General features: G+C 36.2%; 53 protein-coding genes and 1 tRNA gene (1 of these 54 running past the window's edge). 45 read left to right on the top strand and 9 right to left on the bottom strand.

Annotation, left to right across the window (positions count from 1 at the left end; all coding sequences use genetic code 11):
* From thrC to JZO76_RS05160, 4 genes are all read left to right on the top strand, one after another.
* Positions 1–489, top strand: partial view of a threonine synthase gene (gene thrC / locus JZO76_RS05175; RefSeq protein WP_206903119.1) — the final stretch only. 570 nt of this gene lie to the left of the window's left edge; the window shows 489 of its 1,059 coding nt (coding positions 571–1,059); its start codon lies off the left edge, out of view; its stop codon occupies positions 487–489.
* Entirely contained in the window at positions 486–1,349 is an 864-nt protein-coding gene (thrB, locus tag JZO76_RS05170; RefSeq protein WP_206903118.1) for a homoserine kinase, read from the top strand. The genes thrC and thrB overlap by 4 nt, the downstream gene beginning before the upstream one ends.
* A 124-nt stretch (positions 1,350–1,473) precedes the next feature.
* Positions 1,474–2,745: an O-acetylhomoserine aminocarboxypropyltransferase/cysteine synthase family protein gene (locus JZO76_RS05165; protein WP_206903117.1), complete on the top strand. Its 1,272-nt coding sequence runs from the start codon at positions 1,474–1,476 to the stop codon at positions 2,743–2,745.
* 2 nt (positions 2,746–2,747) lie between these two features.
* The gene (locus tag JZO76_RS05160; RefSeq protein ID WP_206903116.1) at positions 2,748–3,692 is read left to right on the top strand and encodes a homoserine O-succinyltransferase; all 945 of its coding nucleotides are present in this window, start codon (positions 2,748–2,750) and stop codon (positions 3,690–3,692) included.
* A 77-nt stretch (positions 3,693–3,769) separates the two neighbouring features.
* Here JZO76_RS05160 and JZO76_RS05155 read toward each other — a convergent pair whose 3' ends face one another.
* Entirely contained in the window at positions 3,770–4,618 is an 849-nt protein-coding gene (locus tag JZO76_RS05155) for a pyruvate, water dikinase regulatory protein (protein WP_206903115.1), read from the bottom strand.
* Positions 4,619–4,771: 153 nt separating this feature from the next.
* On the opposite strand from JZO76_RS05155, the gene JZO76_RS05150 reads away from it, so the two are divergent.
* The 13 genes from JZO76_RS05150 (at position 4,772) to glyS (ending at position 17,408) form a co-directional block, all read left to right on the top strand.
* A complete protein-coding gene (locus JZO76_RS05150) occupies positions 4,772–5,191 on the top strand; it encodes a Fur family transcriptional regulator (protein WP_206903166.1) in 420 nt (139 codons plus the stop codon).
* A gap of 174 nt (positions 5,192–5,365) precedes the next feature.
* Positions 5,366–5,542, top strand: coding sequence for a 30S ribosomal protein S21 (gene rpsU / locus JZO76_RS05145; RefSeq protein WP_002356740.1), 177 nt, complete (start codon positions 5,366–5,368; stop codon positions 5,540–5,542).
* A 26-nt stretch (positions 5,543–5,568) separates the two neighbouring features.
* On the top strand, positions 5,569–6,015 hold the full coding sequence (locus JZO76_RS05140) for a GatB/YqeY domain-containing protein (protein WP_206903114.1): 447 nt from the start codon (positions 5,569–5,571) through the stop codon (positions 6,013–6,015).
* 182 nt (positions 6,016–6,197) lie between these two features.
* Positions 6,198–7,112, top strand: a complete 915-nt coding sequence (locus JZO76_RS05135) for a PhoH family protein (RefSeq protein WP_407649843.1) — start codon at positions 6,198–6,200, stop codon at positions 7,110–7,112.
* Between the two features lie 29 nt (positions 7,113–7,141).
* On the top strand, positions 7,142–9,340 hold the full coding sequence (locus JZO76_RS05130) for an HD family phosphohydrolase (RefSeq protein ID WP_206903112.1): 2,199 nt from the start codon (positions 7,142–7,144) through the stop codon (positions 9,338–9,340).
* Entirely contained in the window at positions 9,340–9,816 is a 477-nt protein-coding gene (ybeY, locus tag JZO76_RS05125) for an rRNA maturation RNase YbeY (RefSeq protein WP_206903111.1), read from the top strand. The genes JZO76_RS05130 and ybeY overlap by 1 nt, the downstream gene beginning before the upstream one ends.
* The gene (locus JZO76_RS05120; RefSeq protein WP_206903110.1) at positions 9,800–10,192 is read left to right on the top strand and encodes a diacylglycerol kinase family protein; all 393 of its coding nucleotides are present in this window, start codon (positions 9,800–9,802) and stop codon (positions 10,190–10,192) included. The genes ybeY and JZO76_RS05120 overlap by 17 nt, the downstream gene beginning before the upstream one ends.
* A 17-nt stretch (positions 10,193–10,209) precedes the next feature.
* Positions 10,210–11,109 (top strand): GTPase Era, encoded by a 900-nt coding sequence (era, locus tag JZO76_RS05115; RefSeq protein WP_206903109.1) that lies wholly within the window; start codon positions 10,210–10,212, stop codon positions 11,107–11,109.
* Between the two features lie 11 nt (positions 11,110–11,120).
* Positions 11,121–11,891: a DNA repair protein RecO gene (gene recO, locus JZO76_RS05110; protein ID WP_206903108.1), complete on the top strand. Its 771-nt coding sequence runs from the start codon at positions 11,121–11,123 to the stop codon at positions 11,889–11,891.
* Positions 11,892–12,087: 196 nt separating this feature from the next.
* Complete coding sequence (locus tag JZO76_RS05105) at positions 12,088–13,803, top strand: formate--tetrahydrofolate ligase (protein WP_431520965.1); 1,716 nt, start codon at positions 12,088–12,090, stop codon at positions 13,801–13,803.
* 335 nt (positions 13,804–14,138) lie between these two features.
* Positions 14,139–14,378: a hypothetical protein gene (locus tag JZO76_RS05100; RefSeq protein WP_206903107.1), complete on the top strand. Its 240-nt coding sequence runs from the start codon at positions 14,139–14,141 to the stop codon at positions 14,376–14,378.
* A 38-nt stretch (positions 14,379–14,416) separates the two neighbouring features.
* Positions 14,417–15,331, top strand: a complete 915-nt coding sequence (glyQ, locus tag JZO76_RS05095; protein WP_206903106.1) for a glycine--tRNA ligase subunit alpha — start codon at positions 14,417–14,419, stop codon at positions 15,329–15,331.
* Between the two features lies 1 nt (position 15,332).
* Positions 15,333–17,408, top strand: coding sequence for a glycine--tRNA ligase subunit beta (gene glyS, locus JZO76_RS05090; protein WP_206903105.1), 2,076 nt, complete (start codon positions 15,333–15,335; stop codon positions 17,406–17,408).
* Positions 17,409–17,455: 47 nt separating this feature from the next.
* Here glyS and yidC read toward each other — a convergent pair whose 3' ends face one another.
* Entirely contained in the window at positions 17,456–18,400 is a 945-nt protein-coding gene (gene yidC, locus JZO76_RS05085; RefSeq protein ID WP_206903104.1) for a membrane protein insertase YidC, read from the bottom strand.
* 149 nt (positions 18,401–18,549) lie between these two features.
* The gene (locus JZO76_RS05080) at positions 18,550–18,831 is read right to left on the bottom strand and encodes an acylphosphatase (RefSeq protein ID WP_206903103.1); all 282 of its coding nucleotides are present in this window, start codon (positions 18,829–18,831) and stop codon (positions 18,550–18,552) included.
* Positions 18,832–18,929: 98 nt separating this feature from the next.
* Here JZO76_RS05080 and JZO76_RS05075 point away from each other — a divergent pair, with 98 nt between their 5' ends.
* The gene (locus JZO76_RS05075) at positions 18,930–19,688 is read left to right on the top strand and encodes a TrmH family RNA methyltransferase (protein ID WP_206903102.1); all 759 of its coding nucleotides are present in this window, start codon (positions 18,930–18,932) and stop codon (positions 19,686–19,688) included.
* A gap of 117 nt (positions 19,689–19,805) precedes the next feature.
* A complete protein-coding gene (locus tag JZO76_RS05070) occupies positions 19,806–20,309 on the top strand; it encodes an HD domain-containing protein (RefSeq protein ID WP_206903101.1) in 504 nt (167 codons plus the stop codon).
* Between the two features lie 86 nt (positions 20,310–20,395).
* Here the strand turns inward: JZO76_RS05070 and JZO76_RS05065 are convergent, their stop codons facing one another.
* Complete coding sequence (locus JZO76_RS05065; RefSeq protein WP_206903100.1) at positions 20,396–21,598, bottom strand: YdcF family protein; 1,203 nt, start codon at positions 21,596–21,598, stop codon at positions 20,396–20,398.
* A gap of 128 nt (positions 21,599–21,726) precedes the next feature.
* On the opposite strand from JZO76_RS05065, the gene JZO76_RS05060 reads away from it, so the two are divergent.
* Entirely contained in the window at positions 21,727–22,221 is a 495-nt protein-coding gene (locus JZO76_RS05060; RefSeq protein WP_206903099.1) for a GyrI-like domain-containing protein, read from the top strand.
* Between the two features lie 306 nt (positions 22,222–22,527).
* Here JZO76_RS05060 and JZO76_RS05055 read toward each other — a convergent pair whose 3' ends face one another.
* From JZO76_RS05055 to JZO76_RS05045, 3 genes are all read right to left on the bottom strand, one after another.
* Positions 22,528–23,832 (bottom strand): serine hydrolase, encoded by a 1,305-nt coding sequence (locus JZO76_RS05055; RefSeq protein WP_206903098.1) that lies wholly within the window; start codon positions 23,830–23,832, stop codon positions 22,528–22,530.
* 271 nt (positions 23,833–24,103) lie between these two features.
* On the bottom strand, positions 24,104–24,250 hold the full coding sequence (locus tag JZO76_RS05050; protein WP_206903097.1) for a hypothetical protein: 147 nt from the start codon (positions 24,248–24,250) through the stop codon (positions 24,104–24,106).
* Between the two features lie 82 nt (positions 24,251–24,332).
* On the bottom strand, positions 24,333–24,701 hold the full coding sequence (locus JZO76_RS05045; protein ID WP_206903096.1) for a DUF4828 domain-containing protein: 369 nt from the start codon (positions 24,699–24,701) through the stop codon (positions 24,333–24,335).
* A gap of 126 nt (positions 24,702–24,827) precedes the next feature.
* On the opposite strand from JZO76_RS05045, the gene sfsA reads away from it, so the two are divergent.
* The 11 genes from sfsA to JZO76_RS04990 all read left to right on the top strand — a co-directional run bounded on the left by sfsA (position 24,828) and on the right by JZO76_RS04990 (position 35,282).
* The gene (gene sfsA, locus JZO76_RS05040; RefSeq protein ID WP_206903095.1) at positions 24,828–25,571 is read left to right on the top strand and encodes a DNA/RNA nuclease SfsA; all 744 of its coding nucleotides are present in this window, start codon (positions 24,828–24,830) and stop codon (positions 25,569–25,571) included.
* Positions 25,572–25,601: 30 nt separating this feature from the next.
* Positions 25,602–26,624 carry a Gfo/Idh/MocA family protein gene (locus tag JZO76_RS05035; protein ID WP_206903094.1) on the top strand — a complete coding sequence of 341 codons (1,023 nt, stop codon included), beginning with the start codon at positions 25,602–25,604 and terminating at the stop codon, positions 26,622–26,624.
* Complete coding sequence (locus JZO76_RS05030) at positions 26,621–27,889, top strand: DEAD/DEAH box helicase (RefSeq protein WP_206903093.1); 1,269 nt, start codon at positions 26,621–26,623, stop codon at positions 27,887–27,889. Before JZO76_RS05035 ends, JZO76_RS05030 begins: the two co-directional genes overlap by 4 nt.
* Before the next feature lie 53 nt (positions 27,890–27,942).
* Entirely contained in the window at positions 27,943–30,648 is a 2,706-nt protein-coding gene (locus JZO76_RS05025; protein ID WP_206903092.1) for a sigma 54-interacting transcriptional regulator, read from the top strand.
* Positions 30,649–30,790: 142 nt separating this feature from the next.
* Entirely contained in the window at positions 30,791–31,114 is a 324-nt protein-coding gene (locus tag JZO76_RS05020; protein ID WP_016172413.1) for a PTS sugar transporter subunit IIB, read from the top strand.
* Between the two features lie 18 nt (positions 31,115–31,132).
* The gene (locus JZO76_RS05015; protein WP_206903091.1) at positions 31,133–31,465 is read left to right on the top strand and encodes a PTS lactose/cellobiose transporter subunit IIA; all 333 of its coding nucleotides are present in this window, start codon (positions 31,133–31,135) and stop codon (positions 31,463–31,465) included.
* A 125-nt stretch (positions 31,466–31,590) separates the two neighbouring features.
* Complete coding sequence (locus JZO76_RS05010) at positions 31,591–33,012, top strand: PTS sugar transporter subunit IIC (protein WP_206903090.1); 1,422 nt, start codon at positions 31,591–31,593, stop codon at positions 33,010–33,012.
* Positions 33,013–33,185: 173 nt separating this feature from the next.
* Positions 33,186–33,407: a hypothetical protein gene (locus JZO76_RS05005; RefSeq protein ID WP_206903089.1), complete on the top strand. Its 222-nt coding sequence runs from the start codon at positions 33,186–33,188 to the stop codon at positions 33,405–33,407.
* A 66-nt stretch (positions 33,408–33,473) separates the two neighbouring features.
* The gene (locus JZO76_RS05000) at positions 33,474–33,665 is read left to right on the top strand and encodes a hypothetical protein (protein WP_206903088.1); all 192 of its coding nucleotides are present in this window, start codon (positions 33,474–33,476) and stop codon (positions 33,663–33,665) included.
* Positions 33,662–34,075, top strand: coding sequence for a DUF3284 domain-containing protein (locus tag JZO76_RS04995; protein ID WP_206903087.1), 414 nt, complete (start codon positions 33,662–33,664; stop codon positions 34,073–34,075). Before JZO76_RS05000 ends, JZO76_RS04995 begins: the two co-directional genes overlap by 4 nt.
* A gap of 43 nt (positions 34,076–34,118) precedes the next feature.
* Positions 34,119–35,282: a GNAT family N-acetyltransferase gene (locus JZO76_RS04990; RefSeq protein ID WP_206903086.1), complete on the top strand. Its 1,164-nt coding sequence runs from the start codon at positions 34,119–34,121 to the stop codon at positions 35,280–35,282.
* 32 nt (positions 35,283–35,314) lie between these two features.
* Here the strand turns inward: JZO76_RS04990 and JZO76_RS04985 are convergent.
* A tRNA-Arg gene (locus JZO76_RS04985) sits at positions 35,315–35,388 on the bottom strand.
* A gap of 66 nt (positions 35,389–35,454) precedes the next feature.
* On the opposite strand from JZO76_RS04985, the gene JZO76_RS04980 reads away from it, so the two are divergent.
* Entirely contained in the window at positions 35,455–36,387 is a 933-nt protein-coding gene (locus JZO76_RS04980; RefSeq protein WP_206903085.1) for a haloacid dehalogenase-like hydrolase, read from the top strand.
* 61 nt (positions 36,388–36,448) lie between these two features.
* Here the strand turns inward: JZO76_RS04980 and JZO76_RS04975 are convergent, their stop codons facing one another.
* A complete protein-coding gene (locus JZO76_RS04975) occupies positions 36,449–37,783 on the bottom strand; it encodes a Y-family DNA polymerase (RefSeq protein WP_206903164.1) in 1,335 nt (444 codons plus the stop codon).
* Between the two features lie 177 nt (positions 37,784–37,960).
* Here JZO76_RS04975 and JZO76_RS04970 point away from each other — a divergent pair, with 177 nt between their 5' ends.
* From JZO76_RS04970 to JZO76_RS04910, 13 genes are all read left to right on the top strand, one after another.
* Complete coding sequence (locus JZO76_RS04970; RefSeq protein WP_206903084.1) at positions 37,961–39,082, top strand: hypothetical protein; 1,122 nt, start codon at positions 37,961–37,963, stop codon at positions 39,080–39,082.
* Between the two features lie 273 nt (positions 39,083–39,355).
* A complete protein-coding gene (locus JZO76_RS04965; RefSeq protein ID WP_206903083.1) occupies positions 39,356–39,556 on the top strand; it encodes a cold-shock protein in 201 nt (66 codons plus the stop codon).
* 216 nt (positions 39,557–39,772) lie between these two features.
* Positions 39,773–42,523 (top strand): helicase C-terminal domain-containing protein, encoded by a 2,751-nt coding sequence (locus JZO76_RS04960; RefSeq protein WP_206903082.1) that lies wholly within the window; start codon positions 39,773–39,775, stop codon positions 42,521–42,523.
* Positions 42,524–42,603: 80 nt separating this feature from the next.
* On the top strand, positions 42,604–43,107 hold the full coding sequence (locus JZO76_RS04955) for a DUF5590 domain-containing protein (protein WP_206903081.1): 504 nt from the start codon (positions 42,604–42,606) through the stop codon (positions 43,105–43,107).
* A gap of 88 nt (positions 43,108–43,195) precedes the next feature.
* A complete protein-coding gene (locus JZO76_RS04950; RefSeq protein ID WP_206903080.1) occupies positions 43,196–44,389 on the top strand; it encodes a pyridoxal phosphate-dependent aminotransferase in 1,194 nt (397 codons plus the stop codon).
* A gap of 59 nt (positions 44,390–44,448) precedes the next feature.
* Positions 44,449–45,747 carry an asparagine--tRNA ligase gene (gene asnS, locus JZO76_RS04945; RefSeq protein ID WP_206903079.1) on the top strand — a complete coding sequence of 433 codons (1,299 nt, stop codon included), beginning with the start codon at positions 44,449–44,451 and terminating at the stop codon, positions 45,745–45,747.
* Positions 45,748–45,875: 128 nt separating this feature from the next.
* Positions 45,876–46,223: a hypothetical protein gene (locus JZO76_RS14150; protein ID WP_242595794.1), complete on the top strand. Its 348-nt coding sequence runs from the start codon at positions 45,876–45,878 to the stop codon at positions 46,221–46,223.
* Between the two features lie 385 nt (positions 46,224–46,608).
* The gene (locus JZO76_RS04935; RefSeq protein ID WP_206903078.1) at positions 46,609–47,748 is read left to right on the top strand and encodes a CDP-glycerol glycerophosphotransferase family protein; all 1,140 of its coding nucleotides are present in this window, start codon (positions 46,609–46,611) and stop codon (positions 47,746–47,748) included.
* Complete coding sequence (locus JZO76_RS04930; RefSeq protein ID WP_206903077.1) at positions 47,745–48,476, top strand: WecB/TagA/CpsF family glycosyltransferase; 732 nt, start codon at positions 47,745–47,747, stop codon at positions 48,474–48,476. The genes JZO76_RS04935 and JZO76_RS04930 overlap by 4 nt, the downstream gene beginning before the upstream one ends.
* Complete coding sequence (locus JZO76_RS04925; protein ID WP_206903076.1) at positions 48,469–49,644, top strand: CDP-glycerol glycerophosphotransferase family protein; 1,176 nt, start codon at positions 48,469–48,471, stop codon at positions 49,642–49,644. The genes JZO76_RS04930 and JZO76_RS04925 overlap by 8 nt, the downstream gene beginning before the upstream one ends.
* 82 nt (positions 49,645–49,726) lie before the next feature.
* Entirely contained in the window at positions 49,727–53,014 is a 3,288-nt protein-coding gene (locus tag JZO76_RS04920) for a CDP-glycerol glycerophosphotransferase family protein (protein WP_206903075.1), read from the top strand.
* A 50-nt stretch (positions 53,015–53,064) separates the two neighbouring features.
* Positions 53,065–56,520, top strand: coding sequence for a CDP-glycerol glycerophosphotransferase family protein (locus JZO76_RS04915; RefSeq protein WP_206903074.1), 3,456 nt, complete (start codon positions 53,065–53,067; stop codon positions 56,518–56,520).
* A gap of 15 nt (positions 56,521–56,535) precedes the next feature.
* Positions 56,536–57,477 carry an NAD-dependent epimerase/dehydratase family protein gene (locus JZO76_RS04910; RefSeq protein WP_206903073.1) on the top strand — a complete coding sequence of 314 codons (942 nt, stop codon included), beginning with the start codon at positions 56,536–56,538 and terminating at the stop codon, positions 57,475–57,477.
* The last annotated feature ends 194 nt before the right edge of the window (positions 57,478–57,671 follow it).

The raw sequence follows: 57,671 nt of genomic DNA, 5'->3' as shown, positions 1-57,671 counted from the left end.
TCAGCTTACTGGAAAGGTTTTAAAGAATGGCATGACGTAAAAGGAACAACTTTGCCACGTATGCACGGTTTTGAAGCAGAAGGTGCAGCAGCGATTGTAAAAGGGGCAGTGATTGCGCAACCTGAAACAATTGCAACGGCAATTCGGATTGGTAATCCTGCAAGCTGGAAGTTAGCTGAAGCAGCCAGAGACGAGTCAAAAGGCTATATTGATTCTGTAACAGATGCAGAAATTTTGAATGCATATAAAAAAGTTGCAGCCCAAGATGGTGTTTTTGTGGAACCTGGTTCAGCAGCGTCTTTAGCCGGGGTAATTCAACATGTTAAAGCAGGCAAAATTAAAGCAGGCGAAACAGTCGTTTGCGTCTTTACCGGCAACGGATTAAAAGATCCTGATACGGCAATTAATGAAACTACAGTGGACATTCATAAAATGAGTGATTTAGAAGAGATGCGTAATCACTTACGTCAAGGAGTGGCAAAACTATGAGAATCCGCGTACCGGCCACTAGTGCCAACTTAGGTCCCGGTTTTGATTCTTGTGGAGTAGCGGTGAGCTGTTATTTGTTTGTGGAAGTTGTAAAGCCAGCTATAACGTGGCAAGTAGAGCATAGCTATGGCGATTTCATTTCATCTGATGCGAGCAATTTAATTGTTCAAACAGCTTTAAAGACAGCGCCAAATCTTTTACCCCATCATATTAAAGTGACGTCTGATATTCCGTTGACACGAGGATTGGGAAGTAGTTCTTCTGCAATTGTAGCCGGAATTGAATTGGCCAATCGTTTAGGAAATTTGGAATTAAGTGAAAGTGATAAAATCAAATTAGCTACTGAGATGGAAGGGCATCCAGATAATGTTGCGCCAGCAATTTGTGGTGATTTAGTTGTTGCAAGTTATCATAATGACAAAACGTACTATCTGAAACATTATTTTCCTGACTGTGATTTAATTGCTTTTATACCTAACACGGAACTGGCAACTAGTGAAAGTCGTGATGTTTTACCTACACAACTGTCTTATAGCCAAGCAGTAACTGCTAGTAGCATTGCCAATGTTATGGTGGCAGCTTTAATGGCAGGAAATTTAGCAGTGGCGGGAAAAATGATGGAACAAGATCAATTTCACGAACAATATCGTAGTCTTTTCGTGCCACATTTAGCGAAAATTCGAGAAATTAGTCATGCTCAAGGTGGCTTTGGCTGTTATTTAAGTGGAGCTGGTCCAACTGTTATTATTTTGGCACCAAAAAATAAAACAGCCCAAATAATACCACAACTAAAAATACTTGATAAAAAAGCGACCATTGAAATTTTCCAAGTTGATCGTGAAGGTGTTCAAGTTTTTTAAAAGACGGAAAAGACTTTTAAAAGTCATTAATCAAATTAACCAGGACTCGCCTCAGTTGGCGAGTTTTTTGTAAATCAGATTAGTTCAATTATTCACAACTTGACAAAAAAAGGAGGCAGAAAAAATGAAATTTGAAACAAAATGTTTACATGCAGGTTATACGCCACAAAACGGTGAGCCGCGGGTCATGCCGATTGTGCAAAGTACAACGTATACTTATGACTCAACTGAAAGCATTGGCAAACTTTTTGATTTGGAAGAAGCGGGATACTTTTATACACGTTTGGCTAATCCTACCACCAATGCAGTAGAAGAAAAAATTGCCAATCTTGAAGGTGGTGTGGGGGCTTTGTGTACGTCTTCAGGACAAGCAGCAACCTTTTTGGCTCTTTTGAATATTCTTACTGCAGGGGATCATTTTATTTCTGCTGCTGCTATTTATGGTGGAACCTTTAATTTGTTTGCCCATACGTTAAAGAAAATGGGAATTGAAGTTACTTTTGTTGATCAGAATGCTTCGCTAGCTGAATTACAAAAAGCGATTAAAACAAATACCAAAGCAGTTTTTGCTGAAACAATTGCAAATCCAGCAATGAAAGTATTGGATATTGAAAAATTTGCGACTTTAGCTCATCAAAATGAAGTGCCGTTTTTAATTGATAATACTTTTGCCACACCATACTTTTGTCGACCAATTGAATTTGGCGCAGACGTTGTAATTCACAGTACCACAAAATATCTCGATGGACATGCTGTACAAACCGGTGGCGTGATTGTCGATAGTGGGAAATTTAATTGGGCTAACGGGAAGTTTCCGCAACTTGCTACACCAGATGAAACATACCATGGTATTATCTATACGGAAACTTTTGGAGTCGCTGCTTATATTACCAAAGCCCGTGTGCAATTGATGCGGGATTTGGGTGCGACGCCTTCGCCTCAAAACTCATTTTTATTAAATCTTGGCATTGAAACATTACCGGTGCGGATGGATCGGCATTTTGAAAATGCGATGAAGGTAGCCGAATTTTTAGCATCAGAAAAAAGCGTTACACAGATTACTTATCCAGGATTAAAGACAGATACTAATTATCAATTAATGCAAAAATATCTACCTAATGGTTTATGTGGTGTGATTTCCTTTGAGATTGGGAAGAATCGCAAAAGAGCTGCTCAATGGTTGGATGCTTTAAAATTGGTTTCTTTGGAGGTGCATGTGGCCGATATTCGTACGTGTGCGTTGCATCCTGCAAGTGCTACTCATCGCCAATTAACAAGTCAAGAGTTGCAACAAGCCGGCATTTCACCGGGTTTAATTCGTCTTTCTTGTGGCTTAGAAAATGCAGAGGATATCATTAAAGATTTAAAACAAGCATTTAGACAACTGGAGGGATAAGCATGCCAATTCGCTTACCAGATAGTTTTCCTGCCAAAGCCATTTTGGCTGCAGGGGATATTTTTGCCATTGATGACAAAAGAGCTAGGACACAAGACATCAGACCACTGGAAATTTTAATCGTTAATTTAATGCCGGATAAAATTACTACTGAAACGCAATTGTTGCGTTTAATTAGTCAAAGTCCTTTGCAAATCAATGTTGAGTTTTTACAAATGAATACTCATGCCCATAAAAATGTCGCAAAAAGCCATTTAGACCAATTTTATTTAAGTTTTAATGAGATTAAAGAACGCTTTTATGATGGCCTAATTATCACCGGAGCGCCGGTGGAAGAGCTTGATTTTGAAGAAGTTGATTATTGGCAGGAATTATGTTTTGTAATGGAGTGGAGTAAGCAAAATGTGACGTCGGTCATTCATATTTGCTGGGGAGCACAGGCGGGGCTTTTTTACCATTACGGGGTGAAAAAAGTGATGTATCAAGAAAAACTATTTGGTAATTTTTGCCAGTACACAATAGCAAATCGACGGCTTTTTCGTGGTTTTGACGATTATTTTTGGGGACCGCAATCTCGTTATACAGGGATTAATTGTGAAGATTTAACACAGGCACCAGTTGCAGTAGTTGCCAAAAGTAAGGAAATTGGGCCAACGATTTTGTTGAGTGATGATGAACATGATATCTTTTTATTAGGTCATTATGAATATGATACAGACACATTGCATCAGGAATTTTTACGGGATCAAAAAAGAGGGCTAAATCCCAAAGTACCTGAAAATTACTATCCTACTAATGATTACACTAAAAAACCGGTTAATAATTGGCGGGGGCATAGTCAGCTGCTGTGTCACAATTGGTTAAATGATGTTTATCAAATAACCCCTTATAATTTAGCTGATATCCCAAAGGAAAATCAGCGGCGTAAAAAAAATACTAAAAAATAAGCGATACCTAAGAAAAAAGCAAGGAGTACAGCAGGCTGTTGCCGCCAGTAATCCTTGCTTTTTTCTGGGTATTTTTCTTACTCTTCTTCCATTGTATAATAACTGTGGTCTTCTAAGTCTAAGGCATTCATAATCATTGAAGCTGTTTCTTCGATTGATAAGGAGGCCACGTTAATCACGACACAACCCAATTTTTCGTATAAGTCATTTGCAAATTCTAATTCAGCCCGAATTTTATCAATATCCGAGTAGGCCGTATCTGGATTCAAACCATAAGCAATCATTCGTTCTTTTCGAATCCCATTTAAAACGTTGGGATCATTCGTGAGACCAACGATTTTTTTCTTATCCACTTCCCAGAGCTGTTTGGGAATATGAGCTTGGGGCACAAGGGGCAAGTTGGCAACTTTTAAGTTTTTATTGGCTAAAAATAAGCTTAAAGGCGTTTTTGAAGTCCGCGAGACGCCTAACAGCACCACATCTGCCTCTAAAAAACCACGAGGATCTTTACCATCATCGTATTTAACGGCAAATTCCATTGCTTCAATGCGTTTGAAATAGTTTTTATTTAAGTGGTGCAGTGCACCTGGTTCACGTGTTGGAGCTACACCAGTTCGTTTTTCAATTTCCAAAACGGGGGCTGATAAAACGTCAAAGCCAAATAAATTACTTTCTTGGCAAAAATCACGAATTAATTGGACTAAATCTTCATTAATCATCGTGTATAAAATCAAGGCGTTGAGTTTTTTTGCTTCTTTTAAGGCTTTTAATAGTGTCTTTTTGTCGCTCATAAAAGTCTTGCGAAATAAATTAAACTCTACGGTGGGGTATTGGGCCATGGTGGCTTGCGCCAATTTTGTAGCCGTTTCTCCGGCAGAATCGGAAATGACAAAAATTGTTAAGATTTCTTCAGCAGCTTTACTCATCTTTTTCCCTCACTTGTAATTTGTTGTAGTTTATTATACCATATCCAAGTAAAACTAATTCGTAATCATTATGATTTGTCTGATACGATAAAGACAAAGTTGCTGTTTTTATCCAAGTAGATGTGTTAGGAGGTTTTTCTTGTGACAAGAGAAATGACAAAAATTGACCAGGCAATGGTAACTTTAAAAGAACATGGCTTTAAAAAAACTAATAAACGGGAAAAGTTGTTAACTTTTTTAGCCAAAAAAAATCGTTATGTGGCAGCTAAAGAAGTCCAAGAATATATGGAAGGCGAATTTGGAAGTATCAGTTTTGATACGATTTATCGCAATCTCCATGATTTTTCAGAAATTGGTTTATTAGAAGAAACAGACTTAAACGGTGAGATGAAATTCCGCTTTCACTGCTGTCAGGATAAAAATCATCATCATCATCATTTTATCTGCACGGTTTGTGGTAAAACCCAAGAATTAGATCTTTGCCCCATGGATTTTTTCAAAGGACAACTTCCCGGTTGCACCATCGAAGGCCATCGTTTTGAGATTTTAGGACGCTGTGCTGACTGTCAATAGTTATTTTTTCATCCTTTTCACGAATTTTCAGGCGAAAAAGATTTTTTTCTTTGCACCATACTCTTGACACTATTTTATTACTTAGCTATAATTTTTTAAGGACAGTGTTGTTTTTTGAAAATGTTTCGATTAACAAAAACGGTTACTTTTTAGGCTCGGAGGGAGGGAATTTACATGTCAAAAACAGTGGTTCGTAAAAATGAATCTCTTGACGACGCTCTTCGTCGCTTCAAACGTTCCGTTTCAAAAGCTGGGACTCTTCAAGAATCTCGTAAACGGGAATTTTATGAAAAACCAAGTGTGAAACGTAAGAAAAAATCTGAAGCTGCTAGAAAACGCAAAAAATTCTAGTTTGCAACAAGATTGGAGCTGGTAGTGTGTCACTACTAAGTACTTTGAACGATGATATGAAGACAGCGATGAAAGCTAAGGATAAAGAGTCTTTGCAGGTGATTCGCATGTTGAAGGCATCGTTGCAAAACGAACAAATCAAAAAAGGTGCAGAATTAACTGACGATGAAGAATTGACCGTTTTATCACGGGAAATGAAACAACGTCGTGATTCTTTAACTGAATTTGAAAAAGCAGGGCGAGACGATTTGGCAACGCAAGTAAAAGCGGAAATCAAAGTCGTTGAAAAGTATTTACCAGCACAACTTTCTGAAGAAGAAATTCGTCAGATTGTAACAGATGCAATCAGTAAAACTGGCGCTACTTCACCAAGTGAATTTGGTAAAGTGATGGGGGCTGTAATGCCTTTAGTCAAAGGGAAAGCTGATGGTAATCAGGTAAATGCTATCGTCAAAGAATTATTGAATAAATAGTTATTTAATCGCAGACTTCTGTCTGCGATTTTTTTTCTTTTAAGTTTTGAATGTGGTATGATAAAACAGAAAACTTACCCATTTAAAACGGAGCAAAAAGGGAAATGACAAGGAGATGTAACTTTTTGACAGAAGATAAAAAAGTCTTGGAATTAAAACTCAGTGCTAAAGATGATATCAGCATGTTGTTAGGTGCCCATGATAAACACTTAAAGTTGATTGAAGAAAATACACACGTTATCATTAACAGTCGCGGCGAAACAATTATGATTGAAGGCGAAGCTAGTTTTGTAGCAGTGGCCCAACAAGTAATTACAGCCTTACAAGAGTTAATTAATCGCGGGGTACATATCAGCACCCCTGATGTTGCCCAAGCACTAAAAGCGATTCCGTTACAAGGCGTTAATGCTTTTTTAGCATTATACGAAGAAGAAATTGTAAAAGATCGTAATGGCAAGGCAATTCGGGTGAAAAATCGCGGACAAAAGCAATATTTAGAAGCCGTGAAAAAACACGATGTCGTTTTTGGGATTGGTCCCGCTGGAACCGGGAAAACATTTTTGGCGGTCGTTTTAGCCATTGCAGCTTTAAAAAAAGGTCAGGTGCAAAAAATCATTCTAACGCGTCCTGCTGTCGAAGCTGGGGAAAATTTGGGCTTTTTACCTGGGGATTTAAAAGAAAAGGTTGACCCTTACTTGCGTCCGGTTTATGATGCACTGTATCAAATATTTGGTGTGGAACATACCAATCGTTTGATGGATCGCGGTATCATTGAAATTGCACCCTTAGCTTATATGCGTGGTCGGACCTTAGAAGATGCTTTTGTCATTTTAGATGAAGCTCAAAATACAACGATTATGCAAATGAAGATGTTTTTGACACGACTAGGGTATAACTCAAAAATGATTGTCAATGGTGATACGAGTCAGATTGACTTACCTAAAGGCGTAGTCAGTGGTCTAGTGCATGCTGAACGAACACTAAGCAATATTTCACAAATTGCTTTTGTTAATTTTGAAGCCAGTGATGTCGTGCGCCATCCTGTGGTCGCAAGAATTATTGAAGCATATGACAAAGCTAGTTTAAAAAAAGATTAGTGGTGCTGTAAGAAATAGGGGGAAATAATTTGATTATTGAGCCGTTAAGAAAAATCCGTGAACGTCTGGGACGTTTTTATATTCCGCTGATACTTCTCGTGTTTTTTATCAGCTGTTTTGGTCTTTTATTTACGAGCGTAAAACAAAAAAGTGTCGATTATCACGAAGGTCAAGTAGCCAGTGAGAGTATTCGGGCGAATAAGACAGTTGAAAATAAGGCGGCAACAGATCAAAAACGTCAGCTTGCAGCCGAGGCTGTTGTACCGGAGTATACGTATCAAGAAGATATTTCAGAAACACAACACAGCCGCATTGAAACCATTTTCAACCTGATTGCACAAGTTAAAAAATCAGTTGATGATGAGCACGAGCAGCGTCAAAAACAAGCCAAAGATAAAGAAATTCCAGCGGTTACAACCGAGGATTATATTGCCTCATTAAAAAAATCATTTGAAAAGGTAAATGATGAAGATGTTCAGTTTTATCAAGCAATTCCAGCTTCATTTTATGAAATTGCTTTTACTTTAAACAGTGCCGCCTTAAACACTGTGCGAGATAATAGTTTAAATATTTTAGCTGAACAGATGAAAAATCAAGTTCGTGAATCTAATTTAGCGGATTTCAAAAACAATGCTGAAAATGAAGTCGATGCATTAGCAATATCCAGTATGGCAAAAGATGCCATGAAAGAACTATTAAAAAACGCGATTGTCGTAAATGATTTTCCTAATGAGAAAAAGACCGAAGAACTAAAAGAACAAGCTCGGGCTAGTGTGGCACCAGTCATGATCATACAAGGGGAAGTCATCGTCAGAGAAGGCTCTCAAATTGATGCAAGTGCCATTCAAAAATTACAACTTTTGGGATTAACGAGTCAAAATACTTCTTTTTTCCCAATTGTCGCAATGGTGGCCGGGATAATCGTTCAAATTTTAGTCTTACTTTATTTTGCACGGCAATATGCAGACAAAAATAAACGACAAGAGTTTTTAACCTTTTATACATTGGCGATGATTACAAGCATTGCCATGATGAAATTTTTTCAACTCTTCCAAACGGAATTACTACCTTATATCCCGTTATTTTTCCCAGCAGCATTTGTGCCGTTGGTCTTGAATATTTTCGTCAATCGTCGAGCCGGAATTATTGCAGCCATGTTTCAAGTAATTGCAGCTGTATTTTGTTATTATGATGCACTTGGGACCAATCTGTTGACCATCGTCTTATTGACTTATTTATTTTCTGGTTTGATGGGGGCGATTGTTAGACGAGAAAGAATCTCCAAACAAGGTTTTTCAGCTGTCATGTGGTTAATCGTCTTTCCTTTTTTATTAAATATTGTTTTAGTAGTGTTCCAAGGTTTAACCCTAACAGATGCTAGAACATGGACGACGATTATTTGCGGCTTAGCTGGAACGCTTTTATCTTTTCTACTAACGATGGGCTTACATCAGTATATTGAACTTTTGGTGACCGATAATAGTGTGATTGTTTTAAATGAGTTGAGTAATCCCAACCATCCACTTTTGAAAAAATTGTTGGAAGAAGCACCGGGGACGTATCATCACAGCATGATGGTAGCAAACTTATCAGCAAATGCGGTAGCGCTGATTGGTGGTCACTCGCTCTTAACGCGGGTTGCCTGTTATTATCACGATATCGGAAAATTGAAACACGCGAATTTTTTCGTGGAGAATTTACCTGCTGGTGCTGAAAATCCGCATAATTTCTTATTGCCAGAAGATAGCAAGCAGATTATTTTTGGTCACGTTACCGATGGTGCTAAGGTGTTGAAGGAATATAAGATGCCTAAAATGGTAATTGATATTTGCTACCAGCATCACGGCACAACCTTAATGAAATATTTTTATGCTAAAGCAAAAGAACGTAATCCGGAAGTGACAGAAGCCGAATTTCGCTATCCAGGGCCAAAACCCCAGACAAAAGAAGCTGGCGTTGTGAATATTGCTGATAGTTGCGAAGCGGCAGTGCGGGCGATGGATCATCCTACGAATGAAAAAATTCGTCAATTTGTTCATAATTTAATTGTTGACCGTATCTTAGACGGACAATTAGATGATAGTGGCTTGACGTTAAAGGAAATTCATATTATTGAAGATTCTTTAGTCAATGGCTTGTGCAGTACTTTTCACTCCCGGATTAAATATCCGAAGATGAAATCAGAAGCAGAGAAAATGAAAGAAGAACAAGAAAGAAGCGATAAATAATGGATATTACTTTTATGGATGAAACCAATTCCCTTACACCTGAAAAGATGCAAGAAGTGGACGATTTGTTGCAATTTGCGGCAGATTATTTGAAATTACCGCAAGAAACAGAAATGTCTGTTACTTTTATGGACAATGATGCCATTCAAGTTATTAACCGCGATTATCGTGGTAAAGATCGCCCGACTGATGTTATTAGTTTTGCATTAGAAGAAGAAGGTGAAGGCGAGATTCCAGTTGTTTTTGCAGATGGGCAAAATCCACTGCCAAGAGAGCTGGGCGATTTGATGATTTCTTTGGATAAAACAAAAGAGCAGGCCCAAGAGTATGGTCATAGCTTTGAAAGAGAGTTAGGGTTTTTGGCGCTGCACGGTTTTTTGCATATTAATGGTTACGATCATATGACCAAAGAAGATGAAAAAGTGATGTTTGGACTACAAAAGGAAATTTTGGATGCTTATGGACTTAAAAGATAAGAATACAAAGAAAAATAAGTATTTTATTACTTCAGTAGAATTTGCTTTCACAGGTATTCAAACAGTCTTTAAAGAAGAGCGGAATATGCGCAAGCACGTCTTTTTTGGTATCTTAGCCATCATAGCGGGGGGGATCTTTCAGTTAAGTCGCTTTGAATGGTTATGGTTGTTACTCGCGGTCTTTTTAGTTTGGATTGTGGAAATTATCAATACGGTTTTTGAGAATGTCGTGGATATGTTTACGGATTTTCACTTTCATCCGATTGGTAAAAAAATTAAAGATATGGCAGCTGGCGCTGTTTTGTTAACATCCTTTTTTGCGGTAATTATTGGAGCAATTCTATTTTTACCAAAAATTTGGCAATTATTGTTTTAAAAGAAATGAGGAATATTATGTCAGAACATAAATCAGGTTTTGTCGCAATTGTAGGACGTCCCAATGTCGGCAAATCAACATTATTAAATCGAATTGTCGGGCAAAAAATTGCCATTATGAGTGATAAAGCCCAAACGACTCGGAATAAAATTCAAGGTGTTTATACAACCCCAGATGCTCAAATTATTTTTATTGATACACCTGGTATCCATAAACCTAAACATCGTTTAGGTGATTTCATGGTGGAAACAGCCTATAGCGCGCTAAAAGAAGTAGATGCTGTTTTATTTATGATCAGTGCGGATGAAAAACGCGGTCGTGGTGATGACTTTATCATGGAACGCTTGAAAACAAACGACACACCTGTTTTTTTAGTTATCAATAAAATTGATAAAGTACATCCAGATGATTTATTGGGAATTATTGAAGATTATACAAGCCAGATGGATTTTGCCGAAGTGGTTCCTATTTCTGCAACAGAAGGCAATAATTTTGAAACATTAATGAATACATTGATTAAACAAATGCCAGCAGGGCCACAATATTTCCCTGATGACCAAATCACCGATCACCCTGAATATTTTATTGTATCTGAGTTAGTCCGAGAAAAAGTTCTATTATTAACCCGCGATGAAGTTCCCCATTCCGTTGCAGTTGTGGTCGACAGCATGAAACGAAATGAAAACGATAAAGTGCATATTCAAGCCACGATTATTGTCGAACGTAATAGTCAAAAAGGGATCATTATCGGTAAAGGGGGCAAAATGCTAAAAGATATTGGCACTAAAGCTCGCCGTGATATTGAACAGTTATTAGGGGATAAAGTCTTTTTGGAACTTTGGGTTAAAGTTCAAAAGGATTGGCGTGATAAACAAACCTATTTGCAAGATTATGGCTACCGTCCGGATGATTACTAAGGAGTTTTTCCATGCAATTAGCTGAAAGCCGCGGATTGATTTTATTTTCCCGGGACTATAAGGAAAAAGACAAATTGGTAAAAATTTTTACTGAATCAGCTGGTAAGCAAATGTTTTATGTTAAAGGTGTGCATAAGAAAAATAACCCGTTAACTTCTGTATTGCAAAATTTTACCGAGGCGACTTTTATCATGAATTTAAAGGCAGAGGGGCTTTCTTTTTTGAATGGGGCTAAAGATGTTAAGCCACTGACAACAATTCAACAAGATATTTTTTTGGCGGGTTATAGCACTTATTTGTTGAATCTCGCCGATGCTGCGATTGAAGATAAGGTATATGATCCTAATCTCTATCAGTTTTTATCGTTGTCTTTAAATTTAATCAATAAAGGTTATGATGCGGAAATTATCACCAATATTTTTGAGGTACAAATACTGCAGCGTTTTGGTGTGGCACCAATTTTTGATCACTGTGTCATTTGCGGAAAAACTACCGGTCGTTTTGACTATTCGTCTAAATACGGGGGTGTTTTGTGTGAAGCGCATTTTTCAAGTGATGAACATCGGTATCATGCCGATCCTGCTGCCATGCACTTTATCCGCTTGTTTAATCAGATAGATTTAAGTAAGGTCAAGACAATAAACGTGAAACCAGCAGTAAAAAAAGAGATTCGTCGCGTAATTGACCAACTTTATGATGAATATGTTGGCATTCATTTGAAGAGTAAAAAATTTATTGACGACATGCATAATTGGCAAGACTTAATGAAACCAGAGTCTTAATCTTACGCGGTATAGCTGTAAATTTATCCGAATATTATCGTGGTTTTTTACATAGAGCATTGTGATTACTCTTTTGTGTGAAAATCACTGCGATAGTATTTGGATATTTTTGTATCTGTTTATTTCACGAACAATTTTAGCTTTATTCGAAAAAATTAGTCGTATTAAAAAGACAATTTAAAGAAAATCAAGTAAAATGAAGATATTAAAATTGATTTTTACACAACCGGTGAATAAAGGGGAGAAAGATTTGACGTTATCAGATATTGAAATTGCACAGCAAGTAGAGATGAAAAATATTACAGAAATTGCTGCAACATTAGGGATTGCATCGACAGATTTAGAATTGTATGGAAATTATAAAGCCAAAATAAAACCAAATGCTAAAAAACCGCTAAAAGGAAAATTAATTTTGGTAACAGCTATTAGTCCAACGCCCGCCGGTGAGGGAAAAACCACCACGGCTGTAGGTTTAGCAGATGCTTTAGGCCATATTGGTAAAAAGGCTGCAATTGCATTGCGAGAACCTTCTTTAGGACCAGTGTTTGGTATTAAAGGAGGCGCAGCTGGTGGCGGCTATGCCCAAGTAGTGCCCATGGAAGATATTAATTTACATTTTACCGGTGATTTTCATGCGATTGGAGCTGCGAATAATTTATTAGCGGCTATGCTAGACAACCATATTCACCAAGGCAATGCATTGGAAATTGATAGCCGTCAAATTACTTGGAAACGCGCAGTTGATATGAATGATCGCCAATTGCGCCACATTGTAGACGGTTTGCAAGGACGTTTGAATGGTGTGCCTAGAGAAGACGGTTTTGAAATCACTGTTGCTTCTGAGATCATGGCAATTTTATGTTTAGCGGCTGATTTGGCAGATTTAAAAAAACGCTTGGAAAAAATTGTTGTTGCCTATCGTTTTGATGGCAATCCGGTTACTTGTGGTGATTTAAAAGCCGCTGGAGCAATGACAGCTTTATTAAAAGATGCTATTAAACCTAACTTAGTCCAAACATTAGAACAAACTCCGGCGTTTATTCACGGTGGACCTTTTGCCAATATTGCCCATGGCTGTAACAGTGTACAAGCGACAAAAATGGCTTTACAATATGCAGATTATGCGGTAACAGAAGCAGGCTTTGGCGCAGATTTAGGTGCTGAAAAATTTATGGACATCAAATGCCGACTAGCAAAACTAAAACCGGATGCGGCTGTATTAGTTGCAACTATTCGGGCGTTGAAAATGCATGGTGGTGTCGCTAAAAATGATTTAACGAGTGAAAATGTAGCTGCTGTTGTAGCAGGTCTGCCAAACTTAGAACGCCATTTACACAATTTAAAAGATAATTTTGGTTTGCCGGTAGTTGTTTGTATTAACCAGTTTCCACAAGATACACCAGCTGAATTAGCAGCTGTAAAAAAAGCGTGCGAAGAGCGTGGAGTAGAAGTAGTTCTTTCAGACGTTTGGAGTGCTGGCGGTGCTGGTGGCGTAGAATTAGCCCAAAAAGTAGTCGAATTAGCAGATACACAAAGTGATATAACATTCGCTTATGAGACGAATCTTTCTTTAGTTGAAAAAATTGAAACGATAGCAAAAAAAATCTATGGTGCAAAGGGTGTTGAATTTACACCACAATCCAAACGAGAATTGGCTAAACTAGAAGAACTCGGGTTTTCCGATTATCCAATTTGTATGGCAAAAACACAATATTCTTTCAGTGACAATCCCAATCTACTAGGTGCACCGAAGGATTTTACGATTACTATTCGCTCGGTTAAGGTTTCAGCTGGGGCAGGTTTTATTGTGGCATTAACAGGAAATATCATGACAATGCCAGGTTTACCGAAAAAACCTGCGGCAGAAAACATTGATGTTGATGAATTTGGTAATATTACCGGTTTGTTTTAATTTTTTAATTGACAAAACTTAGGTTAAACCGCTATGATAAACAAAGATTGATACGGTGAACAAGACGAAAAATAAGCAAATGAACAAGCGATTGCGGGAAAGTGGAAGCCGCAAGCAGGAACTTATTTGGGGGCAACTTGGGAGTATCCAGTTGAATATTTTAAAGCTGCTGAGCAATCAGAAGCAGGGTGGAACCGCGAAGAATTCGTCCCTGCATAGATGAAAATCTATGCAGGGCTTTTTGTTTTTCTTAGGGAAAACTTGAAAAATTTGAAACTGTGTCTTGCGACTATAAATTTAGTAAGCTTAAAAGTTGGTCTAAGGAGGGTGAACAAATGCAATTTGATATGGAAATTAATGCCAATGAATTTAAAGAAAAAAAATTAAAAGTTTTAGCTAATGTGCCGCTGAAAGTTGTGATTAGAGATGATAGTGGTCAACTGGTAGAAGAGTTTATTACCAAACCAAGTCAAATGCTTTATGACTTAGCTTTTCTAACGGAAAAAATGGTAGTGGAAGTTCATTTAATTCCTGGCAATCCAGTTGAATTTTATCCAGTGGTAAATGCTCTTTAAATAATTAAAGGAAATTGAAAATAGTAGGAGGAAATAAAATGAGTAAAAAAATGACTGTGCAAAATATTATTTTGACACTGCAACAATTTTGGTCTGGTAATGGCTGTATGTTAATGCAAGCTTATGATACCGAAAAAGGAGCTGGGACTATGAGTCCTTATACATTTTTGCGCGCAATTGGACCAGAACCTTGGAATGCAGCTTATGTAGAGCCTTCTCGCCGCCCTGCTGATGGTCGTTATGGTGAAAATCCGAATCGTTTATACCAACACCATCAATTTCAAGTTGTCATGAAACCATCTCCAGAAAATATTCAAGAGCTTTATTTAGAAAGCTTGAAATTATTAGGCATTGATCCTTTAGAACACGATATTCGTTTTGTAGAAGACAACTGGGAGAACCCTTCAATGGGCTGTGCTGGTCTTGGTTGGGAAGTTTGGCTTGATGGAATGGAAATTACCCAATTTACGTATTTCCAACAAGTGGGGGGCTTGCCTTGTAAACCAGTTACGTCAGAAATCACCTACGGTTTAGAACGTTTAGCTTCTTATATTCAAGAAGTTGAAAGTGTGTATGACTTAGAATGGGCTGACGGGGTTAAGTACGGAGAGATTTTCCGCCAACCAGAATATGAACATTCAAAATATTCTTTTGAAGTAAGTGACCAAGCGTTGTTATTGGGCAATTTTGACCGCTTTGAAGCTGAGGCAAAACGTTGCATCGATCAAGATCTGGTTCATCCAGCCTACGATTATATTTTGAAATGTAGTCACACATTTAACTTATTAGATGCAAGAGGAGCTGTTTCTGTAACAGAGCGTGCGGGTTACTTAGCGCGTATTCGTAATATGGCTAGAGCGGTTGCTAAAATTTTTGTAGCGGAGCGGGCGAAATTAGGTTATCCGTTATTAGCACCTGAAGAAGCGGCAAAATTATTGAAGGAGGAAAACTAAGATGGCAAAAGATTTATTATTGGAGATTGGTTTAGAAGAAATGCCTGCTCATGTAGTAACTCAGAGTATGAAACAATTAGAAAAAAAAGTTAGTGAATTTTTAGCTCATGAAAAATTAGCTTTTTCTTCCATCAAGTCATTTAGTACGCCGCGGCGTTTAGCTGTTCTTATCAGTGAAGTGGCAGAAAAACAAGCTGACACAGAAGAAGAAGTGAAAGGGCCAGCTAAAAAAATCGCGTTAGATGGTGAAGGCAATTGGTCAAAAGCGGCGGAAGGTTTTGTTAGAGGCCAAGGATTGACAACAGAGGCTATTACTTTTAGAGAATTAAAAGGGGTAGAATATGTTTATGTAACAAAGTATGCCAAAGGTAAACCGGCTATTGAAGTATTGGCAGGCTTAAAAGAGGTAATTACCAGTCTAAGCTTTCCGGTGACGATGCATTGGAATAAATATGATTTTGAATATATTCGTCCGATTCACTGGATTGTGGCCTTATTAGGCGAAGAAGTAATTCCATTTTCAATTTTAGATGTTGAAACTGGCAATACAACCAGAGGGCATCGTTTCTTAGGCGATGATGTGACGATTGAAACGGCAAATTCATACGAAGAAAAATTAAATGAACAGTTTGTGATCGCAGATCCTTTAAAACGAAAAGCACTGATTGTGGAACAAATTAATGAAATTGCAACAAAAAATGATTGGCAAGTGGACTTAGATGAAGATTTACTAGAAGAAGTAAACAACTTGGTGGAATACCCAACTGCTTTTGTTGGTAATTTTGAAGATCGTTTCTTATCAGTACCAGAAGAAGTTTTAGTAACTTCAATGAAAGAACATCAACGCTATTTTGATGTCCGTAATCAAGCTGGTTTACTGTTACCACACTTTATTTCCGCCCGTAATGGTAATGCTGTAAAATTGGATAACGTGATTAAAGGCAATGAAAAAGTATTGACGGCGCGTTTGGAAGATGCGGAATTCTTTTATAAAGAAGACCAAAAATTAACAATTGATGCCTGTGTGGAAAAATTAAAAAATGTGACCTTCCATGAAAAAATCGGTAGCATTTATGAAAAAATGCAACGAGTAGCTGAAATTGCCAAAATTGTTGGAAAAACAGTTGGTTTATCACAAGACCAGCTAGAAGATCTAGCTCGTGCAGCTGAAATTTATAAATTTGACCTTGTGACCAATATGGTGGGAGAATTTCCTGAATTACAAGGTGTAATGGGAGAAAAATATGCGTTATTACAAGGCGAAAAACCAGCAGTAGCAAAAGCTATTCGGGAACACTACTTGCCAATTGCCAGCGAAGGAGAACTTCCGGATTCTGAAATTGGAGCAGTGTTGGCGATTGCCGATAAATTAGATAGTTTATTGTCCTTCTTTGCAGTGGGGATGATTCCAAGTGGTTCAAATGACCCCTATGCATTGCGACGTCAAACCTATGGTATTGTGCGTATTATTGAAAATAAACACTGGGCTTTTCCACTGGTTGAATTGCAAGAGGAAATTAGCGCAGCGATTAGCTTAGATGAAAAACGTTATGGAATAAAATTAGCAAGTAGTCAAATTGAAGTCGTGAACTTTGTAAAAGCACGTTTGAAACAATTTTTATTGACGAAAAACTTGCGTCACGATGTGATTGACGCCGTGATTAATGCAGAACAAAGCAATTTAACTGCGCTATTTTCTTCGGCTAAAATTTTACGTCAACATTTAAATGATCCGGATTTTAAACCATCAATGGAAGCTTTGACCCGGGTAATTAACTTAGCTAAAAAAGCAGAAGTAGAAGACTTAAATGTCAAACCAGAACTTTTTGACAATGAGGCGGAAAAAGCATTATTTGAGGCTGTAACTGACTTAGAAAATCGGTTTGTACGTCAAACGATGGCCCAAAACTACGAGGACTTAACTGCTTTACGACCATTAATTGAAAATTATTTTGATCAAACTATGGTCATGGTTGATGACGATAAAGTTCGTCGTAATCGGTTAACACAATTAAATAAAATTGCTAAAATGGCATTGGCAGTTGCCAGTCTGGATGCATTGATTACAAAAAATTAAAAAAAGCTACAAAGTTTGCTTAAAAGGCAAACTTTGTAGCTTTTTTGTTATTTACGTTTTTGCTTGCCGGCATTGCGACCTTGTTTGCCGCTGTTACGATTTTTATTTTTCTTCGTATAATCGGCTACGTTTTCTTTCACTTCTTTTGGTGTAACATCTTTTCTTGGTGGTGTTACGACTGTTTTTGGTGGATTTTTTTTCATTTCAGCTTGTACTTGTGCTTTAATTCGTGGCTTCATAATAACGTTAGTAATGAAGGTTTGTAGACAGCTGATTAGACCACCGACTACCCAGTACAAGGTTACCCCAGCTGGTGCACTCATGGACATGAAAACAATCATCAATGGTGAAACAATCAGCATAGAACGCATCGTTTTCTTTTGTTCTTCTGGAACGCCAATTTGTGAGATAAAACCTTGAACCAAATAAAATAGACCAGCGATAACAACGAGGGCAATACTAGGATTACCTAAGTTAATGCCCATGAAAGTAGCGCTTTTTATCCCAGGCGTGAAGCGGGCAGTATAATACAACGCAGAGAAAATCGGCATTTGAATTAATAAAGGTAAACAACCCATTCCACCAAACATGCTGACGTTATTTTCTTTATAGACAGCCTGCATTTCTTGTTGTGCTTTCATTTGTTCTTCTGGAGATGTTGCAGCCTTCAACTTAGCTTGGGCTTGATCGATTTGTGGTTTCAAAAATTGCATTTTTTCAGATTGCACCATCGTTTGTTTTGACTGGTGAATTCCCAAAGGCAATAAGATAATTCTAACAATAATCGTGACCATAATAATGGCTAGACCATAACCCCAGTTGAAGTCTTTTGCCAGGTATTGTAAAAATCCTCCTAGTGGTTCCACTAAAATACGGTAAATCATGCCGTCTTTATCTGGGTTACCATTCTTATCAACGGAAACACAGCCAGAAAGGGTAATCATAATTCCAATCAGACCAGATGCCAATAGCCAGTTTTTTAATTTTGTCATTTGCTTCGTCCTTTACTTTGTAAATTTACACAAAAGTAATCATACTAGAAAAACGGGCAACTGTAAACGTGCTTCACAAAATATTCAAGAATAAAGGCTATGATTCGCATAAAAAAGTTAGCGTTATCATAAAAAAAGCGGCTTAGCCGCTAATAGCCAAAGGTCACTTCAAAAGTGTCCCGCTCTTTAATCATTGGATCATCGGTAATATCTAAATAAGTTACGTGACCGGCCGGAGAAGGAGAGGCTTTGACGCCTGCAATAAATTTCTCCATTGCCTCTTGTGGGCCAAAAGCTTCAATTCCCACTGAGCCATCTGCTTCATTCCAAACTGCACCATGAATGCCTAATCGATCTGCTAACATTTTAGTTGTATAACGAAAGCCAACTCCTTGCACTCGGCCTTGTACATTCATTCTTACTTTCCGCATGATAATCACCTCATTTTTATCTTAATTTAATGATAGCTTTTTTACTGACATCCCACAAGCTTTCTGCTGAAAATGCTATAATAAGGCGAGGTGAAACCATGAAAGAAATTCAATCAAATAAAAATCCGTTAGTTAAAACGTTAAAAAAGCTCCATCAAAAAAAATACCGGGATCAACAAGCCCAATATCTGTTAGAAGGTTTCCACTTAGTTGAAGAGGCCCATAAAAGCGGCGCCCAAATTCAGACTATTTTAGTCAACGAACGTGGTCAAAAAGAATGGGGCGACTTTTTGGCAAATTATGAAGCAATTTGCTATTTGGTACCAGAAACCATTTTAAAAGAACTTTCAGAACAACCAACTCCTCAAGGGATTATTGCAGTGGTAGCCAAAATGAAATCACAACTGCAATTAAAAAAAGGCGCTTGGATTTTATTAGATCGGGTGCAAGATCCAGGAAATGTGGGAACGATTATTCGAACCGCTGATGCAGCTGGTTACGATGGGGTAATTTTAGGAGAAGGCAGTGCGGATATTTACAGTACTAAAGTTTTGCGGAGTATGCAGGGAAGTAATTTTCACTTGCCGGTTATTCCCATGAATCTTGTTACAGCAATTGAAGCGTTAAAACAACTAGGGGTACCCGTTTATGGTACGCAATTAAATAAAGATGCCAAAAAATTCAATGAAGTACCAAAAGGTGATGTGGCTATTTTGGTTGGCAATGAAGGACAAGGTGTGACCCAAGAGTTGTTGGCGTTAACTGACCAAAATCTTTATATTCCAATTTTGGGACAAGCGGAGTCTTTAAACGTGGGAATTGCAGCAGGGATTTTATTATATTACTTTAAATTGTAGCAATTGAAATATTTTAAAGAACTGTTAAGCTTGAGTCCGCTTTCTTTAAATGTTTAAAAAAGGTGCTATACTTACACTTGTACGAAAAAAGATAAGCTAAAGGTGGCTATTTAATAAATGACTGAAAACTGGCGCAAAGATTCTGAATATATGTCTTATGTAGCAGATTTGCTGGCAACACCTGAAGTACAAAAGTTGAGCCAATACAAACAACACGTAAATTCGACACGTTTGGAACATTCATTAAGTGTTTCTTATTACAGTTATAAATTAGCAAAAAAATGGGGCGGTAATGCAAAAGCAACAGCTAGAGCAGGCCTTTTACATGATCTATTTTACTATGATTGGCGCACGACGAAATTTGACGAAGGTTCTCATGCTTATATGCATCCTAGAATTGCCGTTAAAAATGCGGAAAAAATCACTGAATTATCCCCGTTGGAAAAAGATATTATTTTGAAACATATGTGGGGGGCAACAATTGCGCCACCTAAATATAAAGAAAGTTATATCGTAACGATGGTCGATAAGTATTGTGCAATTAAAGAAGCAGCAGAACCAATGACCAAGTCAATGAAAGTCCGTTTCAATCAGTTGTTTGGACATAAAACTTCATTTTAAAGTAAAAAGGCAGAACAAAAGTTAACTAACTTTTGTTCTGCCTTTTTTGTAGTTCAATTAATGCAACATTTAATCTTACTTAGCTCTTAACCGATAAAAAATGACATGACAGATAAGAAAATAAAAAGTGCCATAATTAAGCCGCAAATAATAAAATGCCGTTTTTTATACAATGCGACAATTGCGATATATTCACGCAAAAAGGCATTTGGCAAGTAATAAAGGGCGGTTTTAGCTCCAATTCCATCTGCTTTTAAACCAGCTTGATGGGCATAAATTCCAGCACGAAAAATATGGTAATTGTTGGATGTGAAAATTACTTTATAAGGCAATGGCTGAAGTTGGTCCATGATTTTTTTAGAAAACTGCATGTTTTCTAAGGTGGTAGTGGACTTATCTTCAATTAATAAATCAGCAGCAGCTACACCTTTTGCTTGCGCATAGTTGGCCATTGCTAAACCTTCTGGTAGTTTTTCATCTAAACCTTGACCACCAGACATTAAAATCTTTGCGTGTTTATCAGCTACTTTTATTTGATGCTGATAAAATTTAATCGCCACGTCAATGCGTTTGGCTAAAAGTGGGGATACGGTATCGCCGTTTAAAAGTCCTGCTCCAAGGACAATAATATAATCTTGATTTGGTTTAGGATGATTAAATTGATACAAAATAGAAACACTTAAAAAGTTAAAAAAGACTAAGGCAAAATAACCCATCATAAGTGGTAGTGCAGCTAAAATCATGGTTAGCCATTCAGGTAAGCGTTGGGCGATGAAAAAATCGTAAATTAAGAAAATCGTTAAAAAGATAGCTAGTAACAAGGTTAGCATATTGGCCAGTGAGTGGGATTCTTTGCGTAAAACAATCAGTGCATTCCAGTATAGAAAAATAAGTAAAGAAACAAAACCGAAAATTAAAACCGCCGCTAATAAGACAAGAGCGAGACCCAAAAGTCCAAAAGCAACTATGCTAGAGGTAATGCTGACGTTATAGATTAAATAAAAACCAAAGACAAAAATCAAAATATTAAACAAGACCCCGTTTAATAAGCGAGCTTTATTTCTAAAATAGCTCCATAAAAAAACAGCTAAATAAGCAAGGGGCAAGCTAAAAAAGTACCCGCCGTTCAACATTTCAATGCCCGCAAAATAAAAAATTAGACAAATACAGCTCCAGACGAGACAAAAAAAGATCGTATCAGGGTCTGGCTTTTTTTTACGCCATGAAATTGTTGCCAATATTCCCCCAACTAAAAAAATTGCTAATAAAATTTCTGGTAAAAAATTCATATGTTCAACTCCTTAATCACTTTTAGTATAGCGGATTGTAACTGTTTTGGCTTGTCAAAAAGCTATGATTTTTTAAAAAAGTTATTTTCTAGTACAATAAACATAAATGCGTGGAAAGAAGGGATGAAATGGAGTTAGGTGAAATAAGACGTGTGAGTCTACCAGCTTTTACTGTGATCGGCAAAGAAGGCAAAGGCTTAGCAGCAGAAGGTTCTTCTTGGGTACCATTATTATGGGATGGTGTAAATGAACATTTTGAAGAAATAGCAGCAAATGTGCTCGTGGAACCTGAGGAAATTCATTTGTGGGGACTTATGAGCGATCAAAGTGAGTGGTTGTATCCTTGGAGTGAAATCGGACGGTATTTGGCGGGAATGGCTGTACCCAATGATACAAAAGTACCACTGGGATGGCAAAAGTGGGAGATGCCAGCACTAGAGTATTTCGTAATTAAAACCAATGAGGCAAATTTAGCCGACATGACTGAAAAGATGTTGGTAGAAATTTTACCTCAAAATAATGTCACGTTAACAGCAGCCATTCAAGAACATTATTTACCTGATTTTGCACCAGGGGAAGTTGAGCTGTATTTTCCAATTTCAGCAGTTGTTTCAGCAATTTAAGTATAATCGTAATAATCTTAAATCCTATGATAAAATTTTTATGGCGTACTTTTAAGTGTGCCTGTAATAAAAATTACAACTTCAAAAAACAAGGAACTACCCGTTACAAAAAAAGTAGTACGCGTGACACTTTAAAAAGTGTTCCTCGTACTACTTTTTAACTAGCAGAAAGTGTAAAACTTTCTGCTGAATAAATCCCTCTAGGAAAAATAAGCAAAAAACTTTTAAATTTGAAGCAATTTCTGAAAACTGCATGGGTATTTTTCAAAAGTAGAGGGCGGCTTTGTAGCCATTTGTATGTTCATTTTAAAAAATTGATTGGAAAAAGTTCTCAATTTTGCGGCCGAAGATGACAAAGATATTGGCTTTTTCTACAGCTTTGTCAATTACAATAGAGACTTCATGGCTAGGCGCTTTTTCTAAGTAGCCTAGATCATCTCCTTTTAAGCTGACTGTAGCTTTTCCAATTACATCGCCCTTTTCAACAGGGGCTTTGACAGCACCGTCACTGACTTTTTTAGTGTCAAATTTTGGTGTAATGATTAATTCTTCTGTTAAGTCATCTCTGACCCATAATGTAACGGAATCTTTTAATGAAATAGTCGTTTTTAATTGCTTACCATCTGTAATGGCAATATTTTTTTGTTTAGGCAGTTGACTACCAGCTTTTAAAACTTCTTTTTGCTGCCAGTGATCGTAACAATAGTCCATTAATTTACCTGTTTCGACAAAACGGGCACTGGGATTATTTTTGTGATCGGTCGCATTTAAAACAACGGTTATAATTCGTTGTCCATCTCTTTGAATCGTGCCAACAAAACAAGCACCGGCTAACTCGGTTGTACCTGTTTTAAGTCCGTCTACGCCTTCTTTGGCATTGATAAATCCTGGAAGCATCCAGTTCCAATTGACCATTTCTACGGGCGATTGGGTATTAGCGCCAAACATTTGGGTGGTAGTCGCAGAAACTTTTAAAACATCGGGATAGTCTTTAATTAAGTGGCTGGCAACAATTGCGACATCTCGTGGGGATAAAAGATTTTCTGCATCCGCCGCAGAGCCGGGATAGCGATTGTCACCCAAATACTGGTTATTTAAACCAGAAGCGTTATAAACTTTAGCATCTTCTATGCCCCAATCTTTTAATTGGACGCGCATTTGGTCGACAAATTTGGCCTCAGATCCAGCAATTTTTTCTGCTAATGCAACAATAGAAGCGTTGGCCGATTGGATAATAGCAGAGTCAAATAATTCTTTAACGGTATAAGTATTTTCTTTGTGTAAAGGAACATTGGAAAGATCTGGGGTGACGCTTAAATTAGCGGCGTAATCAGAAATCGCAACAGTATCTTCCCAATTTAGTTTCTTTTCTTTGACAGCTTCTTCGACTAAATAAAGACTGATAATTTTAGTGATGGAGGCAATTCCCATCGGCGTGTCGCCAGCTTGATTATAAAGTATCTTGCCGGTTTTAAAATCAACGGCAATCGCTCCTTTGGCGTTGATTTTAAAATTATTATTAGTTTCCTCAGCGGCTACGACATTGGTGGCAAAGCCAAAGGTAAAACAAAAAAGCAAAAGAGTAAGCAGAATTTGCTGTATTTTTTTCATGATAAGCTCCTTTAATTAGACATTACAAGTTGTAATTCTATCAAAGACTAGCAGACAAAACAATTGTTCCCAATAAAGTTTCGTAAAAAATACAAGAAAAATTATCAAAGAAAATCTAAGGAGAAAAATAAGATAGCATAAGCAGATATGGCTATGACGAAAATTTTAAAAGTGAAAAGCGGGTTCAATTAAAAAAGCCATCAAAATCAAGAGAGAAAATTAACAATTCTACCTTGATTTTGATGGCTTAATTTACTAGAAATAATGAACTTTAATTGCGGTGGTGATTTTTTACGCGAACAGGAACTTTCTCCATTTGATTTTCGTCGTTGATATAACGAAAAACTGCATAGGCTGAAATGCCCAATAATACGACCAAACTAAACATTGTAAATAATGTAATCATCGTTGCAAGCATACTCAAAACCCTCTTTCTATAAGTTACTTTGGCTACGGTTACAAACCCTCACAATTAGTATAACAATAATTATGAAATCAAGCTACTGGAATGCCTTTATTTCTTTTTTGGGGGAAGTTGGCGATAAGATATGGCAGCTACCGTCAATTTCGGTTTCATCATAAAAATGAAGGTGTCCATCTTTTAAAACAAACGTTAACTTATAACCTAGTTCATCTAAAAGAATCAAGTGCTCAGGGGTCAATTCAACCAGAGTCGTTTGAATTGGTTTTAAATTTCTTGTGAGCTGCCAGTTGTCATTAATTGTAAAATGAACTTTTTCCAAAGGCGTCTGATAAAACCAACTTCCGATAAAAACTGAAGGTTGTTGTTTATTTTTATGCCAAAAAATAGTACCCACCAATCCAGTTAATACAGAAATTCCAAGCAATAACGGAAAATGTTTTTTCATCAGGTATACCTCCTTAACTAGCAGTGATTGCAGTATAGCACAGGGAATTTTTCTAGCCCTCGGTCTAAAGTTGGAGATTGCAGTATTTTTCTTTTTTATGATAAGATTTAGCCGGCAGGTGAGAAGATGCAATACGAAAATATTAGAATGGCGCATTTTATTGTCAGAGACAACCGTTTTATTTGTCATTGTAAGTTAATTGAAACCGATGAAGTGGTAGTAGTCCACGTTAAAAATACTGGTCGCGGTAAGGAAGTCTTACTAGCAGGTGCTCTAGTGGCCTTAAATTATCAACCAAGTCCGAAACGAAAAACAGATTATGATCTCGTAGCGGTCAAAAAAGATGCGATGTGGATTAATATTGATAGCCAATTACCAAATGCTTTAGCCTATGAAGGTATTTTGACAGGGAAAATCAACTTACCTCATTTTCCTGGAAAGTTAGCTAGCTTAAAAAGAGAAGTTACTTATGGTAATTCCAAGTTTGATTTATTTGCTAAAAGCGATACGGGTGCGAAAGCTTTTATAGAAGTAAAAGGAATGACATTGGAAAATAAAGGAATTGGCGCTTTTCCCGATGCTCCGACTTTACGGGGATTAAAACACGTGAAAGAATTGCAAGTGGCCCACGATGCAGGTTATTTTACCTACGTTTTATTTATTGTTCAATTTGAGAAAATTACAAAAGCGACGATTCATGCTGAGATGCAACCACAATTAGCTGAAAATTTCGCATTAGCAATGGCAGACGGCGTTGAAGTTTTAGCGTATAATTGTAAAGTAGAACCAAATCAGGTCATACTTAAAAAGCAAGTCCCCTTTGATTTGGCTTATCCTTTTATTGATCCCAATGAAGTTAACGACAGTTAAGAAGATTAAAAAAGTAAAGGAGCGAGAAATATGATTAATTTAGGTATTATTGGTACAAACTGGATTACCCATCAATTTGTGGAGGCAGCCCTTGCGACGAAAAAATATGACTTAGTCGCGGTTTATTCCCGTTCGTTGGAAAAAGCTCAAGAATTTGGTCGTCGCTACCATGAAGATATCGAGTATGCAACAGATTTGAAGACTTTTTTCAATTTAGCCCATTTGCACACTATCTACATTGCTTCTCCCAATGCGCTCCATTTTGAGCAAGCCAAGGCTGCGATTATTGCAGGGAAAAATGTCATTGTTGAAAAACCAGCTTTTTCAACCCCACGAGAAATGGACGAAATTATCGAATTAGCCAATCTCCACAATGTCTTTTTCTTTGAAGCAGCACGCAATATTCATGAAAAAGCATTTGATACAATTAGTGAGTTTTTACCTCTGAAAGATCATATCATTGGTGCCAACTTTACTTTTATGAAATATTCTTCTCGTTATGATGCTGTTTTAGACGGCGAGGAACCCAATATTTTTTCACCGCAATTTTCAGGTGGCGCCATCATGGACTTAGGTGTTTATCCACTATATGCGGCGTTAGGTTGGTTTGGTGTGCCCCAAAAAGCCCATTACTTTGCCCGCAAAATTGCAACGGATGTCGATGGCATTGGCACGATTATTTTACGCTATGATTTATTTGACGTCACCATTTTACAAGGAAAAATTGGCGATTCGTTTTTGCCATCTGAAATTTATTTTGACAATGGGACTTTGACTTTAAATGGCATCAATTCTTTTGAAAAAGCAGAGTTTTATGATCGGAATGCTAAAAAACGGCTTTTATTGCCAATTACCTTAAAAGAAAATCCAATGGAGGAAGAAGCACTGGTATTTGCCAATGTAATGAATCATCCAACCGATAAAAATCAAGGTGTTTTATATGAAGAATGGGTTGAATTAGCCCGGAATGTGAACCAATTAATTTACGATTTGCGGCAGCAAGCAGGGATTAGCTTTGCTGCTGATAAAAAAGATGAGGAAAAAAATTCATGATACCAGAAAGTTTACCGGCAACTCTTTTAGAGCAATGGCAAAAAGCCGGCTATGAAAATGCATCACTAATTCAAAAGCAAGTTTTTGAACCTTTAAAAACGCGACAAAATGTTGTAGGCGTGGCACCAACTGGTTCCGGCAAAACAGTTGCTTATTTACTACCAAGTCTAATGCAAGTAACTCCAGGTGGTGGTAATCAATTGCTGATTTTGACTGCTTCCCAAGAATTGGCGATGCAAGTGCTTGAGACGGCTCGTTTTTGGACAGAGAAAACGCAATTGAAGGTACAACCTTTAATTGGTGGTGCCAATACAAAGCGCCAACTAGAAAAGTTAAAAGAAAAACCAGAAATTTTAATCGGTACTGCTGGCCGTGTGTTGGAATTGATGAAAACTAAAAAAATTAAAAGTCATCAGTTACAAACAGTTATTTTTGACGAAGCCGACCAATTGTTAGCTGGCCAGGCCTTAGAAATTGCCAAAGGAATATTGCAACATCTAGATCGATCTTGTCAGTTGAATTTCTTTTCAGCAACTGCTTTAAGTGTCTTGCCAGAAATTAAAACGATTACCAAAGATGATTTTACACTGATTGATGTCACCAAAGAAGATAATAGTCAAGGTGAAGTTGCTCATCTTTATTTAATGACTTCAAAGCGTAAAAAAGCCGATACGTTAAAAAAATTATTACATGTGGCAGATTTTCGCAGTTTGATCTTCTTTAATGAAGTAGCAGAGCTTGGGGCAGTAGCAGAAAAATTGCAATATCACAACCTACCAGTAGCAACACTGGCCTCTGATCAAAATAAAATGTTACGCAAAACCGCGTTACAAGCTTTTAAAGCAGATAAAATTAAGGGATTATTGACTACCGATGTAGCTGCTCGCGGTCTTGATTTAGCTGATTTACCGATGATTGTCAATGTAGAAGTACCTATGGACGATGCTAGTTACCTCCACCGTGCTGGTCGTGTGGGGCGAATGGGTAAAAAAGGAACCGTTATTACGCTAGTGGCAGAAAATGATTTATCTTACTTAAAAAAAATGACGAAAAAAATGGCGTTGCCTTTAAAGAAAGTTTTTCTTTATGGCGGTCAGCTTGTTGACACGCGTCCTGTTATTAATGAAAATGAGAAAAAATCTCAGAAGATGCCGATTGAAAAAGAAAAGCCAAAGCCTAAATTGCACACTAAAGAGAGTATTGTCAAAAAGAAAAATAAGAAACGTCACAAGAAACAAAAAAATATTGGAAAAAGGCGCGTTTAGCGCCTTTTTTGTGCTATTCTTAGAGTGTAAAAAAATTAGGCAAGGAGCTTGTCATGAATTCACGGAAAGAAGAAATCTTACACACATTAGAAATGCGCAAACAAGGAATGACGGCTGTTCAGATTGCGGAGTTATTAAATATTGATAGAACCAATGCCAGCCGCTATTTAAATGAATTGGCAAAAGAGCAACGGATTGTAAAAAATCCTGGTCGACCAGTAATCTATGAACCCTTATCAGAAGAACAAGTACATGTTGATAATTCTTCTGCAGTGACCTTTGATGCGTTAGTGGGGGAGACAGGTTCTTTAAAGGTAGCCATTCAACAAGCCAAAGCCGCAATTTTATATCCACCGCGGGGACTACATACTATTATTTTTGGTGATACTGGAACAGGGAAGTCACTTTTTGCCGAGTGTATGTATCAGTTTGCGTTAAAATCCCAAACCTTAAAAAAAGATGCTCCTTTTGTATCCTTTAATTGTGCGGATTACGCACAAAACCCGCAATTATTATTTGGTCACATTTTTGGGATTAAAAAAGGGGCTTATACGGGAGCTAATGAAGATAGCCCAGGTTTAATTGCTAAAGCTGACAATGGCATACTATTTTTAGATGAAATTCATCGCCTACCTCCAGAAGGACAAGAAATGCTCTTTACCTTTATTGATAAAGGGGTCTATCGTCCACTCGGAGAAAGTAATAAGACCTATGAGGCTGCAGTCCAAATTATTGGGGCGACAACAGAATCCTCAGAGAATTTTTTGACAACATTTAATCGCCGCATTCCAATGTCGATTACATTGCCAAGTATCAAGGCCCGCTCTTTGGATGAACGGTATGAAATCATTACGCTATTTATTAAACAAGAAGCTAACCGCTTAAAACAAAAGATTGAAGTAGAACAAGATGCGATTATTGCATTTATGTTATACCAAGCTGAAGGTAATATTGGGCAAATAAAGCGCGATTTAAAATTAGTCTGTGCCAAAGCATTCTTACATTACCGAACCAAACAACAAGACAGTCTGTTGGTCCGCAAGGAAGATTTATCTCTGCCGGTCCAAAAAGGGCTGTTAATGCGCAAAGACTACAGCGAAGATTTAAAACAGTTTTTGGAAGGCAAGGGAAACTTACTTAGCTTTGAGCCTGGTGCAACCGAAGTAGTATGGAGTCAAGATCCAGAACGGAATATGCAAGTTTACAATGCAATTGAAGAAAAAGTCACCACATTATCTGACCAAGAGTTAAACAACGTTGATTTAGAGCAATTGATTTTAGGAGATGTGGATGCTTATTTTGAAACATATGTTGAGGAATTAACGCAAAGTACATTGCACAAGGAATTGCTACCTAAAGGGATTTGGCAGTTGACCAGTGAACTTTATGAAGTGGCTGAAGAGCGCTTGGAGCGAAAATACAATGAAAAGGCCCGCTTTGCTTTTGCGCTCCATTTGCAAAGCACGATCGAACGTTTAAAAGATGGGCATACGATTATTCATCCGGATTTAAATAATATCCGAAAAAATTTTAAACAAGAATTTCAAGTGGCACTCGATTTGTCTACTATTATTGAAGAACGCTGTCACATTGAGATTCCTTTTGATGAAATCGGTTTTATTAGTATGTTTTTATCCATTCAAGTGGGACAAAATACCGCATTACCAGAAAAAAACGTTGAGGTTATCGTATTGATGCACGGTAAGCAAACGGCAACTTCAATGTTAGAAACAGCCCAAGAATTATTAGATACTACAACAGGTATCGCCTTTAACATGAGTTTGGATATGGAAGTCCAAACCATTTACAATCAATTGTTAAGCTATGTGCAACAAAATGAGGCAAAACTGACCGGCGGCATTTTACTTTTGACAGATATGGGTTCTTTGAATTCTTTTGGTGATCTAATTTATGAAGAGACCGGTATTCGAACAAAAGCAGTATCTATGACTAGTACGATGGTGGTTTTAGAAGCACTGCGGATGGTGGACATGGGAAGAACTTTAGAAGATATTTATCAAAATACATTGTTGTCTTTTAAAGCAATTGTAAAAGATGAGTTCAATCTTCATAAGAAAAAACAAAAGAAAGCCGTCGTTGTAACCTGTTTTACCGGCGAAGGTGTTGCTAGTAAATTATATGAGCGCATTACACCGGTAGTTGATAAATCGCAAACAGAAGTCATTCAAATGCAATTTATTGAAAAAAATGCTTTCTTACAACACATTGACGCACTAATGGCGGAATATGATATTAAAGCAATTGCCGGAACCGTAGAAATTGATTATCAAAATATTCCTTTCTTTTCAGCTTATGAAATATTTGATAACGAGCGATTGCGTGTATTAAAACAAATCGTAAACGATGATATTCCCCTTGAAAAAATTGGGAAGTCCCTCCAAGAAGCCTTAACGAGTGTGAGTGGGGTCGAACAGTTGATGATGCAATTGCAACAGCTTTTACATCATGTTGAAGGACAAATGCATGCAGTTTTAGAACCAAGTGTGGATGCGGGCATTATGATCCATCTTGCCTTTTTAATTGATAATTTGCGAAATGGCGGAACTTCACGACAATTTGATAATTTAACTAGTTTTCAAAAGAAATATCGCTTGGAGTGTGATTTACTGAGAACGAGTCTAATGCCAATTGCCAAAAATTATCAGGTCGAATTTAGTGATGATGAGATTGCCTATATCGTCCAAATGATCCAACAAAATAAAATCACCAGTACGTATCCGCTTACACAGAAAAATTAGTGTGTAATTTGTGTGTGTGTTCTGTGTATTAAAAAACAACGAGTAAAACGCTTTAATAACAGCGTTTTACTCGTTGTTTTATTTTGGCACACTTCTTGCATTATAGTTAAGTGTAAGATAAATGAAAAAGAGGTGAGATAAAATGGCAAAAGAAACAATTATGTTAGTTTGTTCAGCAGGGATGAGTACAAGTTTACTTGTGACCAAGATGGAAAAAGCAGCTGAAGAAAAAGGTATTGATGCCGACATCTTCGCAGTTTCAGCATCTGAAGCAGACAATATTTTGGAAGAAAAAAATGTTGATGTATTATTACTTGGCCCACAAGTTCGCTTTATGAAAGCGCAATTTGAACAAAAAGTTGCACCAAAAGGCATCAAATTAGATGTTATCAACATGGCAGATTACGGCATGATGAATGGTGAAAAAGTTTTGGCGCAAGCTGAAAAATTGATGAATGAAGAATAATCGTTAGGAGGGAATTTTGTGGAAGAACAACAAAGCTTGGAAGCCATCATGGGTTTGATCATGTATGGTGGGAATGCCAAAAGTGATGCGATGGAAGCAATTCAAGCCGCTAAAAAAGGTGATTTTGAATTAGCAGATAAAAAAATCGCAGACGCGGAAAATTCTCTGACTGAAGCACATCATTCACAAACCAATATGTTAACCCAAGAAGCACAAGGCAAACATGTTGCTGTAACACTTTTGACTGTTCACAGTCAGGATCATTTAATGACTGCCATTGCTGTCACTGATTTAGCAAAAGAAATTATTGATGTTTATCGCAAAATGGCAAAAATGGAAGCCGAAAAATAGGCTTGCTACAGGTCTATTAATAATTAGCTTACTGCTAGGCAGGTGAGCAGTTTAAAACATCTTTTTTATACGTGGTTGTTTGTTAAAAGGATGATACCTGTAATTTTTTATTAGGAGGAAATAAAATGGATGCATTAACAGCGTGGTTAGAGAAGCACGTGCTTCCGATCGCAGCAAAAATTGGTTCCCAAAAACATTTGGTTGCTTTACGGGATGCCTTTATTGGCACGATGCCTGCTACTATGGCCGGTTCAGTAGCCGTTATGATCAACGCAATTATTCGTGATTTACCAGGGCAATTTATCTCAACTTGGGGTGCCAGCATTGCTGAAGGAAAAGGTATCTTTGCTCTTATTAGTACGATCATTACAATCAATGGTTACGTTTGGAATGGTACATTAGCAATCGCCGGGATTATCTTCGCCTTTTCATGGGGCTTTAACTTAGCTCGTGCTTATGGTGTTAATGATTTAGCCGGTGGTATCGTGTCTCTTGCGGCCGCTATTTCTGGTGTAACGTATTCTTACTCTGGTACATTAGCACAAAAAATGCCTGCAGACTTAGTTGATCAAATCAATGCGAATTCTGCAACAAGCGGTTGGTCTGCAACTGCTGATGGCATTACAGCAAATGCGTGGGGCTGGATTCCATTAAACAACATGGATGCAAACTTCTACTTTACCGCAATGATTGTTGGTTTTGTAGCAAGTATTATCTTCTGTAAATTAATGTTGGCTAATATTACTATCAAAATGCCAGAACAAGTGCCACCAGCAGTTTCAAAAGCTTTTGCCGCAATTATTCCTGCGACAGCTGCTTTATATGCAGTAGCACTTTTCTACTGGATCTTCTCTAAATTAGTTCCAGGTATGACATTGTTGGCTTGGATTCAAGAAATGATTGCTAAACCATTGCTTGGTTTCTCTCAAGGTTACGGCGCCGTATTAATTGTGACTTTATTCGTACAATTATTCTGGTTCTTCGGGATTCATGGTACCAACGTATTAGCACCAATTTTAGAAGGTGTATTCTCTGTAGCACAACTTAAAAACGTTAACTTGTTCCAAGAAGGCGGTATGTCTGCCGTTATCGACGATGGTTACAAATGGGTTCGTGGTTCATTTGATATTTATGCATGGTTTGGTGGTGCCGGTGGTACCTTGATGCTTTTGATTGCGATTTTAATCTTCTCAAAACGCGCAGATTACCGTGCAGTTGGTACTTTGGGTGTTGGCCCTGGTATCTTCAATATTAACGAACCAGTTATGTTCGGGATGCCAATTGTATTAAACGCATTGTTATTCATTCCTTATATCTTAGCGCCACTAGTATCTGTTTCAATCGGTTTCTTTGCAACGCAAGCTGGTTGGGTAAACCCAGTATCACAACAAGTTGTTTGGGTAACACCACCAATTCTAAATGCATTGTTAGCGACAGCAATGGACTGGCGTGCAGTAGTTGTTTCAATCATTTGTATGGCTGTAACATTTGTAATTTACACACCATTTGTTATTGCAGCAAATAAGATTCAACCAACTGATTTATAAAATGTCGAAGAACTGTTTTCGCTTCCCAAAGAGGTGGAAGCAGTTCTTTTCTTATGAAGAATTTTATGGGAAAATAAAACCGTCAAGGCAGTTTAACTAAGTATAGAAAGCTTTGCTGTAAAAAAGTTAAATGTGCAATCTAGGAGTAATAAATTTATTAAGGAGGAATTTTCATGATTAGTATTGCAAGTGCGATGCAACAAGAAGAAATAAAAAAATTATTGGCTGAGTATAATGAAGCTGGGATCAGCTATTCTTTCAAAGAAAAAAAAGGGATCAAATTATATTTTGAAGTAACTGGTGACCAGGAGCAAGCAGCAACTACTGCAAAACAATTAATTAAAGCACAGCCTTGGGGATCTGTTTTATATTTCCAAGCTGCAGTAGAAGCATAAATAAAAGCATAAAACAGCGCTTTAGAAAAAATGGATTTAACAACAGGTGTAAAAGTAGGAAGTAGGATGATAAATATGGTAAAGAATGGCTTGTTTTTATGTAGTATCGGCTTTTTAATCACTATTTATAGTTTTAGCGGACCATCGCAACAAATGAATGTGGGACGTTTGATAGTAGGGTTAGCGTTTATTTTGGTTGGTGGACTATTATTTCTAAAAGGCAAAACGCCAAAACGTGAAAGAGGCGATAAAGCATGAAAGTAGAAAAAAATTTGAATATTTCAGCAGAAAAATTTTTTGATAAGATGATGGACTCAGTTATTTTCGATGTCAGAAAAGCGACGGGGGAAAATATTACACGCAAACAATTAAAAAATCTTTCCTACGTGAAGCAATTTTCGAAAAATAGCAGTGCCAAAATTACAATTGAAGAATTGGTTGAAAATCAAATATATCAATTTAAAACCTCAACAAGCCGTAACGAATTTGTCGTCCGCTATGAAATTACACCAATTAACGACAAGACTTGTAAAGTCAGCTATAACGAAAATATGCAATCTTTTGGTTTTATGCAGCAAATAAATGATATGATTTTAGGCATTATGCTAGGATTTTTCCGCAAGCGCCAGTTTGGTAAGATGCTAGAAAATATGGCAAATGCCAATTAAAAAGGGGGCTATGGCCACCTTTTTTCGTTTGGAGGGAAAACTAGTGACAATTGTAAAGATGAAATCAGATTTTAATGACCAGATGTTTGACTTGGCGGCTTATGCTTTTGCTCGTGAGAAGAGCACTGCAAAAGTTGAACGTTTTGAATATCTGGCCCGAAATTCTAAAAACTATGGTTCTTTGGCTGAAAAGAAATTGGTTAGTCAAATTATGGCTACGCCTTTTTTAGTCAATTTTTGGAATCAGACGTTTGAAATGAGGGGAATTGGCTATGTTTCCAGTTATCCTGAATTTCGCAAACAAGGTCGTATTGATAAGCTTATGAAACAAGTGCTAGAAGACAGTTATGATGAGGGCGTACAGTTAGCTTATTTAGCACCGTTTTCCTATCCTTTTTATCGCCGCTATGGCTATGAGACAGCATTTTTGCAAATTCGTTATGAGGCTCCAGCAGAAAAATGGCCTTTTGGCGGTCAAAGTCACGGTAAAGTCAGCCGTGTTTCTTTTGAAGTAGCGCAAAAGAATATGGCAGAAATTTATCAAAAAAGTACTGAAAGTATGCGTGGGGGAATGTTGCGGGCTGAGTGGTGGTTTACCTACAAATTTTCTTTGCATAAAAATTTTAACTTTGCACTATATGAAGAAAACGGGGTAATGTGTGGTTACGTTGTTTATCAAATTAGCGTCGATAAATTGGAAATCATAGAATTAGTGGCCTTGTCAGAAAAAGGAAAAAGAAGTTTACATGATTTTATTGCAGCACATAGCGGCACGGTCAAAACAATTCATTGGACGCATCCGTTTGGCGGTACAACCAAATTACTGCAAGTTTTGGATCCACAAGTAGAAGTGAAGATTTTACCTTATATGATGGCGCGGGTTGTCAATGTGGCGACCTTTTTAAAATCATTTCCTTGGCAAGAAAAGATTCTGTCAGATTTCGCTATTGAAATTTATCAGGATAATTATTTGCCAGCTAATAATGGTATATACGAGATTTATCCAGATGGGAATGTTTCCAAGGTTAAAGAAAGTTTGCTGCCAAAGATTAAAGCCACGCCACAAAGCTTTACACAGTTGTTTTTAGGTAGTGTGAAGATCCAATCTTTACAGGCAGAAGAAAAAATTGATGTAACACCAGAGCTGACTTATGCCTTAGAAAAATTGCTACCATCAGAAAAACCGCTGCTAGCGGACTATTTTTAAAATAAAAAAGAAGCCCTAAACGGACTTCAAAACGTTCCCGACTGGAATTGAACCAGCGGCCTGTCGCTTAGGAGGCGACCGCTCTATCCGACTGAGCTACGGGAACATACTGTTATATTTTAGCCTGAAGTGATAAAGGATGCAAGTCGTCCGTAAAGAAAGAGGAATACAAATGGTAAAACGATTAATTAGTGCTGATTATAGTGATGTAAAAAAAATGAGTGCCAAAGAATTGAAACAATCGATTAAAGCAAGTGAAGGTCGTGTAATTGTAACAGAAACGGTTGTGCAAACAATTCCACAAGCAATGGATGTAACCAATGCAGAGGTAGCAGCATCATTTGGCGCTGACTTAATTTTATTAAATGGTTTTGATTGTTTTCGGCCAGTTGTTTTTGGGATGCCGGGCTTAACACCAGAAATGATTTTTGATGAAAAAACAGTGATTGAAAATCCAATCCCAACTTTAAAAAAATTAACAGGACGACCAATTGGCATTAATTTAGAGCCTATTGCCGCCGAGTTGGATTTGATGAGTGAGCAAGTTGTCATCTCTAAGGGACGAACAAGTTCCATTGAAACAATTCAAGAAGCAGAAAAATTAGGTGTTGATTTTATTTGTTTTACTGGAAACCCCGGCACCGGTGTAACCAACGCTGCAATTGCTGATGCTGTCAAAATTGCCAAAGAACATTTTTCAGGCCTAGTGATTGCTGGAAAAATGCACAGCGCAGGCTCAAGTGAACCGGTTGTGACCAAAGAGGCTGTAGCTGCTTATGCCAAGGCAGGAGCAGATATTTTATTACTACCAGCTGTTGGAACAATCCAAGGCTTTTTAGAGCAAGATTTAATTGAAGCGGTAAAATTGGCAAAAGAAAATGATCTGCTAACAATGACTGCCATCGGTACTAGCCAAGAAAGTGCACGTCCAGAAACGCTACGACAAATGGCGATCACTAATAAAATATGTGGCGTTGATTTGCAACATATTGGCGATGCTGGCTATGGCGGCATGGCACCCGCAGAAAATATTTTCGAAATGTCTATTGCAATTCGAGGGATGCGCCACACCATTAATCGTGTGTCTCGTTCAATCAATCGCTAAAGTATAAATAAACTTAAAGCCACTATTTTGTAAGTTTTCTTACAAAATAGTGGCTTTTTGTCTATAGACCATCTAAACCACCGGCACCGCCGTTATGTCCGCCGACCAAATGACTGCGGGCTAGACTGCGGGCACCATCTAATTTGCTTGTCGCGTGAATAATCGCAGAAAATCCATATTTTGTCCGAATTTTATCGATAATTTTATCTAAACGTTCATCGTTTATTTGAACTTCTGGGGAAGTAAATAAATTCAATTGCTTCGCATTTGTATAAATAAGTTTTCCATAACTAATTCCTATATGACGGACAACTTGCCCCGTATAATACTTACGAAAAATAGTTAGACAGTAGTGGATTAATTCTTTTGTATTATCTGTGGCTGTAATTTTCATTTGATGAGAAAAGCTGTCTTTTTCACCACCACGACTAGTACCAATATATACAGATACACATTGGCTGAGACAATGGTGACGGCGAATGCGGGCAGCAACTTGTTCAGCCATCTCTTTTATTACAATTTCAATTTCTTTTTGATCTGTATAATCTTTTGGTAAAACTTGACTGTTGCCATAAGATTTCTCTTTGGTAGGAGGTGCTTTTTCGGCAATAATCGTGCGATCAATCCCGTTTGCATGATAGTAAAGTTGCAAACCTAAAATGCCAAAGTGACTTTTTAGGATGATGGGATCACTATTGGCCAATTGTCTAATCGTATCAATTCCTAAATTGTAAAGGCGTTTTTTCATACGGCGGCCGATGCCCCAAAAATCTGTTAGTTCAGGAATAGACCAAACTTTGGTTAAAACATCTTGGTAACGAATTTCAGCAATGAAATTAGGACTGTGTTTGGAAAAATTATCTAGTGCAAGTTTTGCCAGAAGTGGATTATCACCAATGCCAATGGACAAAATTAACCCCAATTTTTCTTTAACCTCATTTTGAATGTGGTGAGCCAAACGCATACGTTTCATATACCGTGATTCCGTCGGATCGGGATAAAATAAATTTAAAGAATGACTAACATCTAAAATGGATTCATCAATGGAATAAGGCAATAAATCTTCATCAGCCACGTATTGCTTGAAAATAGCGTTAAAACGCATATTTTCTTTAATGTACAAACTCATGCGCGGCGGCACTTTTAAAAGGTTGGGATGATCGGGTAAATTGTCAGCTCGGGTCACGTTTGTGATTCCTAATTTATTTTTTGCCGCCGGAGAAGAGGCGAGGATTAAACCGTTACCGGTATTATCTTCGCTACTCATTACGACCAAAAGCGTGGTTAAGGGGTCTAAGTTGCGCATCACGCATTCCACGGTCGCATAAAAGGATTTGACATCAATAAATAAAATATCTTGAACAATTTCTTTACGATAATCGAAGTTTGCTTCCATCGAATCACCTTCTTTCATCTTCATTATACGAACATGCGTTTGTTTTTGTAAAGCGAACAGAAAGTAAAAACTGGTTTGGCTTAGAAATGAACAGAGGCCTTATTACTTTATGTAAAAATGTAAGCGTGTTACACTTTTAATGTAGTGTTATTCATTATTTTTAGGAGGTAATGTTTTATGACCAAAGTTGGAAATGAAGTCTTGCGGCAATTAACTGCTGATCTTGAAAAAGGGCCTTTTGTCACGATTATGCTAAATACCCATGTTGCCCACCAAGATGTAGAAAAAGATCAAATCAAATTTAAAAACTTCGCCAAAGAAGCCAAAAAACGTTTTGAAAAGAAATATCCTGAAAAAGAATGGAAAAAAATTCAAGATAAAATTGATACGCTTTTAGCTGACGCTTCTTTCTGGCGTAGCGGAACAAAAAGTGTTGCCGTTTTCTTGACACCAGAAGAAACGCTTGTTCATCGCTTAAACATTGCTGTTGATGATCAGTATTATGTAGGGGACCTCCCTTACTTACTGGCTTTAATTAAGAATGGTCAGTTTAACTATACGTATTATTTATTGGCTTTAAATCGCGACTCAATGAAGTTATATTTTGTTGATAATAAAGAAATTACCGAAGTGATATTGCCAGAAGATGCGCCAATTGATGTTAAAACAGCTCTCGGAGACGAATTAACTGGCGGGAGTCTAAATTATAGCTCCCAAGGTAGTCAAACAGGCTCAAAAGAAGGTATTGCGTATCATGGTGTTAATGCCAAAGATGAAGAAGTAGAAATAGACTGGGTAAATTATTATCAAGCAGTCGATACTTTCTTTAAAGATAAATTTGACAACCCAGCAAATTATCCAATGTATTTATACGCCTTGCCAGAAAATCAAACTATGTTCAAAAAATACGCTAAAACACCGTATTACCAAGCTGATGCTGCTATTTCAGGTTCACCGGCTCAATTAGATATTAAGAAAATTAAAGAAGATTTAGGTGAAATTGCAGACACGTTATCTCAAGCTGAAATTGCTTCTTATCAAAAATTATTAGACAAAAAATTTGTTGATCAATTGCCAGATATTGCATTAGCGGCTAAAGAAGGACGCATTTCGGATTTATTTATTGCAACTTCTAATTTAGTGGACGGTTTTGGTGAAGATCCAGATACAGAATATGATCGACGACAAGTTTTGAATAATTTAGTTGCCGATGTTGTTAAAAACAGTGGCCAAGTTTTTGTTTTAGAGCAAAAAGATGCACCAGATGAAAAGAGTTTGACGGCTATCTTACGCTACTAATTCCTTTAACAGCTACGTTTTCTAGCGATTAATTTCGTAAAAAAAAGCTTTGTGCCAAAGAAATGAATTCTTTTGGCGCAAAGCTTTTTAAATTGTCTTAACAATTAGTAAAAATAAATTCGCTTTTATAAATTATTTGTGGTACAATTCTTTTTGTAGTTATTGTAAAGGTAATTAATGGCAAGCTTGTTTCATATTTAAACATCTTCCACTTTTTCACCGGATACAAGGAATTGCACAAATACGTGTGTTTCACACAAGGAGGATTTTAATATGCAAACAGGTACAGTTAAATGGTTCAACGCAGACAAAGGTTTTGGTTTCATTACAGCAGAAGACGGTAACGATGTATTCGTTCACTTCTCAGCTATCCAAGGCGACGGCTTCAAAACTTTAGAAGAAGGCCAAGCAGTAACTTTCGACGTTGAAGAAGGTCAACGTGGCCCTCAAGCAACAAACGTTACTAAAGCTTAATTAAATCTAACGTATCAGCCTGACGATTTTATCGTCAGGCTTTTTTTTGTCTAAAAACTTTAATCGCCTATTCTTCTTTTATTCACTTATGCTGGCCGCAAATTTTGCAACGGCCTTGTTAAAAAGCATGTTTTTATTTCGCGGTTATTGAAAAAATAGTATAATTTCAAAAGGGCCTTAGTTCCCATTATGAAATTTATTAGGAGATGGCTTAGGATGAACCAAAATACAACGTATGCCGTAGTGGATATCGAAACAACGGGCACAGATCCCAAGGTTGATCGCATTATCCAAATCGGCTGTGTTTTAATTAGAAATGGCCGTCTAATCAATCGTTTTGCGACAGATATTAATCCAGAAAGAAAAATTCCCAGACAAATTCAAAACCTAACGCATATTTCCAACAGCCGTGTTCAAAAAGCACCCTATTTTGAAGATGTAGCTTTTATTATTGCTGATCTATTGGCGGATACGGTTTTTGTGGCACATAATATCTTTTTTGATTACCAATTTTTAAATGCTGAACTTAAACGTTGTGGTGTGACGCCTTTAAAAATTCCCGGTATTGATACGGTTGAGTTAGCTCAAATTTTTCTGCCAGAAGAAAGCAGCTTTCGATTAAGTGATTTAGCTGAAAGTTTTGGCCTACAACATGACAATCCCCATCAAGCAGACAGTGATGCTGAAGTTACTGGTGCCTTGTTACTTTATATTGAAGCCGTGATGCGGCAGTTACCTTTAGTAACGTTAAAGACTATCAGTGAGCGGGCAACGCTTACTGCGATGCAGACAGGGGAATATATCGCCAATATCTACTTACAACAATTAAAAGAAAATCCACCTTTAGCTGCTGGCCTAGAAGTAATTGACGGAATTGTTCTAAGAAAAAAAGCAGTAACGTTATATGAAGATACTTATTATCAGACAAAGTATCCCCAAAAGAAAATACAAAAAGAAAAGCTTTATCAAAATGAGCTATCGTTTCGCAAAGAACAAGCACGGCTCATGAATTTAGTTCATCAGCACTTTACTCAAGATGAAACAAAAGACTTGCTTATTGAGGCTGCTACAGGTATGGGAAAAACGATTGGTTATTTATTACCTGCTAGTTTTCTAGCCACGCCAGAAAAACCGGTGGTTGTTAGTACAGTCTCGTTATTATTGCAAGAGCAAATCATGAAAAAAGATATTCCCTTGTTAAACCGCTTTTTAGAACAAAAATTACAAGCTGTTGTGGTGAAAAGTAAACGACATTATTTGGATTTAGCGCGATTTAAACAAACGCTAAGTAAACCAGTTTCACAAAAACAATACGCTCTTTATCAAATGGCGGTCTTGGTTTGGTTAACCAAAACGACAACAGGAGATTTCGGCGAGCTGAATTTAATTAACTTAAATCATCTTTTCTTTCAAGATGTGGCGCATCGCGGCGTGAATTACTTGTCAAAAAAATCACCTTTTTATCAGCATGACTTTTTAAAGTTTTTAAATAGTCAAATGCAAGAAAGCAATTGTTTAATTGTAAATCATGCTTTTTTGGCACAAGAAAGTTTACGAAAAGAACCATTATTACCTGAATCGCCCTATCTTATTATTGATGAAGCCCATCATTTGCCGACAATTTGTGAAAAAATTGCAGCAGAGTCATTTAACACTTTCACCTTTGAAAAGCAGGTACAATTAGCGCTTAGCGAAGAAGGGATTTTTGCCAAACTAGACGATTGGCTAGCAGAAGAAATGGCGGCCAAACACTTCATTGCATTACTGCAAGAAGAGTTAAAAGAATTAGTTGCTAGTTATGAAGTGCTGCGTGATTTATTACTACACAAATTAGCTCCAGAACAAGAAATTATAACGTCAGCAGATTTTTTAAAGTTTGATAAAAAGACTTTAAAATGTTTTAAGAAGATTGAACTCTTTTTAAAAGAAAGCAGCGAGATTAAAGCAAGCTGGCAACAATTTCTTGAAAAACGCGAATTTGCTTGGAGCACAGCGGCACAAATTGATTTTGCCACTTTAGCAGATTTGTTAGACGAATTAGAAAAACAAAAACGTATCATGCAACGATTTTGTCATGATTTTGCGCCGCGCTATACCCATTGGATTTTACGAAGTGAAAAACACCCAGGTTTAACTTTTCAAGTCACCGATTTTAATGCCGCAATTTTACCTCAAACAAAGTGGTACCCAAGGTTTGAAAAAATTGTTTACGTTGGTGGCGCGTTAAAACTTACAAAAGATCGCAACCTATTTGCCAAACGCTTAGGGATACCAACAGCAAGTTTAAAGATTGTCCCGGCTCCGTTTGATTACGCCAATCAAACGGAAATTTTAGTACCTACCAAAGCGGCCTATATACCTAAGCTTTCACCAAGTGAATACAGTGACTTTTTGGCCGAAAATTTAACGCTTTTATTAAAAGATTTTAAACGACCAGCTTTGGTATTGTTTACTTCTCACGATGTGCTACAAAAAGTATATGAGAAAATGCATCTAACATTTTTGGAAAACGGTCGAGAGATACTTGCCCAAGGTATAGGGGGCAGTCGAGATAAGTTGTTAAAACGCTTTAGTCAAAGTAATGCTGGGATTTTATTTGGGACAGATAGCTTTTGGGAAGGAATTGACTTACCAGGAGAGCAATTAGAATTAGTAATTGTGACGCGCTTGCCTTTTGAAAATCCCAAACGCCCGTTTATTCACGCGCGCTATGAGTTTTTAAATGCGATTGGCGTAGATCCTTTTAATGAAGAGTCATTACCTAATGCGATGTTGAAATTGCGACAAGCTTATGGACGGCTTATTCGTTCATCTACCGATCGGGGCGTGATGGTGGTATTAGATCGGCGTTTTGTTAACACCACTTATGGCAAAAAATTACGACAGGCAATTCCTAAAAAAGTTACAATCAGTGAAAAACCTATTTTAGAGATAGCTGCAGAGATTACAGAATTTTTAAAAGATTAGTGGATTTTTGATAATGAAAAACTTTTTATTTTGAAATCTGCTATAATTAAAAGCAATTATCACAAAAGGAGCGTCAACCTGTGAAAAAAAACTTGGCAAAAGAAGAGCGCCAGGAACTGATTTTATTTATTATTTCTGGTGTTTTAGTGGTTGTTATTGCTTTGGGTGTATTAGGCTATTTGAAGGCGCAAAGCCCCCTGCAACAAGCCAAAAAAGAAGCAACGACACTAGCAAAAAAACATACCAATTTGGTAAATGTCGACGAATTTTACTGGTACAATCGCAAGCAAACGTACTTTAGTTTAATTGGCAGTGATAAAGATGGAAAAGAAATTGCAGTCATTGTGCCAAAGTCAGGCGATAAAATTACCGTATTGCCGCAAAAAGAGGGCATTACAGCCGATAAGGCTAAAGCCTTGGTCAATAACACCTTTCATAGTCAGACGGCGAAGAAGGCTGAATTAGGCATGTATGATAAAAAACCAGTTTGGGAAGTAATGGCAACAGATAAAGAAGGCCAGATTACTTATTATTTATTGTCCTTTGAAAAAGGAGAAGAAGTAAAAGTTATTAAAGATGTGTAAGTTTTTAAAATTGTTTATTATTCCGAAAAGATTTCGGCTTAAATAACCGCTTCACGAATTTTTTAATTTTATTGAGGAGATGATGAGTATGAAATTATCGCAACGGGCCCAAAAATTAGAACCATCTGTAACGTTGGCAGCCGCAGCGAAAGCTAAAGCGCTAAAGGCAAAAGGAGTCGACGTTTTAAGTTTAACAGTAGGTGAGCCGGATTTTACTACGCCAAAAAATATTAAAGATGCGGCAATCACAGCGATTAATTCCGGTCAAGCTAGCTTTTACACGCAATCTGCTGGTATTCCAGAATTACGTCTGGCGATTGCAGACTATATGGAAAAGTACTACGACCGCAAGTATGCAATTGAAGAAATAATCGTGACCGATGGAGCAAAATATGCGCTGTACAATTTGTTTCAAGCAATTTTGGATAAAGGAGATGAGGTCATCATTCCGGTTCCATATTGGGTTAGTTATGGCGAACAAGTGAAATTGGCTGAAGGTGTTCCGGTGTATGTCGACGGTTTGTTTGAGAATGATTTTAAAGTAACTGTTGCCCAATTAGAAAAGGCAAAAACAAAAAATACCGTTGCATTAATTCTTAACTCACCATCAAATCCAACTGGGATGATTTATACAAAAGAAGAGTTAACGGCTATTGGCAATTGGGCGGTTAAAAATGATATTTTAATTGTTGCCGATGATATTTATGGCCGCTTAGTTTATGACGGAAATGAATTCACACCGATTGCGACACTATCTGAGGCGATTGCCAAACAAACGATAGTAATTAATGGCGTATCAAAGACATATGCTATGACCGGGTGGCGGATTGGTTTTGCAGTAGGGGACGAAAAAATTATTAAAGCTATGACGAACATTGCCTCGCAATCAACCAGTAATCCGACTGCTGCTAGCCAATATGCGGCTTTAGAAGCATTAAGCGGTGATCAGACTTCTGTTGAAAATATGCGGGCTGCTTTTGAAGCGCGCTTGAACAAATTATATCCGCTAGTGGCGGCAATTCCAGGTGTTGAGTTGAAAAAACCCCAAGGAGCCTTTTATCTATTTCCAAATGTTAAAAAAACAATGGAAATGTGTGGTTATGATGATGTGAATGTTTTTGTCGAAGATTTGCTGGAAGAAGGACACGTTGCCTTGGTGACAGGAGCCGGGTTTGGTGCTCCAGAAAATGTTCGGATCAGTTACGCTGCTAGTTGGGATATTTTAGAAGAAGCAGTTAGACGAATGCATAAATTTGTTGAAAACAAACGCAATAAAGATTAGAATGCTAAGGGGAAATCCTTATACTAGTAATTATTGTAAATAGAATAGGAGAGACACAAGTGGAACAAATTCAAATTATTGACGCAAAAAACCACGTTGGTGAAATTGTCACAATTGGTGCTTGGGTTGCTAACAAACGTTCTAGTGGTAAGATTGCTTTCTTACAATTACGAGATGGAACAGCATACTTTCAAGGTGTGGTAGTAAAAAGTGAAGTGCCTGAAGAAGTTTTTCAAATGGCCAAAAATTTAAATCAAGAAACTGCTATTTTAGTAACTGGCGAAATTAGAGAAGATAGTCGTTCAAAATTTGGCTATGAAATTGGTGTACAAAATGTGGAAATCATTGGTGAAAGTCATGACTATCCGATTACACCAAAAGAACATGGTACAGACTTTTTGATGGATCACCGCCATTTATGGTTACGTTCATCTCGTCAGCATGCTATCATGCAAATTCGTAACGAATTAATTCGGGCAAGTTATGAATTCTTTAATAAAGAAGGTTTTGTTAAAATTGATCCGCCAATTTTAACCGGTTCAGCACCAGAAGGAACGACCGATTTATTTGAAACAAATTATTTTGATCAAAAAGCCTACCTATCTCAATCTGGGCAACTTTATATGGAAGCTGCTGCCATGGCTTTTGGGAAAGTATTTTCATTTGGGCCGACTTTTAGAGCAGAAAAATCTAAAACACGTCGCCATTTGATTGAATTTTGGATGCTAGAACCTGAAATGGCCTTTATGCATCAAGAAGAAAGTCTAGAAGTCCAAGAACAATATGTGGCTTACTTGGTACAAAGTGTATTAGATAATTGTGATTATGCATTACATGTGTTAAAACGCGACCGTGCGGTTTTAGAAAAATATACGCAATTACCATTTCCACGTATCACTTATGATGATGCAATCAAACTATTACAAGAAAATGGGTTTGATGATATTGAATGGGGCGATGATTTTGGTTCTCCTCACGAAACTTTTATCGCTAACTCCTTTGACCGACCTGTTTTCATTTTGAATTATCCAAAAGCAATCAAACCATTTTACATGAAACCACATCCAACTAGAGAAGATTTGGTGATTTGTGCGGATATGATTGCACCAGAAGGCTATGGTGAAATTATCGGTGGCTCTGAACGGGCAACAGATTATGAATATTTACTTGAACAAATTCGCGCTCATGGTTTAGATGAAAAAGAATATTCTTGGTATTTGGATTTGCGCAAATATGGATCTGTGCCTCACGCAGGTTTTGGTTTAGGTTTAGAAAGAACCGTTACTTGGTTAGCCGGCATTGAACATGTCCGTGAAGCAATTCCATTTCCACGCTTGTTAAATCGAATTTATCCATAAAAATGAAACCGCCGCTAATTAAAAGCGGCGGTTTTTTTTTATCGGTTTGAAAAATCGTGTTTTTTAGAATTCATAAATTTATTCAAATGCAATTATTTTATTTAAGTATTTTAAACTCGAATTAAAAATTGGTATATAAGTATATACAAGTTAAAAATATTGATTTAAAGCTAATTTATCTTGATTTTAATCCAAAAGGTATGTTATCATGGGTGCAACGTAAGGAAAGAAGAGGGGTTATGAAAGTGATAGCAGAAAAATCAATCGTGTTAGGTAAACAATATATGGTACAGCCCAAAGGATTCCATCGTGCAATTTTAGCAACAGCAGCAAAAGTAGCAACAGACGGCATTGTTTTTAAAGTCGATTTTTGTGAGCTGTGTGACCGCGACCAAGTATCACAAGACAATCCCTATGTAACAGCTACTAGCTATGATGTGAAACGCGCTGTTGGGGAAAATTGTTTCTTTAGCTAATTTTATTGTGAGCTCAAACCACAGTCTTTTAGACTGTGGTTTTTTTGTAGCAAAAAAGTTGATGATCGGCAAAAGAAATTACAGCCTAACTTCAAGCAATTTCGTTGTTAAATGGTGTTTTTGAAAAATCAAAAATATCATTTAATCAAAATCCTACCGGTATTAAAAAAGCTTTTTACCAGCTGCACATCTGCTAAGTTTTTTGCCCGTGCTTTAAGGTTAATCTCCATTTTCATCAAATACAGGAATGAATTTATTAGTTAAAATGGATAAAAAAATTAATATTCCCCCAAAAGGGCAATCTTAATATGACAGTTTGTTTACAATTATTTTCAATCATTGGCTTTTCATGTACAATAGACCATAGTGTAAAAAAGGAGCAAATATGAAAACTATCAGTGCAACGGTAAAACATGGTTATCTAAAATTAATTCACGTATTAAGCCAAAGAAAAGTAGAAAAGAAGAAAATCGTTTTTTTACTTAGCTTTCCAACAACGAGCGGTATTATTTTAGAGCGCCTTGCCCCTTACTTCAAAGACGATTTAGTTATTGGTTATACTGATAATAGTGCGTCATTAGCACAAACGTATCAAAAATTTGGCTGTAAGATATATTCACTAGCGAAAAAGAAAATTTTTGCTAGCAAAATTATTGCTTTAACAAAAAACGCAGATGTCGTGTTATGTGATAATTATTTTGCTTTTTTAGCAGGACTTCAATTTTCTGAAAATACAGCGGTCTTACAACTATGGCATGCCGATGGCGCTGTGAAATCTTTTGGACTAGAGGCTAAATATGCACTAGCCGCAAGTAGTGAGGATAAAAAGCGTTATCAAGCTGTTTATGAACGTTTTACTCATTACGTGGTGGGATCAAAAAAAATGATGACTATTTTTAAAGACAGTTATCAAACAACTACGGCTGAGTTTTTACCCTTTGGTTATTTACCGACTGATATTTATTTTGATAAAAACAGTAAACAAATAAATAAAAAAAAGTTTATTGAAAAATTTGGCACAAAAAAGACGCTACTGTATGCTCCGACTTATCGTGAAAACTATGAAACACCACTATTAGATTTTGAAACATTAGCAGCAAAATTAGGGAACCAATGGCAGCTGCTTGCGCATCCGCACCCACACGATAAAGTCTTACGAGCAAAACTTGCTACGTATAAAAACGTGGTGACAGATTTTGAGACACTTTCGCTGCAGGCGCTATTGCAAAACGCTGATTGTCTAATATCTGATTACTCATCGGTTCCTTTTGAGTATGGATTGGCAAATCCTAAGGGAAAACTTATTTATTATTGTCCAGATTTTGATCAGTATAATGAAACAGTAGGACTGCAAAAAGATTTTAGTGAGTGGTTGCCAAAAGTTTTAACTACAGATGAAGCAGGGTTAATACAGCTAATCTCAGCGTACCCTTATGAAAACTTAGAGGATTTCAACAAACTTTGGAATACTTACAATAAAGGGGATGCTTGTAAACAATTGATAGAATGGATTGAAAATAGATGAGGGAAATGATTTTAGGGCTGCCCGTTGATCAAATTACGTATGAAGACATTTTAACAGATGTCCCTAAATTTTTAGAAGGTAACCAGAAAATGAGCATCATTAGTGTCAACCCGCAAATTGCGCTTGAAGCTAACAAATATCCCAGTGTAATTGATTTACTTGCCAAAAGTACACATCGCATTCCTGATGGCATCGGCGTTGTTTTAGTCTCAAAAATGACCGGTGGTAAAATTAAAGAACGCGTAGCCGGCTTTGACTTAATGGTAAAACTTTTGGAATATGCCAATAAGACACAAAAAAAGTGTTTTTTTTATGGCGCTAAACCAGAAATTTTACAAGATGCCATCAAAAATATTCAAAAAGACTATCCTAATTTGATCGTTGTAGGCAGCATTGATGGTTATACAAAAATGGATGATCATGAAATCGTGGCGGCGATGAATAAAGTAAAACCAGATTTTATATTTGTTGCTTTAGGTTTTCCCCGCCAAGAACTTTGGCTGGCAGAAAATATGGGTAGTGTCAACGCACACGTCTTTCAAGATGTCGGGGGAAGTTTTGATGTTTTAAGCGGACATGTTAAACGTGCACCAGATTTTTTTATTAAAACACATTTAGAGTGGCTATATCGCTCATTAAGCAATCCGACGCGAATTGGTCGAATTGTACAGTTACCGATTTTTGTAGTAAAAAGTTTGTGGTGGAAGATGAGGAATGGTAATGATTAAAAAAGTAATTAGTCGCATTTATCGGATTTTCTTTAATATTATTGCTAGTTTGTTTCCAGTTAAAAAAAAGTCGGTTCTTTTTGAATCCTTTAATGGCAAACTACCTTCTGATAACCCTTACTATATTTATCTCGAATTAAAAAAACAGCAACTGGATTGGGATTTAGTGTGGGGGGTAAAACCTTCCCTTTATGATAAAGCAAAAAAAGAGTTTCCTGATTTTAAGTTCATCAAGCGCTTCTCGTTAAAGTGGCTATTTTTTACACCTAGGTCCCAATTCTGGGTTTTTAATGCGCGTATGCCCCATTGGTTGAAAAAGAACAAAGGAACAACCTATATCCAGACTTGGCATGGAACCCCCTTAAAAAAATTGGGATTAGATATTGAAACGGTATCGATGCCGGGAACAGATAATTCAGTATACAAAAGAGAATTTATCTTTGAATCCTCACGCTGGGATTATTTAATTGCTCCAAATGAATATTCCAAAAAAATATTTAAGCGGGCTTTTGGCTTTAAAAATAAGTTTCTTGATACTGGCTATCCACGAAATGATATTTTGGTACAAAAAAAGAACGATGACAATTATAAGAGACAGCTAAAGAAGAGAATCCTTGGTAAGGAAGACGGTCGTGTTATTCTTTATGCACCAACATGGCGAGATGATTATTTTATTAGCAAAGGAAATTACAAATTTTATATGCCTTTTGATTTGGAGCAGATAGTTTCAATATTGAACCCAAGCGATATATTTATTATTCGACCACACTATTTGGTGGGAGATACTATTGACATTACTGGATTTGAAAGAAATGTTAAAGTCTGTCTAGAAGAAGACATCAATGAACTGTATTTAATTAGTGATATGATGATTACGGACTATTCTTCTGTTATGTTTGATTATGCGATATTAGAACGTCCAATGATGTTTTATCCATATGATATTGAGCATTATCAAGAAGAATTAAGAGGTTTTTATTTTGATTATAATGAAGTACCGGGCCCTATAGTTACGGATACACCTAGTTTTTATGAACAATTAAAATATTTTTGTAGAACTGGACTTTCGCGAGAACATGAAGGAAAAATACAAGCTTTTAATCTGATGTTTGCCGGTTGGGAGCTTGGTGATGCATCTCAAAAAGTTAGTCAAATTGTTAAAAATTAATATGAACTAAATAAAGTTGAAAAATTTATATGATTGCTTTGATGACAGTGATTATCTTATTTTTAGAAATTGAGGAAAAAATATGAGTTTAAAAAGTTTTGTTAAGCAGACGGTTATTGATTTTGCGAGAATCTCTTTTTCAAAAAGAACACGAATTCAAACATTGTATGCAAAATACTATCAATCTCCGATTGTCAAAAATACGATTTTATACGAGGTAAGGGACGGGGGATCAATTGTAGATTCGCCATTGGCTTTATTTAATTTCCTTATTGGCGATAGTCGATTTGAATCATATCACCACATATGGGTGATAAATGATAAAGATAACCCAAAAGCAAAATATTTTAAAGATCAATTTCCAAATAGAGTCAGTATAGTAGAAAGAAATTCAAAAGAGTATTTACGTTGGTTAGCTACAGCACACTATCTAGTTAATAATGCTACTTTTCAGGGTTTCTTTTCCAAAAGAGAGGAACAAGTCTATATCAATACTTGGCATGGAACGCCACTAAAATTAATGGGATTTGACATCCCTGGTGATCTTTCTCATTCACATAATGTATTGCGGAATTTTTTAATGACTGACTATATTTTATCTCCTAATAGCCATACATCACATATTTTTAGTCAAAGCTATCGCTTAGCCGGAATTTATGAAGGAAAGATTCTAGAAGGTGGTTACCCTAGAATTGATGCTACACTTCAGAATGATAGGAAGGTAATTTTTGCAGAGTTAGCTACTAATAATTTATTCCTCGATGTGAATTTACCGACAATTTTATACACACCTACTTGGAAGGGGACTTCAATAACTGAACCAAATAACGATCAGGAACAAATAATTCAAGAATCTTTATTACTAAAAAATAAGTTGGCAGGTAAATACAATTTTTTACTTAAGGTTCACCCATATTTGTATCAAAGTTTAAAAAATAATCCGAAAATTAAAGACATGCTTGTCCCAGATTTTATAGATGCAAATGCTTTAATGGCCGGTGTAGATTTGTTAATTACAGACTATTCGAGTATCTTTTTTGATTTTCTTGTGACTGATCGACCTATTATTTTTTATGCATGGGATCGCGATCTTTACCAAAATCAAAGAGGAATGTACTTATCAGAAGATACGTTACCTGGTCCAATTGTTGAGAATATCGATGAGCTTTTATTGACAATTGAAAATTTATCTGAGGTATCAAAGAAGTATCAGAGTAAATACAATGCATTTAAAATCAAGTTCGTTCCCTATGATGATGGCAATACTACTGAAAAATATGTAAATCGAATTTTTTTTAATCAGTCTCAAAAGGAAATAAAAGAAATTTCGTTAACAGATCGTAAAAAAAAGTTGTTAATTTATCCAGGCCGTTTAAAGAAAAACGGTATAACCTCTAGCTTCATGAATTTACTTAAAAATATTGATTATAAAAAATATGATGTTTCAATACTTCTGGGAAAAGGTTTGTCAAATGAAGAAGAAAATGTAATCAACAATATTCCTAAACAGGCACGACTATTATTTATACCAAACGGAAAGCTTTATAAAAGATCTGACTATTTTAGAGAAAATGTTTTCAAGTCTTTTGGAAAGTTCAAATTTTTAAGAAATATTTATCCTAAATTTTCTTACTATCAAGACTCCAGAAGAATTGTAGGTGGAGTCTTCTTTGATGCTGCAATTGATTTTAGTGGTTATAGTTTTTATTGGGCAAGAATAATTTGCAATATGCCTGCGACAAAAAAAATAATTTATCAGCATAATGATTTGTTGAGTGAATCTGAAAAAGTGATTGATGGCAAGAAAGTCCACAAAAATAACCTTGCAGGGGTATTTCTACTTTATCGCTATTTTGATCGAATTTTAAGCGTGTCTGAAGAAACAATGGAAGTGAACAGGATAAAATTAGCAAAATATGTTAAAGCAACGCAGTTAGGTTATGCTAATAATTTGTTAGATATCGATAAACTATTGAATTTAAACCAAACTGATACCAATGACGATAAAATCTCCGAAAATTCTCTGAATTTTAAAAGATATACGGCAAAAATAAAAGAATCTGGGAATTATTTAATTGCTAAAAATTTGAACAATCTTACGCAGAATAGATTTGAAAAGTTGAAAATATTTGGTGATAGTAGAGTTTATGTTGTGGCAACCATACTCCTGAACAAAAAAAGATACGCTAAGATTACGGTTAATGGAATTTATGTTGGGTGGATAGATTTAGATTTATTAAGTATAAAAGTAACATTTGAAGTTAAGTTTAAATCAGTCTATCAATTAGTAACAATTTCTAAAAGTCTGGACGGTTTTATTTATTCCAGCCCTGCTGAAAATAGTAAAAAAGTGTCACCATTAAGCTACCTGGACAAAACATATGTTGGAGTGAATCGAATTGCTATAACAGAGGCAGGCAATTACTCTTTAATTCAGACATACGACGGAGAAGTTGGATGGGTAGAGCAAAAATTTGTAACCAATATCCATGATATGCGTAAATTTTCTTTTTTACGTAATTATTTAATCCGTAAAAATAAAATACAAATTTCTCAAGAATTTGACGAAAAATTCAGAAATGGGGTTCTTATTGGACAACCAGCTGTTGTTTTATCAGATGACGAAAAAAAAATTCCTAACGTTCCAGTAGATATTGATTTAACTAATTACGTTGGACATACTCTTACAATTACAAAACGAATTGTAATTCAAGAAAAAGAGTTGTTTTTAACGAATTTCAATTCTTTAATGCTATGGGTATCTTCTGATGCGGTTAAATTAATAAAAGACGTCTCTGTGTGCTCCAAAAAGAGAAATGAAGAAAATTTACAGGACATAAGTGGTAATGCAATTGACAACATTAATCCAAACAACTTTAATATGATTACAATGGGAAGATTTTCTCCTGAAAAGAATCAATTGAATCTTATTCGGGCATTTAAATATTTGACAAAAGAGCATGAAAACATCAAATTATTTATCCTTGGTGAAGGCGACTTGAAAAACGATATACAAAATTTAATCAGAGAGTTGGATCTTCAAAACGCAGTATATTTATTAGGCCATAGAAAAGACCCATTTTCAATTATGAAAAAATGTGACTTGTTTATTTTGCCTTCAATTTACGAAGGACAGCCTATGGTATTATTAGAAGCTCTAACCCTCGGAATGAACGTTATAGCTACTGATATTCCAGCTAATCGTTCTGTATTGCAAAATAAGTACGGAGGTTATATCCATGGAACGAATGTTCAGTCACTTGAAGAAGGAATTGAAGCTTACCTTAAAGATAAAGTGAGCTATGCCAAATTTAATGCACAAGCTTATAATTACGATGCTATAGTAATGTTTTATGAAAATTTGAAATAGATTTTAAAATTATTGATAATAAGTGACTATCATTTGAAGGGTGAAAATGAATGAAATTAAAAAATATTTTTGAAAAAAAACAAAATGTTTCCTTACAGCTCTCTACTTGGTTTGCTGAAGACTACGAAAACGAAAATATTGATGATAATTTGATTTTTTATGAAAGTCGTGACGGTCAAAGTGCAATTGATTCTCCTGCCGCGATTTTTGAGTATTTAATAGTTAATCCAGAATTCAAAAATTTTAAACATGTGTGGTGTAAAACGGATTTATTGGATGAATCTTCACTAGGCGCACTATTTCATTTGCCTAATGTAGAATTTGTAGAGCGAAATACAAGAGAGTATGTTAAAGTCCTTTCTTCTGCAAAATATTTAATTAACAACGCTACTTTTCAATCTTTTTTTATTCCTAAGAAAGAGCAAATTTGTATTAACACATGGCACGGTACCCCACTTAAAAAAATGGGATATGATATTCAAGATGGAAATCCGGCGGGACTTCAAAATGTTGTTCGAAATTTTTTGTTTTCAGACTATCTGATTAGTCCAAACTCACATACCACTAAAATGTATACAGAAAGTTTTAAGCTGGATGGTATTTTTCCGGGAGAAATATTGGAGTTTGGCTATCCTAGAATTGACGTCACGTTAAATACAAAATCAGAGAATAGTGTGCAAGCATTAATTAATGCAGGGATAAAAATGGATACTGGAAAACAAACAGTATTGTATTGCCCTACTTGGAAGGGGAGTTCCATTACCAAGCCAACTGATTCAATTGAGCAAATAATTGCAGAAAGTAACTTGTTAAGAGCAAAAATAGGCAATAAATATAATGTTTTGATTAAAGTACATCCTTATCTATATAAAAAAGCAATTGAATATTCAGATCTTACTGCATACATGGTGCCAGATGAATTTGATCCTAACTTTGTTATGGCAGGTGTTGATGTTTTGTTGACGGACTATTCTAGTATTTTCTTTGATTTTCTAGTAACGAATAAACCTATTCTTTTTTATTGTTGGGATAAGGATTTGTATAGTAATGAACGAGGTCTTTATTTTGGAGAAGAGATATTTCCAGGACCGGTATTAGAAACAATGGATGAGGTTATTGAAAGCTTTAATAAATTGTCTGATATTTCTACCACATATCAAGAGAAATATCAAAGAGCGAAAGAATTATTTTGTCCATACGATGATGGTAATGTAACTAAATCAGTCGTTGAATACATTTTTAAAGATAATCTACTAGAAAATAGAAACGTAGTTAAGTGCAAATCAGAAAAGAAAAAGTTGCTTTTTTACGTTGGTGGGATGAACAATAATGGTATAACTAGCAGTTTGATAAATTTACTTAAAAATATCGATTATAGTAAATACGATGTTACCTGTTTTTCTGGTTATCCCAAAAAGAAAGTACAAATTGATAATATCTTATCAATTCCTAATGAATGCAGATTCATTTATAAACCTGGTTATGCAATTTTAACCAAAGAAGAAAATGATTATGTTAATAAATTGTTTGCTTCAAAAAATTTACAAAAAATTACATCTGACTCTTTTCCTTGGCATTCATTTGAAAGAGAAGCTAAAAGAATTTTTGCTAACTTACATTTTGATGTTGCCATTGATTTTAGTGGATATAGCCATTATTGGGCCAAATATATTGCTGCTAGTAATGCTGATAAAAAATTGTGTTATATGCATAGCGACATGATTGCTGATAGAGATAGAGAAGTAAATGGCATAAAGATACATTTTAGACCATTGTCTTTAATTTTTACGATGTATGCTAAATTTGATCAATTAATCACAGTATCACCAATCATGGAACAAATTAATGCAGATAAACTTAAATACTATGTTGATCCAGAAAAAATTACGAACGTTCTGAATAGTTTAGATTTAGTTAAACTTTTCGACAGTCCCTTAAAAATCATTGAGAATAATTCATTAATTACAAAAATGAAGATAAATATAGTTCCTCATATTAAAGCATTTAAGGTATTTGATAAATATGATAGTGTTGATTTTGAAATATATACTTTTAGCGAAGCAGATGAAATCAGCACGATTGCTTACTATGAAGACGATGAGAAAAAATTAAGTCGCTATAAAATCTTAATTAATGATATTTATTTCGGTTGGTGTGATGCAGGAGAGTTTGATAAAAAATATCCTACAGTGGAAACAGAAACTGATATAAATCTATATGGCTATATTCGAGCAAAAAGTAAAGCAATTGTTTGGATTGATTTACCTACTCATGAGACAGCTAGAAAAGTGGGTGATGTAAAAAATTATCGTTATCTGCTTGTTCATTTGAATAAAATGATTACTTTATCTGATGACTCAATATATTATCAAATGGAAATTAATAATGAAACGATTGGTTGGGTGAATGATTCTGCACTCAAAATTACTGATAAATCATTAGGTCTTAGAAAAATGAAAAATCGTTTTACGAATAGACATAAGATTGTGTCTTTGAAGGATAGAATATGTGAAACGGTCAATGAAGTTGGCTTTGCTAGAATAGTAGACTTTCCAGAAAGTGATAACTGGGCTGAGGCAGTTCAGAATAAGGAGCTTGAAATTGTTGAAGACAAAAACAAAATCTATAATTATTCACTAAAAGTAAAAAATCGTTATGGAATTTACTACCGACTTTGGTCAGAAAACGAGCTTATTGGATATGTAAATGAAGTAAACCTTGATTTCGTTAGTGAATTTGCAGAGATATCTAGAGAATCGTTTTTGGGAAAAGCTACATTATTGTCTGGAAATTTTGTTATCGGGAAACTGCCAGATAATGAAATAGAAACTGTTAAAGATGAAATAACTGTTTATTTAGTGGAAAAAATTTTTACAACTGTGGGCATTTTTTATAAAGATTCTGAAGGACGTTTTGTACAAGAAGAGGAAATAGTAATTGATGAACTTTTTGGAAAAATTGACCTTACGAAGCGGTTTGTCTCTTTTCCAGATGATAAAGATTCGTATTATAATATTATAACAATGGGTAGACTTTCTCCTGAAAAGCAACAAGATAAGCTCATTATGGCCTTTGCAAAAGCGCTAAAAGAGATTCCGCAACTTCGGTTATACCTTCTAGGTGATGGTCCAATGAGAAAAGAATTAATTGATTTAGTTGATCGGTTAAAATTAAATGATTCAATCTTTTTATTAGGACATTTAAATAACCCATTTCAGATATTAAAAAATTGCCAGCTATTTACTTTGACATCAGCATATGAAGGACAGCCAATGGTATTGTTAGAAGCAATGGCACTTCAAGTTCCAGTTGCTACAACAAGAATTCCTGCTACTGAATATGTTTTGGATAGTGGTAGAAAAGGGCTGTTAGCAAAAGATAACTCTATAGAAGGTATAGCTGAAATGATTGTGTTAGCTTATAAAACTCATATTCAAGCGGCCGAATTTGATCCGATTGTGTATAATCAGGAAGCCATGAAGATGTTTTATAGTAAATTAATATAAAGGAGATCGATATTTATGAAGTATTTAATTACGGGAGGAGCAGGGTTTATTGGCTCCTCACTAGCTAAAGAATTAATAAAAAATGGCCATGAAGTAACTGTTATTGATGATTTATCAATGGGCAAAAAAGAAAATCTGGATATTGAACGAATTCATTTTGTTGAAGGTGATATTCGCAACAAAGAATTAATGGAAAAATTATTTAATGAGACACAGTTTGATTATGTATTTTTATTAGCTGCAATTGCAAGTGTCGCAGATTCAATACAACGACCAATAGAGACGCATGAGGTGAATTTGGATGCTAATTTAAATATTTTAGAGCTAATAAAAGAGAAACAAAAAAATATCAGAAGAGTGGTTTTTGCATCGTCTGCCGCAGTATATGGTGACGACCCAAGTTTACCTAAAAAAGAAAATTCTCAAATAAAGCCACTGTCGCCTTACGCAGTTGATAAGTTTGCTTCGGAACAATTTGTACTACTTTATAATGATTTATATAATGTTCCTGGTTCAGCGGTTAGATTTTTTAATGTATATGGGATGAATCAAAATCCCCAATCGCCATATTCAGGAGTATTATCTATTATAACAGATCGATATAAGCAAAAAGTAGCTGGAGAAAATGCTATTTTTAATGTCTTTGGCGATGGAAAACAAGAGCGTGATTTTGTCTTCATTGATGATGTAGTTCAAGCTCTTATTCTGGTATCAGAGTCTAAAAATTCTCGTGGAAACGTATATAATGTCGGAACGGGAAAGGCAACCTCTTTAAATAAAATTATCTCTATTTATGATGATTATTTTCAATCTAGCTTGAAAATAAATTATTTGCCAACTAGAGAAGGTGATATCCGTTATTCATACTCAAATATAGATAAACTAAAATCGCTAGGGTTCACTCCAAAATATTCCGTAGAAAATGGTATTAAATTATATTTGGAAAACGAATTATAAAATTTCAATTTATTGACTGATATCCCGTATTATAAACTCTAACGTAGTACATGTAATTCATTTTAGTTTTCAATGATTTTTTTAGTGTTCTCTCAAAAATGGCTATTTAATATTGAGGGAACATTTTTTTGTATAAAGATATTAACTTTTTGTTATTCTCATCGTAAAATGTATATGGTGTTAGTATTAAATCT

The organism is Candidatus Enterococcus myersii (assembly GCF_017316025.1).
GTDB classification, from domain to species: domain Bacteria; phylum Bacillota; class Bacilli; order Lactobacillales; family Enterococcaceae; genus Enterococcus_C; species Enterococcus_C montenegrensis.
Note: the sequence above shows the minus strand (reverse complement) of the source record. Positions and strands in the feature narration are given on the sequence as shown.

What these genes read in the sequence shown, in the direction of transcription:
- rpsU (WP_002356740.1), top strand. Translation starts at nt 5,366, where the DNA reads ATGTCAAAAACAGTGGTTCGTAAAAATGAATCTCTTGACGACGCTCTT.
- JZO76_RS05105 (WP_431520965.1), top strand. Translation starts at nt 12,088, where the DNA reads ATGAAGATATTAAAATTGATTTTTACACAACCGGTGAATAAAGGGGAG.
- JZO76_RS05120 (WP_206903110.1), top strand. Translation starts at nt 9,800, where the DNA reads ATGGACTTAAAAGATAAGAATACAAAGAAAAATAAGTATTTTATTACT.
- JZO76_RS04960 (WP_206903082.1), top strand. Translation starts at nt 39,773, where the DNA reads ATGAACCAAAATACAACGTATGCCGTAGTGGATATCGAAACAACGGGC.
- JZO76_RS05020 (WP_016172413.1), top strand. Translation starts at nt 30,791, where the DNA reads ATGGCAAAAGAAACAATTATGTTAGTTTGTTCAGCAGGGATGAGTACA.
- yidC (WP_206903104.1), bottom strand. Translation starts at nt 18,400, where the DNA reads ATGACAAAATTAAAAAACTGGCTATTGGCATCTGGTCTGATTGGAATT.
- JZO76_RS05165 (WP_206903117.1), top strand. Translation starts at nt 1,474, where the DNA reads ATGAAATTTGAAACAAAATGTTTACATGCAGGTTATACGCCACAAAAC.
- JZO76_RS04910 (WP_206903073.1), top strand. Translation starts at nt 56,536, where the DNA reads ATGAAGTATTTAATTACGGGAGGAGCAGGGTTTATTGGCTCCTCACTA.
- JZO76_RS05075 (WP_206903102.1), top strand. Translation starts at nt 18,930, where the DNA reads ATGAAAGAAATTCAATCAAATAAAAATCCGTTAGTTAAAACGTTAAAA.
- recO (WP_206903108.1), top strand. Translation starts at nt 11,121, where the DNA reads ATGCAATTAGCTGAAAGCCGCGGATTGATTTTATTTTCCCGGGACTAT.
- JZO76_RS04970 (WP_206903084.1), top strand. Translation starts at nt 37,961, where the DNA reads ATGACCAAAGTTGGAAATGAAGTCTTGCGGCAATTAACTGCTGATCTT.
- JZO76_RS04930 (WP_206903077.1), top strand. Translation starts at nt 47,745, where the DNA reads ATGAGGGAAATGATTTTAGGGCTGCCCGTTGATCAAATTACGTATGAA.
- JZO76_RS05055 (WP_206903098.1), bottom strand. Translation starts at nt 23,832, where the DNA reads ATGAAAAAAATACAGCAAATTCTGCTTACTCTTTTGCTTTTTTGTTTT.
- JZO76_RS05035 (WP_206903094.1), top strand. Translation starts at nt 25,602, where the DNA reads ATGATTAATTTAGGTATTATTGGTACAAACTGGATTACCCATCAATTT.
- JZO76_RS04920 (WP_206903075.1), top strand. Translation starts at nt 49,727, where the DNA reads ATGAGTTTAAAAAGTTTTGTTAAGCAGACGGTTATTGATTTTGCGAGA.
- JZO76_RS04965 (WP_206903083.1), top strand. Translation starts at nt 39,356, where the DNA reads ATGCAAACAGGTACAGTTAAATGGTTCAACGCAGACAAAGGTTTTGGT.
- JZO76_RS04995 (WP_206903087.1), top strand. Translation starts at nt 33,662, where the DNA reads ATGAAAGTAGAAAAAAATTTGAATATTTCAGCAGAAAAATTTTTTGAT.
- ybeY (WP_206903111.1), top strand. Translation starts at nt 9,340, where the DNA reads ATGGATATTACTTTTATGGATGAAACCAATTCCCTTACACCTGAAAAG.
- JZO76_RS05080 (WP_206903103.1), bottom strand. Translation starts at nt 18,831, where the DNA reads ATGCGGAAAGTAAGAATGAATGTACAAGGCCGAGTGCAAGGAGTTGGC.
- JZO76_RS04980 (WP_206903085.1), top strand. Translation starts at nt 35,455, where the DNA reads ATGGTAAAACGATTAATTAGTGCTGATTATAGTGATGTAAAAAAAATG.
- JZO76_RS05070 (WP_206903101.1), top strand. Translation starts at nt 19,806, where the DNA reads ATGACTGAAAACTGGCGCAAAGATTCTGAATATATGTCTTATGTAGCA.
- JZO76_RS05100 (WP_206903107.1), top strand. Translation starts at nt 14,139, where the DNA reads ATGCAATTTGATATGGAAATTAATGCCAATGAATTTAAAGAAAAAAAA.
- JZO76_RS04915 (WP_206903074.1), top strand. Translation starts at nt 53,065, where the DNA reads ATGAAATTAAAAAATATTTTTGAAAAAAAACAAAATGTTTCCTTACAG.
- JZO76_RS05160 (WP_206903116.1), top strand. Translation starts at nt 2,748, where the DNA reads ATGCCAATTCGCTTACCAGATAGTTTTCCTGCCAAAGCCATTTTGGCT.
- glyS (WP_206903105.1), top strand. Translation starts at nt 15,333, where the DNA reads ATGGCAAAAGATTTATTATTGGAGATTGGTTTAGAAGAAATGCCTGCT.
- JZO76_RS05150 (WP_206903166.1), top strand. Translation starts at nt 4,772, where the DNA reads ATGACAAAAATTGACCAGGCAATGGTAACTTTAAAAGAACATGGCTTT.
- glyQ (WP_206903106.1), top strand. Translation starts at nt 14,417, where the DNA reads ATGAGTAAAAAAATGACTGTGCAAAATATTATTTTGACACTGCAACAA.
- JZO76_RS05010 (WP_206903090.1), top strand. Translation starts at nt 31,591, where the DNA reads ATGGATGCATTAACAGCGTGGTTAGAGAAGCACGTGCTTCCGATCGCA.
- JZO76_RS05005 (WP_206903089.1), top strand. Translation starts at nt 33,186, where the DNA reads ATGATTAGTATTGCAAGTGCGATGCAACAAGAAGAAATAAAAAAATTA.
- JZO76_RS05155 (WP_206903115.1), bottom strand. Translation starts at nt 4,618, where the DNA reads ATGAGTAAAGCTGCTGAAGAAATCTTAACAATTTTTGTCATTTCCGAT.
- JZO76_RS05030 (WP_206903093.1), top strand. Translation starts at nt 26,621, where the DNA reads ATGATACCAGAAAGTTTACCGGCAACTCTTTTAGAGCAATGGCAAAAA.
- JZO76_RS05050 (WP_206903097.1), bottom strand. Translation starts at nt 24,250, where the DNA reads ATGCTTGCAACGATGATTACATTATTTACAATGTTTAGTTTGGTCGTA.
- thrB (WP_206903118.1), top strand. Translation starts at nt 486, where the DNA reads ATGAGAATCCGCGTACCGGCCACTAGTGCCAACTTAGGTCCCGGTTTT.
- JZO76_RS04950 (WP_206903080.1), top strand. Translation starts at nt 43,196, where the DNA reads ATGAAATTATCGCAACGGGCCCAAAAATTAGAACCATCTGTAACGTTG.
- JZO76_RS04975 (WP_206903164.1), bottom strand. Translation starts at nt 37,783, where the DNA reads ATGGAAGCAAACTTCGATTATCGTAAAGAAATTGTTCAAGATATTTTA.
- JZO76_RS05065 (WP_206903100.1), bottom strand. Translation starts at nt 21,598, where the DNA reads ATGAATTTTTTACCAGAAATTTTATTAGCAATTTTTTTAGTTGGGGGA.
- JZO76_RS05045 (WP_206903096.1), bottom strand. Translation starts at nt 24,701, where the DNA reads ATGAAAAAACATTTTCCGTTATTGCTTGGAATTTCTGTATTAACTGGA.
- JZO76_RS04935 (WP_206903078.1), top strand. Translation starts at nt 46,609, where the DNA reads ATGAAAACTATCAGTGCAACGGTAAAACATGGTTATCTAAAATTAATT.
- era (WP_206903109.1), top strand. Translation starts at nt 10,210, where the DNA reads ATGTCAGAACATAAATCAGGTTTTGTCGCAATTGTAGGACGTCCCAAT.
- JZO76_RS05000 (WP_206903088.1), top strand. Translation starts at nt 33,474, where the DNA reads ATGATAAATATGGTAAAGAATGGCTTGTTTTTATGTAGTATCGGCTTT.
- JZO76_RS05060 (WP_206903099.1), top strand. Translation starts at nt 21,727, where the DNA reads ATGGAGTTAGGTGAAATAAGACGTGTGAGTCTACCAGCTTTTACTGTG.
- JZO76_RS04925 (WP_206903076.1), top strand. Translation starts at nt 48,469, where the DNA reads ATGATTAAAAAAGTAATTAGTCGCATTTATCGGATTTTCTTTAATATT.
- sfsA (WP_206903095.1), top strand. Translation starts at nt 24,828, where the DNA reads ATGCAATACGAAAATATTAGAATGGCGCATTTTATTGTCAGAGACAAC.
- JZO76_RS05025 (WP_206903092.1), top strand. Translation starts at nt 27,943, where the DNA reads ATGAATTCACGGAAAGAAGAAATCTTACACACATTAGAAATGCGCAAA.
- JZO76_RS05135 (WP_407649843.1), top strand. Translation starts at nt 6,198, where the DNA reads ATGTTGTTAGGTGCCCATGATAAACACTTAAAGTTGATTGAAGAAAAT.